Raw genomic sequence first — 57,671 nt, 5'->3', positions numbered from 1 at the left:
GTAGACCCGCATCCTGAAAATGTTATCAAGGAAGAAAAGAAATTTAGAGCGATCAGAAATAAATCCTTAAAAAAGAAACAGTAAAATGAACACCTGTTATAAACCACATATCACAAAATTATTTGTATTAGCACTTTATATTAGTTCTATCATTGCGGCTTCAGCACAGGAACGTCCAAACTTTATTTTCATTCTAACCGATGATCAATCCTATGGTATGATGGGTTGCACCGGAAATAGCATTGTTCAAACACCCCATTTAGACAAGTTAGCGAACGATGGCATCTTATTCAACAATGCTCATATTACCAGTGCTATCTGCACACCTAGCAGAATTTCCATTCTGCTCAGCCAATTTGAAAGAAAACATGCCGTGAACTTTAATTCAGGTACCAGTGTATCTGATGAGGCCTGGGTCAAATCATACCCTGTGGTCATGCGAGACGCTGGTTATTATACCGGATGGATTGGCAAAAACCACGCCCCTATTGGAAAAGGAGGTTATGGCAGTGGCGTTATGGAAAAAAGTTTTGATTATTGGTATTCCGGTCACGGGCATATTAGGTTTTATCCAAAGGAGGTTCATAAAATATTTAACGATGCCATCGCAGATACCCAGGTTGAGATCATTACTGAAAGTGTTAACGATTTTTTAGACCCCAACGAAAGAAAGTTGAAAGGTGCCATTAAATTTTTGGAAAGCAGGCCAGCTGATAAGCCTTTTATGCTTTCGGTTAATTTCAATTTGCCTCATAGCGCCGGTACCGGTTCCATGAAAATGCGTAAAACTGACGATGCTATTTACAAAACGCTTTATCGCGATATAGATATTCCGCTCCCCGCAAACTATATAGCCAAAAAGGACATTAAAACCCCTAAATTACCGGCCGATGTTTTAAAAGTTGAAAACCGGCAAACAGGCTATAATTATTCTGACACTCCTGAAGGCACTATAGAACGTTATACTCGCCAACTTCAAGCTATGACCGGTATAGACAGAATGGTTGGTAACCTGAGAGACAAGTTAAAGCAGCTTAAATTAGATAAGAATACGGTTATTATTTTCACGTCAGATCATGGGTTATTTATGGGAGAACAAGGTTTGGGAGGAAAGGCCTTATGCTATGAGAAAACCACTCATGTGCCTTTGATTGTTGTAGACCCCTCATTAAAGAAAAAGCAAAAAGGAAAAACCAGTGATGCCCTGGTACAAAGTATTGATGTAGCTCCAACCATGTTATCCATGGCCGGGATTGAGATTCCTGGAGCATTTCAGGGAAAAGATATTTCGGGTTTGGTTCAGGGTGATCCTACCGAAGTTCGGGATTATGTTTATACGGAGAATTTATGGTCGACCCAATTTGGGAACCCTAAAATTGAAGCGGTTCAAAACAAGGAATGGAAATACATTCGCTACTACAAAAATGATATTTTTCCGGCTTCTAAAAAAATTGCTGCTGCTAAAGAATTAGGGTTAAAAGTAAATGACCTGTTTTACAAAGTCTACGATACAGACATAGCCATATACAGAGCGCTTTCAAACGGATCATTAGAAGGCGAAGAACCTGTTTACGAAGAACTATATAACTTAAAAGACGATCCCGCCGAACTTAACAATTTAGCCAGTGAGCCTAAACACGCTGCCGTTCTGGAACAACTAAAAGCTGTTTGGAAAACCGAAATTGTAAAGGCTCGCGGAAAGTGCTCCCCTAAAGTATACCGATATACGGTGGATAGTGAAACCGTTTCAAATTACAAAAGCAAATAATCATGAAAAGGACTTTTATTCTGGCTGTAGTGCTGTTTCAAACCTATGTTTTTGCAACAGATTTTAATGTATTGGATTATGGCGCCAAGGCAGACGGTGTAACAAAAGACACGAAAGCGGTGCAAGCAGCAATTGATGCCTGCACAAAAAATGGCGGTGGCCATGTTATTATTCCAGCAGGAAAAACAGTGGTCATCGGCACCATCTATTTAAAGGATTTTGTAACTCTTTATTTGGAAAACGGTGCCGTGTTATTGGGCAGTCCGGATATTAATGACTACGCAACTGACACCCACAAAAATATGTATAAGAACGAACCTCATATGGATCGTTGTTTGATTTTTGCAAAAGATGCTAAGTCCTTTGCTATAAAAGGAGAAGGTACTATTGACGGTAACGGCTACACAAAGAATTTCACCAAAAAGAAAGGCGGCAGGCCCATGATGATCCGGTTCTTAAGATGTCAAGATATTTATATGGAAGGCGTGTCTTTAATAAATCCTGCAGCTTGGACATCGGCCTGGTTATATTGCAATGACATTGTAGTTGAAGGCATTAAAATTGTAAGTCGGGTTAACGGAAACGGTGACGGACTGGATTTTGACGGATGCACTAATGTAAGAGTCAGTAACAGTTCTTTCGATACCAGTGACGATTCTATTTGTTTGCAGACCTCTCATCCTGACTATCCGTGTAAAGACATTACAGTTACCAATTGTGTATTTACCAGTAAATGGGCGGGTTTACGTATAGGACTGTCTTCCAGGGCGGATTTCGAGTCAGTTACCGTATCCAATTGTACCTTTCATGACATTCACGACTCCGGACTTAAAATTCAAATGAATGAAGGCGGTGAAATGAAAAATATGGCATTTTCAAACTTAGTAATGAAAAATGTTCCCCGGCCTGTTTTTATGACCTTTTGCCAACAAAGAGCCGGAGTGGATGCGCCCATGGAAATGCTTCCAATGAAAGCCATGCATGGTTTCTTGTTTAGTGACTTTATTGTTGATAATCGTGAACTGGACAAGAATTCTGCCTTTTTTATTACGGGCATGCCAAATCATTATATAGGAGATGTTCATTTAAACAATATCCAAATGACGGTTTCCGGAGGCGGTACTGCGGAAGATGCCAATAAAACGATCAAAGAATACACTTTAGAAACTTTGGGCGATTGGTGGCCCGAATTCTACCTGGTTGGCACGCTTCCTGCCCATGGCATTTATGCACGCCATGTTAAAGGACTCTTCATCAATAATGTAAACATTAATACGGTTTCCAAGGATGAACGGCCTGCCGTGGTTTTTGATGATGTGGTTGACGGCCATCTATCTAATAGTTTTTCAAATCGAAAGAAATTACACTAAAATGATATTTTAGTGTAAACAAGAGCATAAAATCTTGTGATAAAACAGGTTATTTGGATATTTACTGCTTTCTGTACTTCTTTTTGTGTATCAGGTTGTATTAAATCTGACTTATATTTTAATGTCTCAACTAAAAACAAAAAAATATAAGGGGAGAATAATTTCAACCAACCAAATAAAAGCCTAATAAATTATAGACCCATTCCCCCCTTTTTAATTTTAATATTTTATAGTACCTACGAAAGTACAAAGCTATCTTTTAACCTAAAGAACAGCAGGGATTACAAAAGGGTTACAGAAGAAAAAGTTATTCTGTAAAACCTATCTAAAAGGACGCCAGGAAAGCTTTCAAGTCATCGCTTGGAGCAAGATTCAGCTTTTTTCTGAGGCGATTGCGGCTCATTTTTACCGAAGCAGGGTTAATATTTTGCAGCATAGCAATCTGCTTGGTACCCATATTCATACGTATCAATGCACAAAGCCTGGTATCTGTCTTGGTTAAATTTGGAAAATGTTTCTTTAAATTACCAAAGAACGAACTTCCTAAATTCTCAATTTCATCGTGAATGATATCTGTTGATTTATCTACATAGATCTTATTCTTAATTTCTTCTTCCAAACTCAACAAAGCATTGGTTCTTTTTCTCCCTTTTGCCTCCCTCACATTGGCTAGTTTCTGAGCCAAAACCAAAGCCCATTCTTTATTTTGGGCTATCTCAATGGCCAACTGTTTTAAATCTTTCTTTTTATGCTCCACTTCAGAACTTAGCAGTTCATTCTCCAAAACCTTAAATTTCACTCTTTGCCTATGATGAAAAATCAGGGATAACACCAATAGAAAAACGCCTACCCCTCCAAATATGATCCATTGCTGTTTAATCTTGTTTTTATGATTCAGTAACTCTATCTGGGCCATGGCTATCTCCTTTTCTTTAGCATATTGCAGACTATCTGCCAATTTTTCTTTTTGAAATTTGTAATTCAATTCCAAAGTATTTATACGCCTTACCCGTTGCATATTTGTTAACGAATCCGAAAGTATTTTATACTGCTTATAATCCGCAAGAGCCGTTACATGTAACCCGGATCTTTGATTAATAAGGCTTCTTAACTGATATTGTCTGGCAAGCGCTTCATATGATGTTCTTATAGGTTGCATTATAGCTATAGCCTCATCCACATATTTAAGAGCCCGTTTTTGTTGTCCCTTTTCAGAATATATTCTCGCCAAATTAAATTTTGTAACACTAACATCCGCTAATATTTTGTACTTCTTTAAAATTCTCAGGTTTTCTTCATAGATAGGAATGGCTTTTTCATAATCTCCCAGGCCATTGTAAAGCGTAGCTATGTTAATATTTACTTTAGATTTACCCAATTCATCCGGATAGATGTCTCTGGCTTTGTTATAGTGAAACATTGCCGAATCATTTTGTAAGCTATAATAATAGGCAACCCCCAGCATATTATGAGAAGTTGCCAAACGCGTACTGTCCTTTAACCGATTTCTTATGGCGATAGCCTTTTTAAAATATTCTTTAGATCTTTCATAATCTTGTTGCCATCTAAACGACATTCCAATATTATGATAGGCGCGGGCCAACCCAACAGAATCCCGAATACGTTCACTAATTTTCAGTGCTTTAAGATAGTTCTCCAAAGCGTTTTCAAAATGTGATTGTTGCCTGTTTAAAAAACCCAGATAGTTATAAGCTTCTGCTTTTCTTTTTTGAAAATAAAAAGATGTTAATCCTTTTTCAATAATTGTTTTTAGAGCTTCTTCAGCAATCTCCCTGGCATGCGTCTTATCATAATCTCTAATGGTTTCTATCAATTCCATTTGATAATGCACACGTAAAGAATCCGATGTAGTTTTTGTTATTTGATTTTTTAATGACTCAACAATACTATCCCTATCTTGCTGACCTGATACTAAACTTGAAGTTACGGAAATAAAAAAAAGTAAAAACCACCATTTTAACTCTGAGCGCTTAATACGAATCTCTTTATCAAAAAACATATTTAAAACTTTGTGTGGAATTTACTAAAAAGTATTTTCTCTTTAAATCTTTCTAAGCATTCATTTTTTGGAGGTACTTCATATCTTTTCGATCAATCATCCCTGAAGCTTTTCACTTTTGCGACACCCATTTTTGATGAGTATACAATCCCTCAGTAGTCTTTTAAATACCCCAAGCCTCTTTTAAACTTGGGGCATACTAAAAAAATTAGCGCTGACTAAGTTCCCAAACTAAACGCACTAATACTCTTGAAATATTTTTCTTAAATAAGACGTTGTCCATGATATTTTAAATACCCCGGGACTCTCTCACTTCCCCGAGGTATTTTATAAATAAAGTCCAAGCCAAGGACTAATATTAGCGCTATCCAACCTACTAGTGCTAATGTCTTTGAAATTATAGTGTTTTCATGTTATATCTCCATCCTTAAAATACCCCGGAGAACCCTTTCCAGCCCGGGGTACTGCTATTAAAAGGTCTATAAAAGGACATATGTTAAAACCTCTTTATTATTTAAATATTCTTTTGTTTATTATTATACTCAACATAAAAGCAATGCGTTCAAATCATCTCGTTTAACTATTGACCGACTTATACATATATTAACAGACTTATACATATAGCACCGGACAGATACAACAGAAATAATAAAAGCTCTAACTTTTTATTCTTCATGATTTTTTCATTTATGCTTTTACGCAGAATTTAAATTCATTAACAAATGTAAAGACAGACCGTAATAAGAAACAAAAGGTTTAAGGATGACAAAAGGGTAACAAAACGAGCTTTACAAAATAGAACACTAGTTTTTTAAGGGTATAAGAGAATTTTTAATAAAACATAAAAAACGATTTAAATGTCTACTTTTTATCGAAAATCACAATGTTTTTACTTGGGTTACAAAAGGGTTACAAAATAACACATCCTATAAAAAACCCATAAATCAAAACGTTTTAAAGCGCTAAATATGAGGAAATAAAACATTCAAACCTTCTGTCAAATCAAGCTAAATAGTAAAAGCCATTAGGATCAGTGTTAATGCAGTTTTCCATTTCTCATATATGCTATAAATATCGTAATAGCTTAAAATTTAAAACCTAAACCAGATCATCACACTAGGCAATAATTACTCAAAAAATATTGACGTTATCAACAATGACCCTTATTACATAACAATACATTCTGATACGATTTTGACCTATGTCAAAAATCTTTAACAGGGCTCCCTCTAATTTTGGGGCACATGAAACGCATAGCATATATTATTATTTTATTTAGTATGTCTTCCTGCTCCAATGGCATTAAAAACCTCTATGGCACCTGGAATGTTAAGAGTAATCATTACAAAGCAACCTATTTGATCCTTAACGAAAATGATTCTGTAAAAGCAAAGGTGCTCTATTATAATGATGGTACCAGCATTTATAAAGAGTCAGAACACAAATCATATTATGTTTTCGAAAATTTAAAACCAAAGGGAGCCCTTTACGTAGATGCTATTTCCGGAGCAACCATTAAAGATACTAACAAAAACAGTAGTATCAGAATAATCCATAAAGACACTATTGAAGTTACTACCTATATCATGCATCGGCCATTAAAAGAAACATGGAAAAGAATAAACAAATAAAAAAACCTACTAATGAAAAATCAATTCTTTATAACACTCTTAATTATAGCGTCTATCTCGTTTTCCTGTACAACCGATGAGATTAGAAATATAGCAGGAACCAAGCCTGCCGATCCATCCGACCCCGGAACAGTAACTGATGTAAATCCGATTGACATCAATCAAAAGGGTTTTGAGTTTTTGGAAAAAATGCAGGGGCATTGGGTGGGAACGAATTTGGTGATTACTACCGAATATCCCTGGTTTGGTTGGGACTATCGGGCCATATCGCCTTCTCACATTTTTGGAATCCATGAGAATGGTTCGGCAGGAAATCTATTAACCTCCTTTTTCGTTTCAAACTACAAGGGTAAAAGAACCATTATGGCTCGTAATGGTGGTGTACTGAACGGTATTTACAGAACAAGTTATTTTGTAATGGATAAAGCTGAAAACCGGGCAGACGGTAATTACTACCGACTGGTTGACGCCATAGGCGGTGATGATATCATGTATATGGAGCTAAGGTTTCCCAAAGCAACAGACAGTTTGTATTTTAACTCCTATACCAGCAACCTGGGCGACCGTATTCCAAACAGGCATATGACCTTTAAGGGTGTAAAAATGCACCCGGAATTGGCGCAGGAAGCTAAAGTGGCCACCGGATTTCCTCAGAATATAGTAGAAACCGACTTTGCCGCCGGGTTTGACCCAGATTATCTTTATGTAAAAGACGGGATTACAAAAGCCAATTCTGCTACCTTTTTAGCCAGGCAGAATAACAATGATGTTTTTTCATTAGCTGAAGAATCGGGAGACCCCTTTACAATTATCGATCAACCAAGATTAGGGTATTTACTTGTCAAAATTAACAGGGGCAACAACATACCGCCAAACCAGTCGCTACTTGTATATCTTTCCAAAGATGCTATTACAGATGATTTTGGTTACTTAGTTGATGATTCTGAAGCCTTTAACACCTTTTTGCAATTTCCCTCCCTAACTACCGGTGAAAATGAGTTTTTGTTCACCTATTTGCATCCCGGAACATATTATGTAACGGTGGTTGCCGATATGAACAACGACAACGCCCCTACAGAAGGTGACATAACCCATAGAAAGCAAATGGTCATACTGCCTCCTGAAGGCCAGGAAGAGATCACCATAGAAAATATTAATGTCCAAAACTAATACCATGCAAACACCACTTAAAAAATGGCTCCTAAAAGGGGTGTTATCAATATGTACCATAAGCTGTACCACAGCAATTATTGATGAGGGTACTGTTGATGATTTACCCGTGATTACCAGGGTAGTGACCTACCAATCAGACATACAATCCATCATGACCAATAACTGTATTACCTGCCATTCCGGGCCTGCACCTAATGCTAATTTAGACCTGTCTAACTTCCAAAATGTTCGCCTTACGGCAGAAAATGGCGTCCTTATTGACCGTATGAATGATGCCATAAACCCTATGCCTCCAAGTGGTATTCTTAGCCCTAAAATCAGGCAACTTGTAGATAAATGGGCCAAAGACGGCTTTCCTGAAAATTAATACTCTTTAAAATGATAAAAAATAGCATCATACTTCTGCTCTTTGTGTGCGTTACACACATACAGGCTCAAAAATATATTACCAAATCCGGCCTAACAGATTTTAAGGGCTCTGTTGAAGCTTTCGAACCTGTTGAAGCGGTTAACGAAAGCACCACCGTTTTACTGAATTCTGAAAACGGTACCATAGCTGCCCTGCTCTTTATACATGCATTTCGTTTCGATATCGCATTGATGCAGGAGCATTTCCATGAAAATTATATGGATTCAGACACGTTTCCAAAGGCCACATTTAAAGGCAGGCTTTTGGATTTTGACAGTACTTCCCTCACTGAAAAGGTCCAAACATTTAAATTAAAAGGTGTGCTGAACATCAGGGGTATCGATAAAACCATTGAAACAAATGCAAAGGTTAAACGTTTGGGGGATGTCCTTGTTTTAAAAGGTGCATTTACTGTATTGCCACAAGACTTTGGCATAGACATTCCCAAAATAGTACGGAAAAAAATAGCTGAACAAATACATATAAAACTACACTATGAGTTGGTTAAAAAATAAGAAACGTTACCTGATTATATTCCTATGTACAGGGCTTTTGACACTTACCGTTCTGGTTGTGATTAAGCATATTTACAAACCCCATAAAACCGTTGCGGAGCGTACAGTAAAGTATTCCGGTACACCCCAGGAGTTACTGGACGAAGTCCATAAAGATGTTACCCCTTGGCTAAATGCTGTGGTACGGTTGTCCGGTACGGTTACTGCAATGGATGCCTCCGGTTTTACCTTAGACAACATGGTATACTGCCAAACGGACAGCAAGAGTCCTCCTTCCGGCCTGCAAATAAATGCACCGGCCACAATTAAAGGCAGAGTGATCGGTTACGACGACCTGCTTGAAGAACTAAAACTCGATCAAACCATCCATGAAAATTAAACACACATGAAACCCATTTTCCTATTAACTTTAGTCACCATTTTATCCAGTCCCTCTTATGCACAAGACGATCTGTTAGATACATTAGAAAACGAAACTCAGGTTGAACATTTTCAACAGCCCGCTTTTAAGGCCATGAAGATCGGGAACCTGCAATCGACCAAAGTAGCGGCCAAAGGCGACCTTTACATGTACGTATCGCACCGTTTTGGAACGCTTAAAGACGGATTATCCACTTTTTTTGGCTTTGATAATGCGAACACTAAGATCCAACTGGTCTACGGGTGTTTTGACGGCATTCAGTTGGGTATTAGCCGAGAGTCTTTACGAAAAACGTATGCCACTTCCGCAAAACTCAAATTGTTCTCCCAATCCGAAAACATGCCGTTCAATGTGGTTAGTTACAATGCCATTTATATCAATTCAGAATTGCGAAAAGATCGATATCCGCTATTACGGTTTGGAGATAGAATGAGCTACACAACACAACTTCTGATTTCCAGAAGTATGAACAAAAACCTATCATTAGAGCTAGCCCCTACCTATATACGGCAAAATCTGGTGTTAGAACCTGAGCAAAAACACAACCAATATGCGTTGGGTATAGGCGGCCGGATGAAGCTTAGTAAACGTACATCTTTGAACGCCGATTATGTTTATCACCTGAATCGGTATGAAAATTCTATTTATAATAACCCGTTAACTTTGGGAATAGATATTGAAACCGGTGGTCATGTGTTTCAATTGTTGTTTTCGAATGCACAATCGACAAATGAACCGGGGTTTATAAGTAATGCCGAAGGCGATTGGGAACATGGTGATGTATTTTTTGGATTCAATATAGTAAGGGTTTTCTAAATTCGAAACATATACCGGAGTTTTAAAGGAGTTGTTACGACAGGGGTATCTTTAATGTTCCATTACCATTTCCAATATTGCTAATTTCATTTAATGGTTTTTATGTAGTAGTAATTCATTTTTAAAAAGCGGAGAGCAGTGTTCTCCGCTTTCATTAAACTAAAACTAAACAATGCATAAACACTGTAAAAACAACTATTAATTTGTCTTAAAAGGTGAAGCGGGCAACCCTTCTTTGTTATAAAAGTTGACTGTTCCAGGGTAATCGGACCAAGCATACCTAACATATTTTGGTTTTTTTATAATATCATTCCACACAACCACACTGTTACCCTTGATTACGGTTTTAGCTGGAAGAAAAACGTTATCTCCCCTTGCAATCTCAAATTCATTTAACTGATTGTCTTTACTGTTTTTTGCTATTAACCCTGAACCAATATTGCTGAACTCAACTATTATTTTGTTTCCCTGAACAGTACGGGATTTATAAATTGGTCCAGAAAAAAGAATGTTTTGACCATATGCAATCTTTTGTGCCGCCAATGATAGTCTTAAACCAACATCTTGTTTGTTTTTTGGGTGAATGTCATGTTCTTCACCTAGATCAATGGCAATAGCCTGTCCTACATTTTTTAGTTTTAGGGCCTTTGACTGAGAATCGCGAAGTATTGCCCAATTATTTGGTGTAACTCCAGTATCTCCAAAACTCGCCAATTGAACAAAAATAAAAGGGAAATCTCCTTGATGCCATTGGTATCTCCAATTATTTATTAACTCCGTAAAAAGATGTTCATATTCAGAGGCTTCATCAATTGTATTGGCATTTGATTCTCCTTGATACCAGAGCACTCCCTTTATTGGAAATTTAGTTAAAGGATGAACCATTTTGTTATACATTCCTGCAAAAGACATATTTACAATGGCTCCAACCCTAAACTTCCATTTACCTGCCAATGAAATGGTTTGTTTTGAAGTTTTTATATACAGCATAGCTTCCTCTCCGGCAATTCCGCCGCCGCCACCGCCATCTTCTACTCTAACTGTTATATTATTTTTCCCAACTTTAAGAATTTTTGGATCTACTTTATATATTCTTGGGGATTCCCAGTCACAATAGCCTCCAATTTCAATTCCGTTTACAAAAGACCTGTCACAATCATCTATTTTACCTAGGCCAATCTCAATAGTTTCATGAACTTCTTCTTCGGTTAAATCAAATTCGGCTCGATACCAACCAACTCCATCTAACCCGTGAAAACCAGCATTCTCCCATACCGACGGCACTATTATTTCATCCCAATCTTTTGTATCAAGATCAGGGTCTGACCATATTATTTCATCATTGAAAATACCAGCATCTTTATTGGATACTTGGGGAAAACTTTTCTTTACATTCTTTAAGTTATTCCCAAATCTGGTATCAGCGCTATCAATAGCTATTTGCTCTTCCTTACTTCTAAATTCAGAATTTAGGAGCTCCGGATTGATCCAGGATTCTATACGGCTCCCTCCCCAAGAAGAATTTATTAGCCCAATAGGAATATCTACCTCTTTACGCAAATTTTTGGTGAAATAGTATCCTACAGCTGTAAAGTCTGCGGTAGAACTTGTGTCACAAACTTCCCAATGCCCCCCTAACAATTCTGAAGAAGGTTTGTCTGAACCTGATCTCGGCACTTTAAAATGACGAATTAGTGTGTCATTTGCTTTACTTAATTCAATCACAGCATTTTTTGTATCTTTTACCGTCCACTCCATATTGGACTGCCCTGAGCAAACCCATATATCGCCTATTAATATATTTTTGATAGCAATACTATTTCCTCCTGAATTAATACTCATTTCATAAGGTCCGCCGGCCCGCATCTCCGGCAATTCAACCAACCACCTGCCTTTAACCGCTGTAGTTTCGTATTCACCATTATTGAATTGGACCTTGACTCTAGCTCCTTCATCAGCCTTTCCCCAAATTCTTATCGGTTGATTGCGTTGAATTACCATATTATCGTTATATAATTTGGAAATCGATAATTGGTTATCTGACGTACTACACGCCAATGCAGATAATAGAAAAAGCCCTATGACTAATTTTAGATAAGATTTTATGTTAATTTTATCTTTCATAAGTAATTACTTTATAAATACCGGGAGTGACAATACTTTGCTTAGTTGCCGGTGAGTAGGCATCCGGCTCACCTTCCTTTTTGGTTACCTTAATGATATCTTCTTCTGTTTGGAATGTACGTCCAAATACTCTTAATCTTGAATTATGGTATGTTTCATCACCATTCATCATACGTGTAGTGATCCATTTCTGGTCTTCATAACGTCCTTCATAGACCTGACCTATATAACCAATGGTGTTCTTCTTTACTGAAGAAAAGAAAATAGTTAAGTTCATTCCAATTACGATAAAATTATGCTCATCTGCTTGAATAATTATTGCAAAAGATTGTTCGTTAGGCTTTTCATAAATTACTTTTAGCTTATAATCACCCATAGTAATTTCTTTAGATTTCTCATTGTCCTCTTTCAATACTGCTCTCATTTTACCTGTTCCCTGATACTGTTTTATTAAATGCTCCACTTCATTCAGTACTTCATAAGATTTGGTAAACACAAAATTATCTGCGGCATCTTCTATCCCAAAAGGTGAAAAGCATATGGCGTCATGTTCTCCAAATGCATAATAGGCTCTACCTACTACTGCTTTAGATTCAGGGACTAAAAGCGGATTATCATCTCTATGGTACATAGCAACAATCTCTTTAAAGTTCGGCAGATAAATATCAGGGGATTGAATATCTATATCCGGAGCGGCCGCTTTCCATATATCCATAACTCTTGAAACAGGCCCTCCATTAGGATATACTCCAGGTAAATCTTCCGGTTTTTGGACTATCCAAGCATTAACCATCATTGGTAAATTATATTGTTCACGACCAGATTTGGCAACAAAGTTTATATAAGTTGCATATTGCCATGTAGTAAAAAATGCCCTGGACTCCGGAGTATCTCCAAATACTTCTTTCCATGAACCTTTTTTCCTGAAATTATACTTAGACCAGGCATCATAGACATAAGCGTTCAAATGATTCCTATTTTTTTTCAGGTAGGCCATTAATTGTTCTGGGACACTTTCTTCGTATAATTCCAATGCTATTTCATTATAATCGATTTGTTGAAACATACCTACTTCATTCTGCGGTTGCATTAGTATAACCGTTTGGTCCTTATCCACTGTTTTGATATGTTTCATTAGCTGTGCGAACACTTTAGCATCTGCCTTCTTGGTGGCTTCACAAAATGGGGATAAAGTTTCAATTTCCTTACCTTCCTTGGTCCTTACCCTAAAAAAACGTTTGGTATCCTTTTTCACCCATAGGGGTGCGTAACTTGACTCTCCATTTTTCCAACTGGCAAACCATAGTAAACATACTTTTAAATTATTTGCTCTTGCTTGCTCAATAATGGCATCCACTAATGTGTAATCAAACTGTCCTTCTTCAGGTTCAAATTGTTCCCAAGCCATCGTAACGAATACCGAATTTAAATTCATAGCTTTTAGCTTTGGAAATAGGGGCGTCATATACTCTACTGTGGAGGCAGAAGAATTGTGTACTTCTCCGGCAATCATTAAGAATGGTTTTTCATTTATCATTAATTGGGTAGCCTTCTCATTCTTTTTAAGATATGGTATTTGTTGGCTATAAGCATGTAGATTTAGGAAACCTATGATTATTAAGACTATATAATTTGAAATTTTATTTTTCATCAATTGATCGATTTTAATTATTTTTTTTTGCATCTAATTCTCTTTTAAAGCCATTAGTTGAGCAGCCTCTGAATTTTTTATGAATAAAAATCCTTTTGTTTCTTTAAGAGAAACTTCTTTAACGTTTCGTATATCACCATCAACATAAAGGTGACTCTCATGAGTAGGCACAGTTTTAAATAGACCCTCTTTATTATTCAGCAATATCAGTCCGTAACTAGCATCGTTTCTAGGTGTTTCAACCTCCGAAACATAATTATTCCCAGCTACTAAAAGGTCTATGTAGCCATCGTGATTAAAATCTTCTGAAATAATTGAATTGATGTTAGAAAACTGGGCTTCTACAGGAAGTTGTATTGGGGTAAAGTCTCCTCCCATATTTTCAAAATAGGTACTTCCAAATGTAGTAGCCGAGTAATGTGTTAAACCCTTAATATCCTTATGAAGGTACACTTTAGAAAATGGAGCTAAAGCAAACTCATGGTACGTTTTAAAGGATTTCTTAATTTGAGGGATTTGTTGAGAACTACATTCTCTTCCTCTTAGGGGATAAAGAACACCTTCATTATAATATCCCAAGGCAATATCACGTGTTCCGTTTGAATCAAAATCTGCGGAGTATACTTCAAATGGCTCATCTTTACTTGCTTTATATTTATAATTTAGTCCAAGGTTACCTCCAATAATATCCAAATCCCCATCATTATCATAATCATTCACAACAACGGTATTCCACCATCCAACATGCGCATCAAGAACTTTATTACTATGTTTAACGAACCCTTCTTTTTCTTTATTTAAAATGGTAATTGGCATCCATTCTCCCACTATTATCAAATCATTCTCTCCATCACCTGTTACATCACCCCATTTTGCATCTGTAACCATACCAATACTATCTAAATAGGTTGAAGCAACTTCTTTCGTAACATTAACAAACTTTACACGTTCGTTATTTGTCACATTTTTTAATATATAACTGCTTTCAGGTAAAGGGTAATTTTGTGGAACCAGACGTCCTCCTATAAACAAATCATAATCTCCATCCTTATCAAAATCGAATGGTAAAACGACACCTGAACTTACATTTGTTTTCGGCAATGCTTCTAAGTCCTCTTCAAAAACACCAAAACCATTATTTAAAAACAACCTGTCTGCATAATTAAGAGATCCCATATGAAATTCATTTCCTCCAGATGCGAGATATAAGTCTAAAAAACCATCGTCATTAGCATCAAAGAAAGAAGCATCAATGATTTCACTATAATAACCGGTATGGTTTAGAGTTTGGATTGGAACGAATTTAGAGTCACTATTTTGAAAAAACAATATCCCCAAGCTTTCCTTACCTCCCCCGATAAAAACATCTTCCCTTCCATCATTATTTATATCTCCCACAGCCACCGCAGGCCCTAGTTGTGAATACTTATGAGGTAATAAAGGCTCTTTTAAAAAATCATTATAAATATTTTCCCTATGGCTAAAGCTTAATCCATATGCCTCTGATACATCGACAAATAACCCTTTTTCTTTTTTCACATTGCCTTGTTCTTCTTTAGCCTCGGTTTGATTGAACGTTAACACCTGATTTAGTCTTGGTTTTTTTTTGATCTCTTGTTGCCCATTAGGCCAAATGACTTTAACCAGATCTATTTGGTTCACTTCACCAAGACCAAAATGAAGAATTGGTTCTACCGATGACAAATATCCTCTTACCGGAAACTGTTCGAGTATTTGCTTTTTGCCATCATAGATGATCTCAACTTTTGAACCAATGCCAAAAGTGTTCTTTCCTTTACCCTCTAACTTTACTCTTAAAAAATTGGTTTTAACATTATTAGATTGATCATTGCGATAAATAATGGCTTCATCATCCATATTACTAACAACAATATCCAAGTCTCCATCCAAATCTAAATCTGCATAGGCAGCTCCATGAGAGCAACTCTTCTTAGCTCCATTGATAGCGAGCGTATCCAGTTTGGTAAAGCTCATTTGATTATTTAAATAGAAGTAGTTTTCTAAAGCTCCTGAAGGCATTTTTTCAAGTAAATCACTGATATAACTATCCAAATGTTCTTGTTTCGTTATTTTTCCAACAGTATTTATTATTTCGTTTTGTTTTTTTGTCCTATAAATACCAAAGTCATTATTTCTAAAATTGCGTTTTATGCCATTTGAAATAAAAATGTCTTTATAACCATCATTATTCATATCCAAAAACAAGGGAGCCCAACTCCATCCAGTACTGGAAACACCGGCTAATTGTGCTATATCTGAAAAATGGGGAACATCATTTTCATAGGATACGCCATTATTTAATTGAAGCGTGTTATACATATATTGATGATGGAGTCCCAGTTCTACGTTTTTATTAAATAATTCAGGTTTCATAGAGGACATGCTACTTTTTATACCGTAATTATCTTCCGCCATCATATCAACAGCCAAAATATCTGTCCATCCATCATTGTTAAAATCGGCAATATCTGACCCCATGGAGAATAGTGAGGTATGCTTTGTTGCCTGCTTTATTCTGTTTTTAAATGTGCCGTCCTGATTATTAATGTATAAATGGTCACTTCCGTAGTAATCATTTGACACATAAATATCTGTCCATCCGTCATTATTTAAATCACTCAGGGAAACCCCAAGGCCATAACCTAGCATATTATTAATGATGCCTGCTTCCTGGGTTACATCTTTAAACTTTCCGTTTTCATTTTTAAATAACCTTTCTCCTCTAAGTTTACTTGGTAACTTACAATACTGCTCAATCATTTCCTCTCCATATGAAGTCGCTCCATGATTGATTAAGAACAAATCTAAATCGCCATCCTTATCATAATCAAAAAATGTTGCCTGAGTAGAATGATGTGGTAAATCCAAATTATAGTCCGCTGCCTTTTCAACAAATTTTGGTGACCCTAGTCTATTATTGCCTGTATTGATATATAACTCATTTCTCCTATGATCTGGATTTTCAAAAGAACCAGATTTAGATATATATATGTCGAGTAAACCATCATGATTTATATCAACCATTGTTACTCCGTATGGAAAACCATATTTCCCCTTTAAGCCTGACTCTCCGGTGATATCTGCAAAAAGCAGATTTCCTCTATTAAGAAAAAGCTTATTGGAGTGCATATTTGAGATAAAATAGATATCGGGTAAATCATCCCCGTTAACATCTCCTATGGCCACGCCACCTCCATTGTAGATATACTCGAAGAACAAGCCGTTCATGTTGGTTGTTTCCACCAAATTGTTTTTGAAATCCAATCCCGTTCTTTCAGCCTTAAGTGCTGTAAATTGAGACTTAATCGGATGGTTCACCTCTTTTGATTCTGAACAAGAAAGCAACAATACAAGACTATAAAGACAAACATGAAAAAAGATTTTAGCCAAACTTTTTTTCATAGCAAATTATTTGAAATAAGTGCCTGTTAATATTATTTCTAAAAGAGAAGTATAAGCCTGCTCCTGAGAACAGGCCTATGTCCATTCATTTATTACCACCCTGGGTTTTGTTCCAGGTTAGGGTTTAGGTCAATAGCCTTTTGAGGAATAGGCCATAAATAATCCTTACTAGGGTTAAAAACATTAGTTTGCCACCCTTCTCTGTAAATAATAGGAGAAACAGTTGCCGGATTTGCTAATGGGGCTCCAACCACAGTTTCATTCATAACTGTTTCAGCAAGTCGCCACCTTCTAATATCCATTAACCTAAGACTTTCAAAAACAAGCTCCACCCTTCTTTCCCTTCTTATTAGTTCTCTTAATTCTGTATCTGACAAACCACCAACTGTTGGCATATTTACAGAGGGACGTTGTCTCACTTCATTTATAGCATCATAAACAGAACCATCAACTTGACCAGCTTCTAATTTGGCTTCAGCATAGGTTAGTAGTACTTCTGGATAGCGCAGTACAATCCAATCTATAGAATGACCTTCAAAAGCAAACCTTTCTTCATCGTAATCTCTATATTGAATATACTTTAAGAACATATACCCCGAATGTGTTTCGTTCCAGCCCGCACCAACGCCATCTCTATCATCATCCAGATACACTTTTTGAGAGCCAAAATCGAAACCATCCATGGTAGAAGTCCAAACACCATCATAAAATTCACGGCCCGGATACAAGATAGTTTGGTGTAACCTTGGATCGCGGTTAGTCCATGGTGTAGTTTCATCATAAAGTGGTGATTGGTCTATGGTTTGACCATCTATACACTCATAGGTATCAACCAACGACTTAGTGGGAATATGACTTGACCACCCTTGCAAGGCCGGCGAACCAATCACCAGGTTAAAAATATGAGTTTGATCTGGCAGATCCGCATACTGTCTCGCAAATATGATCTCATTGCTGCCTTCCCCGTCATAAGTAAATAATTCAGTGTAATCCGGATGAAGACTATATACCCCTGAATCTATTACCTCTTTAGCCGCCGCCGCAGATTCCGCCCATTGTTCATTATAAAGCAAGATTCTGGCCTTTAATGTCAAAGCGGCCCCTTTTGTTGCTCTTCCCCATTCATTAGAGTTGGTTAAAGGAAGGTTTTGGGCAGCTTCCGTAAGATCATTAACAATAGATGCTCTAATTTCACTTACCGGCGTTCTTGTTAAATTGACTGTTTCATCCGGTGCAATTGAAGTTGTCACAAAAGGTACAGCTCCAAAAAGACCTGCCAATTGCTCATATAAATAAGCTCTAACAAACTTAGCTTCCCCTACGTATTGTGCTCTTTTTGCTTCATCAATATCTGTTACATTATCAGCATTTTCAATTAATCTATTAGCTCTTTGAATATACTTGTAATTATTCTCCCAAAAGTGCAGAAAAAAACCATCACTAGGTGTAGCACCTCCCGTGGCTATCTGATAACCACTTACCCAGAATTGCTCATTAGTACAGTTATCTGTAATATTTTCTAAATAGGAAGTATTTACAATATCTAAAAATGAATATAGTGCATTGGCAGCAAAATATAAATCCTGCTCGGTCTTAAAAAAACCTTCAACAGGCACCTCATCTTCAGGGGTTCTGTCTAAAAAATCACTTTCACAACCTAAGGTTGTCAAAACCAATACGAGAGATAATAATCTGTAATATATTTTCTTTGTTCTCATAATCTTTCTTTTTTTAAAATTTCAAATTCATACCAATTGAATAGGTTGATACCGGTGGATAGAAAACAGGTCTGCCCAATGCTTCCATCTCAGGATCGAAACCTTCTTCATTAAGTGGCGACCATGTAAAGACATTTGTGCCTGTTGCGAACAATCTAAGTTTTTGAATTCCTAGTTTATTTATGACTTCATCCGGGAAATTGTATCCTATCTGCAGATTCTTTAATCTGACATATTTGGCATCTCTTTGATAAAAATCATTGGTAAAAGCGGTGTTAACAGTTGAATTATACGTTAACCTTGGCATACGGGCATTAGGGTTTTGATTTTCCGGTGTCCACCTATCCAACCATCTTTCTGAAGTAAAAGATTCAAAATTCGGACCTTCGTTGGGGTTACTTTCAATGAATAAATCATATTTAGCTGCTCCCTGAAAGAAGGCTGTTAAATCAAAGTTCTTATATTCCAAATTAAGATTAAGCCCCATGGTATATCTTGGGATATTAGCTCCCATTACATACCTATCGTCTTCATCAATATCACCGTCACCATCGCGATCCACAAACTTAACATCACCAGGGGCGAGAGCTAAACCTGTATTTGCATTTGGCTGTGCGGGATGAGCATCTATTTCTGCTTGTGAGGAGAACAAACCATCTGTTTCATAGCCATAAAACGAATTGATAGCTTCTCCTTCTTTAAGTATAAGAGCCCCACTGATTATTGGACTTTGGCCTGCTAGATTTGTAACTTCGTTTTTTACATCAGATATTAGGAATCCAAAGCCGTATTTAAAATCTCCAATACTATTTTTATGCTGGATTTCGATCTCCCAACCGGTGTTTTCAACTTCTCCAGCATTAGTTTCTGAAGCCGTTAGACCAACAATAGGGTCTATTGGTAAAGTAAACAATATATCTTTTGATGTTTTCTTGTACCAATCTGCTATAATATTAAGCTTACCTTTAAATAGACTTAAATCGATACCAATATCTAACATGGTTGTTGTTTCCCAAGAAATATCGTTATTAGCATAAGCCAATTGACTATAACCCGGTGTAAGAACACCCGCAAATGTATAATCCTGACCTGAAGCAACTGAAGCCGAGAAAGGATATGGTCCAATGTTTTGGTTACCAAGCTCACCCCAGGAGGCTCTCAACTTAGAACTACTTAACCAATTAACGTTGCTTAAAAATGATTCTTCAGAGAATCTCCATCCTACGGAAAATGATGGGAATACACCCCATTTATTTCCTTCGGCAAAACGAGATGAACCATCATATCTTAAGTTCGCTTCAACTAGGTATTTATCTTTATAAGTATAATTAACTCTTCCAAAATAAGATCTTAGGCCCCAACTAGAGATCGAACTATCATTGGTTGATGAATTAGGATCACCTAATGATAGCTGTGGAAAATCATTACTAAAAATATCTTGCCTGGTGGCTGACACGGATTCAATTTCGTTATCAATTTGTTCGAAACCTCCCAGTAGACCCAGTTTATGATCTTCACTTTCTAAATTATAATTCAGTAAAAATCTAGTTGTTTTTTCTACCAGGCTACTTCTTACTTCTTCTACCCTACTTGGGCCCCAGGTTCCAGAAACGGTTTCCGGGTCATTTGGAAACACAAACTCATAAGTGGCATCATAAGTTTTTTCTTTAAAGGAATCACTGGCATAAGCAAACATACCTGTAAATGTCAATCTTTCTAATATTTGATATTCTGCCTGAAATCTGGTAGTAAGGTTTTTAATTACACCGTTTCTAGTACCACTCACTTCAAGCATTGCCAGAGGATTCCCCACCCCTCCGTTACGGTTTACTCCATATATACCATTAGGATATTTAGGAGTTATTTGAGGGTTATAATTCGCAAATTCTTGCGCCATCTCCATACCTGAAGCTGCTTCTGTGTCTTTTTGGAGATACCATATATCTGTGGTTAGCTTTAAATTCTTAGCTATATCTGTATCTGAATTCCATCTTAGCGAATACCTTTTATTATTCGCATTTTTCATTATACCATTCTGATCAAGATAATTGGCAGCGAAAAGGTTTCTAGTTTTTTCTCCTGAGGTAGAAACTCTAAAGGAATGATCTAAAATCAGACCGTTACCACTTTCAAACAGTTCCTCATACCAGTTCACATATCCAAAATCCGGATCATTACCTGCTATTGCACTTTGAATAAATTGCTCTGTAAAAATATCATTGCCGCCAACATTGGTAGAAGCCTCATTAACCATCCTTAAATAGTCTTCAACCCCAACAGCTTTGGGTAAAGTTGATGCCTTTTGAAAACCTACATAGGCATCATATTCTACACTTAGTTTTTGATCTTGTTTGGCCCGTTTGGTTGTAATTAAAACAACACCATTTGCCGCACGAGAACCATAAATTGAAGATGATGCTGCATCTTTTAAAACAGAAATACTTTCAATATCATCCGAATCTAAATCAGCTATATTTCTCTGAATACCGTCAATTAAAACAAGTGGATTTGAATTACCCAATGTTCCAATACCTCTAATTTTTAAATCAAACTCCTCTTGTCCTGGAGCGCCGCCTCTATCCACAATTGCCAAACCATTTATTGTTCCTTGCAACGCTTGCCTGGCATCTGTTATCGTTCTTACTTCCAAGTCTTTAGAATCTAATACCCCTACAGAACCAGTAAGGTTGACTTTTTTCTTAGAGCCGTATCCAACTACAACTACTTGATCCAGCAAAGCTGTATCCTCCACTAAAGCAACAGTTATATTTTTGGAATCAACCATAATTTCTTTGGTTACAAAACCAATATAGGATACTACTAAAATGGCATTTTGAACGCTGACATTCAGTATAAATTTTCCATCGAAATCTGTTTGAGTACCATTGTTGGTTCCCTTTTCAATAATGTTGGCTCCCGGTAAAGGCTGACCGTTTTGATCTGTGACAATCCCGGAAACTTCATATTTCTGTTTTTCTTTAGAAACGGGAGCTGATTTCTCCTTAATAAGAATAGCATTGTTGTCAGTAACCGTAATATCAAGATTTCCATTAGATAAACTCTTGATTAACAATCTATTTGTGCTTATAATCCCTTTTTTTACGCGAACTTTGGGAAAATCTTTAAAGATTCCCTCTTCATAAAAAAATCTGTAATCAGTTTGCTCCATAATAAGATCAAAAACCTCGTCTACGGATAACGTCTTTTCTTCCTCTATTTTAATCTTGGAATTTTGGGAAACAAGATTGCCGGGAGACAGTGCAAATATGGTAGTACAACATAAAAAAATAAAGGTTCTCATAATCAATGATAAGAGGCGTTTTCTAAGTAGAAAACACGTACCAGTTAATTTAATTTCCATAAATTTGTGTGTTATTAAATAGTTAGTTAATTCTTTTAATTAATTAGTAATAATGTCTAAGGATAGAGCTCTATACTTTTGCGGGTAAGACTTTATCCTTTTTTTGTGAGTGAGTTGGTTTATATCATAGGCAATATGTTTAGAAAGTTGATATTTTACTTTAAAATGATGGTTTTATCTTTTATTTCATAGTTATTAATAGTTGTAGATTTCATAATAGAAAGAATTTCTTCAATGCTCTGACGCTTATCCAAAACGCCTTTGAACTTCAATTGTTCTAATTCTTTATTTTCAAAGACTATATCTACATCGTACCATCTAGATATTACTTTCATAATATCTTTTAAGGACTTGCCTCTAAAACTAAAAATTCCATTCTTCCAAGCAACTACAACATTTACATCTACCTTAGACACAGAAACTTCATTATTTTTTAAGTCTAAATTAGATTGATGACCGGGTAATAAGTTTTGCTTTTTACCATTAAAGTCTACCGCAACTTTACCTTCAACTAAAGTTGTATAAACATTAGTTTCATCACTATAAGCCTTTATATTAAATTCTGTCCCCAACACCTCAACCTCCTGCGATTTGTTGAGAACTTTAAATTTGGCCCCTTTATGCTGTAAACTGGGAGACACATCAAAATAAGCTTCTCCGTATACCAATTCTACTTCCCGGGGTATATTATCAATAAAAGCTACCGGATATTTTAATTGGGACTCTGAGTTTAACCATACCTTAGTTCCATCGGATAACACTATATAATATTGCCCACCTCTTGGGATGGTTAAATAATTATACACAAGCTCTTTAGAACTTCCATCGCCGGCATCATAAATAATTTGTTCACCGTTACTTTTGGCATTTGAGGTTTGAAAGGAAGCACCTTTTTCTAATGCAATTTGGGAACCGTCTTCTAAGGTTAAAGTAGCCTTATCAGTTCCTGGTACAATTTCATTAGTATCAACAATCGCTGGTATCACATCATCTTCAACCGATTGGTTAAATACATAATCCTTAAAATAATACCCCAAACCAAAAACCACAACCACCGCTGCTGCATATTTCCAAATGGAAGGCAGCAATTTTACTACCTTGGATTTAGATTTAATCCTTGAATTGAGCTTATTCCATCCTTCCTGTATTTCATATTCGTTATTAGAATCTAACATCGACTGATACCAGCCATCTCTTTTTATTTCATTATATATATCTCTATTTTCCGCGGATTCATTTAACCAATCATAAAGTTTTTTACGGTTTTCATCACTTATTGATAGATTAAATTCACTTGCAATTAGCCTAGCTATTTTAAGATATTCCTCTTCTTTATTCATTCTTTTTGACTTTGGGTTCTATATTTAATACAATTCAGAATTAAAACATGGGTATTCATTAATTTAAAAAAATCCTAATTTCTGTTTTTTTGGTTGAAGCAAAACATCTGAATTTGATTTACCTCTTAAATGGATATTTTATATATTTACCGCCTTACTTTTACCTGACTAATGCTCTCATCACAAAATATTATTATTGACATTAAACAAGGGGATAGAGGTGCCTTTAGAGAGTTCTTTGAAGATTTCTACCCCATATTGTGTTCATTTGCCAATAAGTATTTAAAAAATCCCAATCAAAGTAAGGATGTAGCTCAAGACGCACTTGTTAAGTTTTGGGAAAAAAGAGAGGAGTTTAATGACATTCGAGGTGTTAAAAGCTTCCTATACGTTATTGTAAAGAATAATTGTCTCAATATAATTAAGAAATCAAGTAAAAGTGTTGATATGACTCTTTTAAAAGAATTTGAATCTGAATCGTTCTACAAAAAAAACATCATTGATCTGGAAACATTTAGGATGGTTAGAAATGCCGTAAACAAACTACCTGACAGGCAAAAAGAAATTGTAGAGCTTTCCATGCAGGGTTTGAAAAACCCTGAAATAGCCATGCAATTAGAAATCTCACCTCACACCGTTCATACCGCTAAGAAAAACGCCTATAGAAAATTAAGAGAAACGCTTAAAGATAAATATTACTTACTATTATTCCTTTAATTAAAACAGTATTCAATAAAAAGGGAATCTCAATTCATATAGTCAAATAACATCATTTTTTTTGACTTTTATCTTAGTTTAGCTAAAAAGAAATAAGGTTTATGTTTAACTCTCTTAACTCCCGGATTGGCACTAATGAATAGTGTTGTTTTAAGGCAAAAAACTAATTATTTAACTTATTCAATCTTTATTATTTTATCCGGAGCAGCGCTAAAAATATCCTTACCATTTGTATTTACAAAGGCTTTAATGGCCAACTTCGAATTTTTTCTTATTTCTTTGGAAGGTATAATCACCTGAAATGATCCCTGGTTTTTATCGCTGGAACTTGCTTCAACTCTATTTTCCTCTACCGTAAGATATGATATGTTATTATATATAATTCCAAAACTGTAAAGACCATCCAAAGGTATATTGCTGAAGCTAACATCTACCACATAATCCCCATTTCCGTTTTTACCTACGCTTTCAATGGTAATTTCGTAGTCCTGATTCTGCTTTATAGGTGTTGCAATATTTGGATAAAAATTACTTTCGCCAGAAGCATTTTCTGCCTTGACTGTATAGAAGTATTGTTGCTTGCCATTAATTTCTTTGTCTTCAAATGAAACCCCTGAAATTCCCCTGGCTATTACGTTAAACTTATGCGGTTCAGTTCCTCTTAAAATAGTATAGGACACCTTGGTTTTATTAATTTCCAACGGCTCCCATTGTACTAAATTTGTACCACTTTTGATTTCCCTAACAGAAACATTTCTTGGACTATAGGGCACATTTTTTTTGGGTACTATGGTAACCGGAGGTGAAAATGTACTTTGTCCTAAACCATTGTATGATGCTACTGAAAACAAATAAGGTACATCCATCTGCAAATCTTCAACCCGATACCCAAATACATTTTTTGTATCTATGATCCTGCTTTCACCGGTAGCTATTTCATATTTTAACAGATAACCATTGGCATAAGGGACACTTCTCCACATTATGGTAGCGGTGTCATCGCGTCTGGCTGTTTTGAATATTTCAGGGGTAGCCGGAGTTTCCATAACCATTGAAACGGGATTGGAAGGTTTACTGTTTCCCGATTGGTTTTTTGCTACTATTGAAAAGTAATAGGTTTTTGATTCTGAAAGCCCCTTAACCAAATAAAACGAGACCTTGCCCAATTTTAGCTTCTTATTTAAGTTTTTAGGATCGTTACCGTAACGAATTTGATAGCTATCGGCTCCAGATATGGGGCCCCAAACTATATCAACTCCCTTACTGGTGGCAGATACCTTATAAATCCTAGGTTGTGCCGGAGGATTTTGTTTCCCTCTTTTCCATTTAGCGACCGTTATGCTATAGGGTCTTAGCCTTAACTTTCCTTGAGGCATTATCTCCTTCTTAATTTGGGTGTCTTGGGCCTCTAAATTATCAGCACTAAGATAATTTATGCTCAGGGATTGTTTTAATGGTTTTCCATCTACCAGAATTTGGTATAATCCGGAGTCCTTGCCCCGGTTTGTTAGCACCAAATAATCATAGCCATCTATGCCCCTATAACTTTGCGCAATTCCTGCTTCATGTGTCTGCCCTTCCAATCCGGGCACTGTAAACTTCCCATTTTGTACGGTATGATAAACCCAATCGACATTGTTTGTAGCCTTATGAAATATTGAGAAGGCCTTTCCTTCTAAAGTCTTTAAAACTCCTGTAGAAATACTATCGGTGTTTAAAGACCTCCTATCTTCAAAGGCTTCAAGCACTAAATGGTTGAAGTCTTTTTCAGGAACATATTTATTACTCACTTCATGGGCCCCTATATAGGTTGTATTGGCATGCTGTAATTGGCGCATAACATACTCGATATTATAAATAGAGGAATAAATACCATTTAATGGACGGTTCCATACTCCAAACTCCGTAATTAACATGGGGATATCCTTTTCTGTGTATTCTTCAATTTCCGCCATGGCTTCATTTCCGGTGGCCTCGAGCAATTTGGTATTTCCTCTGCGATATGCATCTACCAAAGGCTCTTGCCTGCCAATATGGGGGGCATACGAGTGTTTGGAAAAGGTATTCCAAAAGGCCCCATGTTCTTTTTGGTAGGCATTGATTTCTTTCATGAAGGCCCAAATACCATCCCAGGTAAAATTAAGTGCCAGGTGGGCTTGGGGAAATTCTTTTAAAATCTCATCGGCGTGAGGTTTCATTTTTTGGGCGTAATCATACCCATCGTTCCACCAATAACGCTCTCTGTGTGGTACGTAAAAATAGGGTTCGTTGCAAAATTGCCAGACTTCCACTTCAATATTATTGTTTTTTATAAAACGCACCAATTCTTTGGTAATCTCGGGGGTTTCTGAAAAAGCATTAATGGTTACAATTAATCTTCCGTTTATTTCCCCGAGCAACTGGTACAAATCGGTTAACCTATGAGGTCCTTTGATTTCAGTGAACTTATATCCTGTCAGGTATTGTTCGCTTTTATCGAACATATAGGCATAATCCAAATCATATTGTCCCGTTGCAGCATTAAAGGCATCACCCATAGTACCAGAAAAGAAGCGTAACCATCCCGGTTTTAATTCGTGCACCGCTTTTCTAAAATCTGGATGGGTATAGTTCCAGACCTTATCAGCTATACGGACATTGAAGCCACTGCTTCCTGTTTTTATGGCATGGCCTTTTTGAGTATTTATTTCAATGGTTTGCTGTTGTCCCGTCAATAGCATGGACATTAGCCCAAAAGTCAGTGGCACTAGTGATTTTATTGCACTCATTATTCTCTTTGGGATTAATTGGAATTTAAATTGAAAAGCTAAAACTGAAGGTCCTATTTACTGTGATCATAGCCTTTTTCCACATTAGAACTAGAGTCCCATAAATCATTGTGCGGTAAATATCCGGTATTAATTAATGCTGACTTAATATAGAACTGATTTAGCTTTTTGCTCTGTCGTAGGGCCACCAGCTCATTTTCCAAAGGTTTGGCCAAAGCCCCTAGATTTTGAAGGGTGGCATAGGCAATAAAATAATCTGCTTTAACCTGATTGAAAACAAACTCAAGGGCTTCCTTGTTATTGGGATTGGCATTGATCAAAACCTCAGCACTCATTAGGCGCACTTCGTTATTTTCATCATTATTTTTAAAATTAGAAATAATATCCTTTGGTGCTTCCTTAATAAAATTCCTTTTAAGCATTTGCAATACCCCTACTGTGGCCCAATATCTAATAGCGGGTTCTTTGGAATTTAAGTATTCCTTAATTTTATACATATCCGCAGGTGTAGCCGTACTGGAAAATGCCGCTGCATCTATTACCTCTTTTACAGGTTGATTTGTAGATCTTATATAATTGTAAAAGGGTATGCTATCTTCTTTTCGTCTCATAGACCAAGGATATAAGCCTAAATCTTTTTCCGATTTCATTAGATCTAACAATTTCTTTTTCATTGTTGTCACCCTTTCATAATACTTTATTTCGTTGGCCAAATTATAAATCTCATAAGGATCTTTTTGAGTATCGAAGAACTGTAAAGCCGGCACGGGCTGCCAAAATCGCTTTTGAAGAGGTGTTACCTCGCCTTCAATGTTTGCTTTGTCCCAACCTTGATAAGAAGGCATTTGCCATTGGTAAGATTGTCTGGTTCCGTTAGGATATGCGGTATTGAAGTTCCAAATTAACTTATACCTGCCATCGGTAATGGCACGGGAAGGAATATAACTTTGCTCCTGGTTCGCTCTATACAGGAACAATTCCGATTTCGGTTCCGGTATGTTCTTTCCTAAAAAGGCTTGTCCTAACATAAAATCGGGGTGTTCCACCCCCATTAAATTAAATATGGTTGGTGCAAAATCTACAAATCCTACCAAATTATCGTTTCTGTTTGGAGCCGTTGTTTGGGCTAAATGTTTATACTTTTCCGGGAAGCGCACCATCAAGGGCACTCGTGTTCCCGTATCATATACATAGGCTTTACCTCTAGGCAAGCAGCCCCCATGATCCGAATAGTAAAAGACTATGGTATTATCGGCCTCCCCGGACTCCTCAAGCTCCTTAAGTTTTTTCTTTACCCAGTCATCCATATTGGTCACGGCGTCATAATACCAGGCAATATCATCTCTTATTTCGGGAACATCGGGCAAGTAAGGTGGTAATTCTATATCTTGTGTCTTAACCGTTCTTGGTGTTCTATTATCTGTATTTCTGGTTGCTATGCGTTTGGTATGTGTTCCTCCATAGTTGAAAACAGCAAAAAAGGGTTGGTTCTTATCCTCTCTATTCAAATAGCTGGCTTTTTTATTAGAGCTATTCCATATGTCTTTGGGGTAATTTTTAGCATTGTAATCCGTTTTGCTGTTATTGGTACAATAGTATCCGGCTTCCTTTAAGTATTTTGGAAAAAAGAATGCTTTAGGAACTGCGCGAGCTTCCCTGTGAAAATCTGTAGCCAACATGGGCGCATAAATACTGGAAATTAAAGTTGAACGGGCTGGTGAGCATTGTGCCCCATTAGAGAAAGCATTTGTAAAAACAATACCATCTTTTGCAAATTTATTTAAGGTTGGTGTTACAGCTGTGGAATCGCCGTATGCGCTTAAATATGGACTCATGTCTTCCACCACAAGCCACAGTATATTGGGCCTTTCATTCTTAATGGTTTCTTGATCCATACAAGATGTGTTCAAGGTTATGAATGCTATTAAGATCCCCAGCGTTATAAATTTATTTTTTTTCATTTTCGAAATATGCTCAAATAAACCAAGAACCCCAAGTACATGGGGTTCCGGAAATTACTATTGACTTGCATATACAAACAACTGGCAAAGTCAAACATTCAACTAAAACTAACAAAACACTATTGTTTTGTAAAAACAAACCTTGTAATTGACCTATTTGGTAGTGTCAGTCCAAAAATATCATTGCTATCTCCCAAGGCAGATAACGAGCTGGATTCCCCATCAGCTCCAGAAATATCTGTCCATTGAATAGCTTCTATACCATCTTTGATACTTGCTCCTTCTAATTGGAAACCGTAATTCTGTAATATGTCCCCCGAAAAATTAACTGCATATACAGTAATGGTATTGTCTTCCATAAAGGCTCTGGTACTCAACTTACCAAGATCAATGATTTCTTTTCCGTCAATATCGCTAATATCAATCGGTCTGGCACCTAATAAGGGGACGCTAGCCATTCTCATTAATTTACTTCGAATACCATTATTGATTTCGTAATTCCACCACATAAAACCGGACATATTATTGTCTGTTTGCTGCCATAAGGTAACTAAAGCTGCTTCGGCTTCATTTAAATCATCCACATTATTTTTGCTATCCCAATGGGGCTCTGTTGACCAAAAAGGCGTGTCTCCTATTAAAGATAAATCATTTAACAATCTCTGATAAGGTCTGAATTCCGGATAGTAATGGGTTCCATATATTTCCATTTTGTCTCCCCCTCCTAAATTCAATAAATTTTGCACCCAATTGCGCTTATCCGGCCCAAAGTCTTCATAGCCAACTAAAACAGGCATTTCAAAACCTCTAGCTACTGCTAATAGTTTCAACTCATCTATAGTATCAATATACTTTTGAGGCGAAATTTTGCCTTCATTGAAAACAAACTCATTGTCAATACCTAGATATTCAATATCGTGTCCTTTAGAATTCATAAACTCTATAAAGTCTGCTATTAAAATGGCATATTTAGCTGGAATAATCCCATTGGCATCTTTTACCCATGCCGGGAAAGAATTTTGATTTTCCAATTTTTTACTGGCAAATAGCGAAAAAGGTCTATTGCCCCTTACCTGTTTTGCAAAATCTATCGAGGTTAATATGGCAGCGTATTCAGATTCTACCACCACGCCTTCGCTGGGATGAGCCGGAGACCCAATATTACCAAAGATAGGAATACGCATACCATTGGCATCATCGATATTGTAAATCTCATTCGCCCTATCTAAAGATGTTATAACACGATTCCCTTGTTTTACATCATAGTAAAATACATCAATGAGCTGTTTAGGGTTTTCAAAATTAATAACACTTTTCACCTCGGGGATTTCTTGAGGTTCACCAGGATCCACCATCTCTTCCTCTTGCGGAAATACCGGCTCTAAATCATCTACACCACCACAACCAACAAGCGCGACACTAACTACCGTTAACATTAAAACCTTGGTTATACTTATATTTTTTATATTTTTCATTGTATTCATTTTAATTGACGTTTAAAAAAGTTTTTTGACTAAAAGTAAAGACCTTCGAATCTGTTCTGGAATGCCTAATAATACTATCCATTACCTCAACCATTTCAGGGTGCAAATGGGCAATATCATTTTCCTCACCCGGATCGTTTTGTAGATCAAAAAGTTTAATAGGGGCATTTGGTTTTTTAAGCACATTATATTTAACCGCTTTCCAATTGCCTTTTCTAACAGCTTGCCTGCCCCCTTTTTCATGAAATTCCCAATAGAGATATTCATGTTGTTCTTGCGCTTCGTTATTACCGGTAAGTGTTGGTAAAAATGACACACCATCTAAATTAGTTGGCGTATTTACGTCTGCTATTTCAGTAAAGGTTGGGAACACATCCCAAAACGCAGAGATATGATCTGTTCTGGTATTAGGCCTAATTTTACCGGGCCAAGAGGCAATCATTGGCACTCTTATACCACCTTCGTACAAATCTCTTTTGTATCCTTTATAAATTCCATTGCTGTCAAAATAATCGGGATCGGCCCCGCCTTCCCTATGCGGACCATTATCCGAGGTGAAAATTATTAGCGTATTTTGCGCAATTCCCAAGGCTTCAACTTTGGCCATGATTTCCCCAACTTGAGCATCCAGAATTTCAACCATAGCCGCGAAAGTAGCATGAGGTTCTGCCTGGGATTCATAGGGTCCTAACCTATAATTAGGTCCCTCATCAATTCCTTTAAATGCCTTTTCGGGGTTAAATTCCCCTCTATATTTCTTTACAATTTCTTCGGGAGCAGCCAGTTCAGCATGGGGAATAATCGATGCAACGTATGCAAAGAATGGAACCTCTTTATTTTGCTCGATAAATTCAATGGTCTTTTCGTGAATCAACTGTGGCGCATAAGTTCCTTTGTTGTATCCTGCATTTTTAGGTAGTACAATGGAATCGTTATTAGACCATAAATGCCTTGGGTAATAATTATGTCCCAAGCGCTGGCAATTATATCCAAAAAAATTATCGAAACCTTGCGCTGTTGGGTCCCCTTCTGATCCCGGGTATCCCAATCCCCACTTACCAAACGCTCCTGTAGTATAACCTGCCTTTTTAAGGGCTTCTGCAATGGTAAACGTTTCGTCTGGAATTGGATATTGTCCTTCAGGATCTATTTCCTTGTTACCTCTTACAACGGTATGTCCTGTATGCATCCCGGTCATTAGGGTAGAACGCGATGGAGCACATACCGTACTTCCTGAGTAATGTTGGGTGAACAACATGCCATTTTTTGCTAATTTATCAATGTTGGGCGTTGAGAATTTTTTCTGACCATATATGCTCAAATCCCCATATCCTAGATCATCGGCTAAAATGTAAATAATATTAGGCTTTCGTATTTCATTATCGCTAGATACTATTTTTGAACCCAGGTCCTCCTTTTTCTCATTTTTACAAGAAGCCGATATTATCAAAATAACCGCTAATAGAACATTTCTTAACATTTTCATATATGAGTCTTTATTATTTATCTATTCTTAAAAACAACATGGTAATACGGGTTACTAGCATGTTATGTCCTTTTATAAAACCTATTTATCTATATCCGTTATTTGTTGGGTCAGTATTCAATAAATTGGGGTTTAACAAAAGTTCTTGCTGTGGTATAGGTAATAACACATGCTTTGGCTGTATGTTGGCGGCCGGGTTATTGAAGGGTCTGTGTTGGACAGATCTGACAACATCGAGCAATATGCCCCAACGAATTAAATCCATTTTTCTATGTCCCTCTGCGGCTAACTCAAACTTACGTTCATCACGAATGTTTAATCTAAATTGTTCCTCAGACAAACCTGACCATGGTTTATCGGGTTCAAAGGCACGTTCCCTAACCGTATTTACATAAGTGTAAGCATTATTAGGACCATTTAATTCGTTTTCGGCTTCTGCGGCCATTAAATAAATATCTGCCAAACGGAATACAATGTAGTTTTCGTGATGGTCAAACCTGGGTGATGTTTTGGTCACATTCCAGTTCTTTCTAAAATATGGAAACTGTAATTGGTACCCTATATACTCCGTTACAATCGTGGCGTCATACCTTAAATCGTCTGGATCCCAGTTAGATTGATTTGCAAATTGCGGTAATGGAACGGCCCAGGCGAACCCGGTCATTTCCTCTCCACGGGCGTCTAAGTCTGCTAAAAATTGCGACCTTAAAGAAGCAACTGCAGGTTCGTCCCTACTGCCTCTAGGTGTATAATCATCGGTTCTTGAAGTTCCGGCATCACCAATCACACCTTCCGTGGTAAAATCAACCACAAAGATATGCTCGTCTTTGTATTGGTTTGTTGGATCTGTTTGATTGAACACTTCGGCAAAATCATCCAATAGCCTATGCGGTGAGTTATCTATAATCTCGTTACAGGCGTCCAAGGCCAATTGCCATTCCTGATCAAACAAGTAGAACTTGGCCTGTAATGTTTTGGCAGCCCATTTAGTGGCTCTACCCAATTCCGCATCACCATAAGAGGCAGGCAATAAATCAAAAGCCAATTCTAAATCCGCTTTCATATCGGCTTTAATCTCATCCTTTGAAAAGCGCTCTATAGTTGATAATTCCTGAAGGGGTAATAATTCTCTAAAATAAGGTACATTCCCCCATAGGTTAGTCAGGTGAAAATAGGCTAAAGCCCTCAAGAAGTATGCTTCTCCAAGAACCTGGTTACGCACATTTTCAGAGAGGTTTTCATTGCCGCCAGCTCTTGCAATTAAATCACTTGCATTTCTTACAATTTCATATAAAGCTCCCCAAGTAGCATTTCCATCGGCTACGCCTTCATCTATAAGGTAATTGTGAATGTTTCCATTGACATTTCTACTTGGTCCCACCAAATCACAACCGGAAACGTAATAATTATCCAGTCCTCGGGTTCTGTACAAGGACCCTTTGTGCAAAATTCTATAAAGACCATTTGAAGCCAGCAAAGCTTCGTTATCGTTGTTATAAAAATTACCTGTTTGCAGAACGCCTCGTGGTTCTTCTTCTAAAAACGGATCGCAACCGGTGTTAGCAAGTCCAAAAAATAAAATTGATGTTAATATTATTAATTTCTTCATAACTTCTGTTTTTTAAAATTCCAATTTTACACCCGTTACTATACTTCTGGCATACGGATATTGCCCTGAAGCAAAACCTTGCGAAACGGAATTAAACCCGGAACCGGATGAAAAATTATTTACTTCGGGATCACCTAAACTAAAATCCGTAAATAGTGCCAAGTTGTTTCCCGTAACATAAATATTAATGCTGCTGAAGGTATTTTTCAGCGTTGTATTTTCAAGTGGTAAATCGTAAGACAGACTTACCGATTTAAGTCTTAGAAAAGAACCATCTTCCACATTTACGGTACTGTTAGGATTGAACAATGAGGTAGAAGTCCCGGCCCGAGGTATATTGGAAACCTCATCTATACCCTGACGCCATCTGTCCAGAACCCTTCGGTCTAAGTTTTGATCTCCACGACCATAAAAAGAGGTTTGCGTAAGGACATTGAATACCTCATTACCGTAAGAACCTTGAAAAAACACATCTAAGGATAAGCCCTTATATCTAAATGTATTCCTAAATCCACCATAAAAATCGGCTTCAGGACTTCCTAGGACTTGAGCATCCTGATTGTTTATGGTTCCATTACCATCTAAATCCCTAAATCTTGGACTTCCGATAAAGGACCTCCCTACACGGTTATCATCAACAATTTGTTGCGGATCCTGGTAAGTTCCCAGGTACTCGGCTCCTATAAAAACCGGGAATGGCTGCCCTACAATTAAGGCAGCAGAAGAACCACCTTGATTTCCGGTAGATTGTAAAGTAATCACATCTTCGCCCCCTAAATCCAAAACTTTACTTCTGTTTGCTGACACACTCAAAGAAGTGGACCATTCAAAATTATCATTATTAATATTTGTTGTATTTAACAACAGTTCTATTCCCTGATTTTCTACGCTACCAATGTTACGTGTTAATCTACCTATACCGGCCGTATTAGGTATGGCTGTGTTAAGTAACAGGTCTTTTGTAGTCTTTTTGTAATAGCCGGCTTCAAAACTTATTCGGTTATTCAATAAACCTAATTCCAAACCTACATCCAGTTGCTCCGTAGTTTCCCAAACCAAACCTCTTGATGCGGGAGACCCCAAAACCACCGCAGGATATAAATTTTCATTGAAATAGGTAAAAGTCGGGTTATAGCGATCTAAAGAATTAAAGGGAGAAATACCCTGCTCACCCACGACTCCAAAACTACCTCTTAGTTTTAAACGATTAATAACATCTACGTTTTCCATGAAAGACTCTTCATCAACATTCCAAGCTAAACCTACAGAAGGAAAGAAGGCATATTGATTCCCTTTTTCAAATACTGAAGAGCCATCATATCGTCCTACCAGGGTCAGTATATATTTTTTGTCAAATGAATAGGTCATACGCCCTAAATAAGACACTAAGGTTCTTTGGCTGTAACCTGAATCCACTTGGTAAGTTTCCGGGTCGGAACCAATCCCTAATCCATTAAATTCCAAAACATCAAAAGGGAAACCTCCAGCCAGGGTGCTTACTGATTCATTATTAGTTTTTTGCCAAGTAAAACCACCCAACACATTAAATTTATGTTTACCAAAGTTTTTAACAAATGTTAGGGTATTCTCCTGTAGGATATTTTTAGATTGGTTGGTATTTATCCTTCCTTCACCTCCTACATTAACGGCTAAACGTTCCGGTAAAAGACCAGGAAGATAACGATTGTTCTTAAAATAATTTAAAGTTGCCCCGATACTGGATTTCAGCTTTAAATCATTAGCAACTTCATATTCAAAATATGCATTTGCTATAATATTGGTTACCAAATCGTGATCTACCCTTAATCGTATATCAGCTTCAGGGTTTCTTTGCAATGACCCGCTAATTGGGTTTTCATCTGTATAATTGCCATTATCATCTAAGACCGTTCTTATGGGTAGGACACTACTAACAATACTCCCATAATTTACTTTATTATTCTCTCTTCTTTGTCTCGAGATATTTAAACGAATACCTGCTTTAAAGCGATCCGATAAATCGACATCCATATTATTCCTAAATACCATTTTTTCAATGCCGGAATTTCTTAAAACCCCCTCTTGTTTAAAATAGTTAATAGAGCTATAATAGTTTATGCTTTCGGCATTCCCCCTGATCGAAACATCCAGATTTTGTTTAAGGCCCGACTGTGTTACTAAATCCAACCAATCTGTAGTTTGCACCTGATTTGGATCAAATCGCAGTGGCAAAGACGTATCGGTTTGTCCTATTGAAACAGGTACTCCACCTACATCAATTGGCGTTCCCGGCACAAATTGACCGGCTTCATTAACATAATCCACATAATCCGAGCCACCCAGCAATTCGATTTGATTAGTTACTTCGTCAATACTCGTATAAAGATTCACAGATATAGTGGGTTTCCCGGTTGTTACCCCCTTACCACTTTTTGTGGTTACCAATACCACACCTGCTGCTCCACGTGTTCCGTAGATAGATAATGCAGTCGCATCCTTAAGAATCTCTATAGATTCTATATCATTAACATTAATATTGTTAAGGTTAAAACCTGAGCCTACAATGAAACCATCTATCACGAACAGTGGATCATTGTTCCCATTAATAGAGCTATTCCCCCTAATCCTAATGGTTGCTCCGGTACCGGGTGCTCCACTGTTGGAGGTTACTTCAACCCCAGCGGCCCGTCCTTGCAAAGCTTGGTCTACCCTTGCCACAGGTTGATTTTCCAAAGCCTCTCCACTTACAGAAGCCACGGCAGATACCAATTCCTTTTTACTACTGGTACCGTAACCAATAACCACTACCTGCTCTAATTGTTGGGTATCTTCCAGTAACTTAATAGCGATGGTTGTTTGATTACCCACAGGGATATCCCGGGTTATATAACCTACATAAGAAAACTGTAAGACATCGGAAGCATTGGCCTGAATTGTGAAGTTCCCATCAAAATCTGTTGACGTACCATTGGATGTCCCCTTAATAATAACATTTACCCCAGGAAGCGGTATATCATTATTATCTGTTACTATACCCTGAACAGTATTCTGGGAATGCACTGCACCAACCCAGCTAAAACAAAGTAATAGTATAATAAACTTGAGATTCATACATTAAAAGTTTTTAAAGTTTAATTTAATATTAGTTAAGTGAGGTAAAATTATGTATAAGCTATTTCATGGACATCTTAATTGTTACCTACAAATGTTGCAGGCCATGCTTTTGAGACCTTAAAAACTAAAAACCCCAAGCCAAAAGGACAAAGTTTCAAAGTGATTTAAGACGCTTTAAAAACCTGTTTTAACAACTTCATTTACAACATATTAATAACTATTGTTTTATAATCACATTTCTTTTAAAATCCATTAAATCATGCTTGATTTGGGCTTCTTCAAAAATTAAACTTAAAAAAATTATTCAAGACATCCTGGTCCTTAGTACTATTTGGAAAAAAGCCCTTTTGCAACATTTATACCCCTTTCTTAAGAACGGGAAAGGACTCTACATAAACATTGTTAAGTAGCTTTACCAAACCTTAAATCATTAACTCACCAGGACTTATCGCGTTGTGTTTTTACTAAACTTTTTAAACAATTTATTATGAAAAAAATTTACCCAACGATTTTATTTATGCTTTTGAGCATACTGACATATGCACAAGGAGCAGAATTCGAATGGACTTTTGAAGAGGCTGACCCCCTTGGAACTGACAAACCAACAGGGATTACCATCGTAGATGCCGGGGGCACTAATGTACAGGTTAAGGACTTAGGCAGTGTAGCACAGGTAGCCAACAGTGTAACAGATGATGGTTCCGGGACAAATAACACTCTTTCCATGGACAGACAGAGCCATATTATATTAGATGAAACGGTTTTGGGAAATGGTAGTTTCTCCATTGTAGCCAAATATGAAGGTTCCGGGAATGGTGATAATAGTATGTCCATAGGCAATGTGCAAGATACCGGGTTTATTTCCATAGCTGTTTTTGATTCTGAACCTAATCCAGGTGTTTGGGCGCTTCGCCGTTTACATCACAAGTTTGCCAATGGTCAAATGAATGGTCTAAAAATAGGTAATACGGCTAATGCTTTTGGTAGCCGGCTTCCTGTTAGAGATGACCTACTTGAGGGTATGAAGCATGTTGTGCTAACTTATAATGATACCGACGGATTATTTAGATTATATATTGAAGGTGATTTAGATGGTGTTGGAGGTGATAATGGTGGTAGATTAACAGGCAATACCAATGTTAAAGTTTACCTAAGTTACAGAGGAGGCTCTATAGACTCTGGAACGGGAGCTGTAACAGCCTCGCTTAATGGTGATGGCGACTCTAAAGATGTTAAATCTGAATGGGATAATATAGCTGTTTTTAAAAGAGCTTTATCAGACCAGGACGTTTTAGACTTATATAACGGAGCCAACCCTTTAACCCTAGCCATTGATCAGGTAACCTTAGAAAATTTCAATGCCTACCCTAACCCCGTTAAGGACCATTTACATTTTAGCAGTAGGCATGTAAAATCCATTGAGGTTTTCAATGTATTGGGAACTAAAGTTATGAAAAGAACCATAATAGGACAAAGTGGTGCCAATTTCAGTGCTTTGGCCAATGGCATCTATATTGTTAAGGCCTTTAATCAGGATAACACCCATATGGCCACCATCAAAGTGGTAAAAAAATAGTTTAATAATGGCATTGCAACATTTAGTCCCCATTTATGAAACAAGCCGTTTTATTAATTGCTATAATTTTACCTCCAGGTTTTAAACTTAACTAAACTTTAAATAAAAATTAATGACAATGAAAAAACTATTTAGTGTTTTAATTTTAGCTATAATTACACTTCATTCGTGTAACGATGACGATTTAAATATCATTGATTATACGGAATTCGATTCCACTTTAACTGAAGCTCAAACTACTGCTGATGTTAGTAAAGAAGGTGAAAAGAATGGTGATATAATTATAGGTTCGACGGCCATTTTAAACGCCGTTATTGAGATCCATGCACCGTATAGAACAACTGCCATTAACCAAGGCACTATAGATTTAGCGACGAAAAGGTTAAGAACGGCTATAGACACCTATAACTCAAGTATTGTTATTGTAGATGGTACCAGTCTGGAAAGTACCATATCGAATGCACAATCCTTACATGATGCTGCGGTAGAAGGGGATTTTCCCGGAGAATATCAAGCGGGTTCAAAAGCCATTTTGCAATCGGCTATTGATGCTGCAAGGGTAGTAGCCAATAATACTGATGCAACCCAGGCAATGATAGATGGTGCCTTATCAGCCTTACTATCAGCTTTAAACGATTTTAACGATGCTAAAAATCCCCCATTGGATTTTGATGCGCTTAATACTGAAATAGATGCCGCCCAAGATTTACATGATAGCGCCGTTGAGGGTACCCAAATTGGGGACTATACCATAGGCTCTAAAACCATACTACAAAACGCTATAAATGCTGCCGAAATTATTGCAAGCAGTACCGAAGGGATTACACAATCAGACATTGATGATGCTTTAGCAACCTTGCAAGCCGCGGTTGAAACATTTAATGCCGCACGTATTGGAGGGCCCGACCGAGATATTACAGCGCTGTTGGCCGGTATAGCTAACGCACAGACTATCCATGATACTGCTATTGAAGGCTCCGAGTTAGGGCAATATCCAGTTGGAGCTAAAGCCACTTTACAAACGGCGATAGATACCGCTCAAAGTGTCGCCGATGACCTTTCAACAGGGCAGTCTATTGTTGATGCAGCCTTGGCTACCCTACAAGACGCAGTTGTTGCTTTTGAAAACTCAGTAAATGGCATCTATGTAGTTAATTTTGACGGCGCCAGCTATATAGAAACCCCAACGTTCCAGGGCATTTCCGGCGGTACCCAACGCACCGTGGAGGCTTGGATAAAAACAGATGCCAGTAAAACTACCGAGACGTTAATTTTATCCTGGGGTATAGGATCGAATCAACAAAAATGGGATATGCGTTTAAATAGTGGCAGATTAAGAGTTGAGTATCAAGGCGGAGGAATAAATACAACAAAAACTGTAAATGACGGTATTTGGCATCACGTAGCGGCTGTGGTTCCTACTGACGGTGCTAGTTTGGAGGATGTTTTATTATACATTGATGGCGAATTGCAAACCGATATTACTGGCAGTGGTTCAAGCCCTATTAACACATCCAATGCCAATAATTTTCACATAGGCAGAAGTGCTAATGACGCTACCAGGTTATTTGTGGGTCAAATAAGTGATGTGCGTATGTGGAACGTAGCCAAATCTGCAAATGACATTAATACAAATAAAGATGTAAGGTTAAATGGAAATGAATCCGGTTTAGTAGGATACTGGAAATTAAACGATGGTTCCGGAACCTCTGCACAAGATGCAACAAGTTCGAATCATACCGGTAATTTTGTAGGCAACCTAACCTGGGAAAAAATAACCACCGGTTTGCCATTTCAGAATTAATGTCCTTAAGGATAATTAATAGCTCGTATAATAGCCTCAAAAAGGAATGTCATAAAAAAGCATTCCTTTTTGGTCATTTATACAACTGCATTGCTCAACTCATGGTGGTAATTCTATCCGGATGATTTGATTGGCCATCGAAATTCTTATATTTATATTAGGAACCTTTGAACAAATATTAAATGAAAAACGCGTTATCAGTTTTTTTTTCTTTATTATTCAATATACTTTGTTTTACACAAAACATTGAATCTTCCTTTACACCATTAAGTATTGAAGGCGTTCCTTTTCACAAGAAAACCAATTGTGTGTTTGAAGATCGTTTAGGTTTTTTATGGATTGGCACAAACAACGGTCTTTATAAGTACTATGGGCAAGGCGTTGACAAATACGAATACAATGTATTTGATGAGCGTTCCTTACCCAATAACAATATTAACTCTATTGTTGAAGATGATTTTGGAAATTTATGGTTAGGAAGCGAGAGCTATCTTATTAGTTACAATAGAGCAAACAATTCGTTCAAAGGTTATTACAGGGACAAGACTTCAAAAGTGCTTGGTAAATCCATGGACGGTACTATATGGTCCTTCCTGCCAAAAACAGGCCTTATTAAAATTACGCCTCATGAAACCACGGAAACCTCCATACTAGACACCAAATTTAATTATAAAGACAGAGAGAAAGTATTTGGTTCCATTGGTCAGATAAACCAATATCTTGAAGATCATTATAAAAGACACTGGTTTGCTACCTCCAAAGGCATCATGGCCCTGGATAGTTCCCTAACCAAAAAGAGCACCGGTTTTAACAAAAACACTATTGCTCTTTATAAGGGGAACAACAACTTTATTGCAGCCACCAATCGTGCCATTTATGTTCTTGGCTACCATGAAAATGATTACGAATTAGACATTCAGGAATCTTATAACACCGGTAATTTCCCCCAGAATGAGACTTTGAATACTAGAATCAACAGCCTCACTGTAGAGGATCAGGGTCATACCATATGGATAGGGACCGATAATGGTCTGATTAAAGGTACAAGAACCAAAAACAGTTATAATTTTGATCTTTATGAAACCCAAACTGATATCACTAATCAAATAAACACTACCCTAATTGATAAATTTGACAACCTTTGGATCGGCTCACAAAGAGGGGTCAGTAAGTTGATAAGTAAGAGCTCCATTTTTGAATATCATTCCTTTAGCGTGGCTTTCCAAAATACTTTTGCCTCCTCCATATTAATAGAGAACAAAGCCCAATTACTTGTTTCATTTAACGGCAGGGGCCTACATAGATATCACCTGAAAACTAAATCTCATGAACCGTATCTAAGAACTACAAATGATATTGGTGCCATTACATTTGATTATTATAAAAAAGAATTACTTATAGGGTACGACAGGCAATTAGTAAGAACCAAAAACTATACTGTTAATGGATCATACCCCATGCTCGACACCCTTAAAACCTATAGTAAATCCGTAAGGGATATTATTGCCGTTAATGACAGTGAAATCTGGGTTGGGCTTTGGGGAGGCGGCATAGATGTTATCAACACTAAAGCTGAGATTTCGCGCTTTGCAAAACATGCCATTTCCAGCCTTAGTAATGATAATGTATTTGTTATGCATTTAGACCAGCATCATAATATTTGGGTGGGCACCAGGGGTAACGGCTTATTCAGGATTAACCTGGTAGAAGAAAAAATAAAACATTATGTTCCGGAACAACAAGGCGGACTTTCTTCTAATGCCATTCTAAGTTTAAAAGAAAGCAAGGATGGGGATATTTGGATTGGCACCAGAGGCGGAGGCTTAAATCTTTACAATAGAAAAAATGATTCCTTTCAAACATTTGGAAAATCTGAAGGCTTATTATCCCTGACCATTTCCGGAATTGAAGAGGACAGGAACGGGAATTTGTGGATTAACAGTGATGAGAGCATTTCTTTTTTTGACACCAGAATACAGGAGGTTAAAAACTTTGGTGTCGATGAAGGCATTAAGGGCGTACAATTCAGTTTTAATTCGCATAATGTGCTTGACAATAATGTTTATTTTGGAACTTTGGGAGGATTTTATAATATCAATACTGTTAGATTTAATAAAACCACATTAATACCCAATACGGTTATAACCGATTTTTCGATTTTTGGAGATGAAGCCAATAATAAATTGATTTATGACAACAATCAAAACCTTAAAAACAAGCTAAGTAAAAATGAAAGGATAAATCTGTCTCACACAGAGAACAATATTGTTTTCAAATTCTCTTCTTTAGATTTCACTTCTCCAAGTAAAAACAAGTACGCTTACATGTTGGAAGGTGTGAACAACTTTTGGGTATATACGGACGCTTCAAACCGCAATGCCAATTACAACAACCTTCCTCCGGGAAATTACACCTTCAAGGTTAAAAGCAGCAACAGTGATGGGGTTTGGAATGAAGATCCGGCCGTATTAGTTTTTTCCATATCCCCTCCCTTTTGGAAAAGTAATTTAGCCATCGGTTTATACTGGCTTTTAGCCTTAATTACTTTATATGTTACCTTTTATTTAATGCGCAAATGGTACAGATTAAAAAAGAACCTAGTTGCCGAGACCGTAAGCAGACATAAAGATAATGAGTACCATAATATGAGAATGGTATTTTTCACAGATATTTCGCATGAACTGAGGACGCCTTTAACACTTATCAAGGGGGCTATAGAAAAGGTAGTTCGGGAAAAGAATTATACTATGAGTTCCTTAACTGCTCAACGTATCCACAACAACACGATTCGTATTAATAGGCTTATCAATCAAATCATGGACATCAGGAAGTATGATGTTGGAAAGTTTAAATTAAAAGTTTCCAAGAATAATATCATTGATGATATAAAAAAGATAAAAAACGCCTTTAATGACTTAGCGGAAATAAACCATATAGACTATACTTTTAAATGTGACAAGTCTACTTTAAAAGCCTGGTATGACTATCAAATTTTAGAAAAAATATTGTTTAACTTATTGTCCAATGCTTTTAAATACACTCCAACAGGAGGAAGTATAGATTTATTGGTAGAATCTATGGTAAAGGAAGATGCGTTTGATAAAACCGGAACTACAGAGTATATTGTATGTCAGGTCATTGACACCGGTTCGGGAATAGATAAAAAAGACATTCCATTTATATTTAACAGGTTTTACCAAACCGAAGACATCCCTAAGCATCAAGTATCCGGCACAGGCGTAGGCATGGAGTTGGTACAAAAACTCGTTAAATTACATAAGGGGTTTATTAACGTAGAAAGCGAAAAAAACAAGTTAACCAAATTTACGTTTTACTTCCCCATCAAAAAGAAAAATTACCTTCCAAATGAAATAGGTACCAGTAATGAAGTCCAGGACAGCTCTTTATTATCCCAACTAAAGGATTATCATTACAGTAATAATATAACGGCAGAAGAGGCCATTCCGGGCAATAAGGCAAAATCAAAACCATCTATTCTTATAGTTGAAGACAATTTGGAATTGCTAAATATGATGGAAGAAGAGCTTGCTGAAGATTTTAATGTATTAAAGGCTGGTAATGGAAAAGCTGGTTACGAGAAAATAATCAGTGATAAGCCCCAACTTGTTTTAAGTGATATCTCTATGCCCGAAGAAGACGGTGTTGAAATGCTTAAACGTGTTAAAATGAACCCAGAGATTAGTCATATCCCCATTTTTATGCTTACAGCCAGAGGGTCCGATGATATAAAAATAAAATGTTTAAGAATTGGGGCAGATGATTTTATTGAAAAACCCTTTAGTATTGAATTTGTAAAGTGGAAAGTTAAAAACACCCTATTTAAGCAGCGTAATTTAAAAGAGAAATACAGTCGGGTTATTTCTGCCGAACCGTCTGAAGTTGAACTTGAATCAAATAGCGAAAAACTCATTAGAAAGTTAGTCCAAATTATTGAAAACCATATTGATGATGACCTTTTAAGTGTAGAATTTTTAGCTTCTGAAGTGGGTATGAGCAGAGCGAGTCTTTATAGAAAGCTCCTGTCCATCACCGATGAAACCCCTGTTGAATTCATTAAAAAAATCAGGTTAAAAAGAGCTACACAACTTTTAAAGAAAGATGACCTATACGTTTCGGAAATTGCCCATATGACCGGATTTAACAATTTGAAATATTTTAGCAAATGCTTTAAAAAAGAATATGGCCTTACCCCGACACAATATGCCGATCAAGCCTCTCTTATTTAGTCATTGCATCTTTACCTTTTTCCTGTCTTTTTGTCCTCTGTCTCATTTCACCCCCTTTTTTGAGACAAGCGGTCGCACCTATTCATTCGCTATATAAGTACTTTGTAATTTAACTACTAAATTTTACTAATAGGATGGTTAAGTCACAAGTTTTATTATTCTTAATTTTCTTTGCTTTTTTAAATCCGCAAAGTGCATCAACTCAAACAATAACAGACCCGATAAAGCCCTGGGAGGATCCTCAGGTATCCGGTATCAATAGATTACCAAGTAAAGCCAGTTCACACTCCTTTGCAAATGAAAAAGAGGCTTTGGAAAATAATAAAAGGGGCTCTTCCCGTTACAAATCACTAAATGGTAACTGGAAATTTTCATGGAGCCCTACCCCTCTTGAAGCTCCTGAAAATTTTGAAACTGAAAACTTTGACGATAGCAAATGGCCTGCTATTCCGGTACCGGCAAATTGGGAACTACATGGTTACGGAACAGCGATTTATACTAATGCCATTTACCCTTTTGAACCGGTGAATCCTCCCTATACGCCAAAAGACGATAACCCGACCGGCTGCTATCGCACTACTTTTGAAATGAATCAAGATTGGGAAAACAGCCAGGTAACACTGACTTTTGGCGGTGTAAGTTCGGCATATTATGTCTGGTTAAATGGTAAACTGCTTGGTTATAGCGAAGACACCATGTTACCAACTCATTTTGATGCTACCCCCTATTTGAAATCGGGCACAAACACTTTAGCTGTAAAAGTTTATAGATGGAGTGATGGTGTTTATCTTGAAGATCAGGACCATTGGCGCCTTAGTGGTATTCAGAGGGATGTTTATTTAACAGTAGCACCAAAAGTACAACTATATGATTTCTATGTACAGACAGATTTGGATGACCATTATAAAGATGCCCTACTAAAAATACGTCCTAGAATTAAAGTATTTGATGATATCAATATCAAAGGTTACCAATTGGAAGCTAAACTATTTGATAAAAACGGCGAGTCAGTACTCAACAAAGCCTTAAGCATTCCTCTGGAAAAAGTATTCCATGAGAAATTTGAGCAACGGGGCAAACCGGATTTTGGTTTATTACAAACCGTTGTTAGCAATCCAAAAAAATGGAGTGCCGAAACCCCTAACTTATATACATTGGTTTTCAATGTTAAAAATGCCGATGGTACTATATTGGAGTCCCGAAGTACTAAAGTAGGATTTAGGGAAACCAACATTGTAGACGGGGAGTTTTTCGTAAACGGTGAACCCGTTTTAATATTTGGTGTAAACCGTCATGATCACGACCCTATTACGGGAAAAGTAATAAGTGAAGTATCGATGCTGAAGGACATTAAGCTTATGAAGCAGCTAAATCTAAATGCGGTTCGTACCTCGCATTACCCCAATGATGAACGCTGGTATGACCTGTGTGATGAACATGGCATTTATGTTATGGATGAAGCTAATTTAGAAAGCCATGGTTTAGGAGGGAAATTAAGTAACAACCCTGCTTGGTCCAGCGCGTTTTTAGAAAGGGCGGTTCGTATGGTTGAGCGTGATAAAAACCACCCAAGTATTGTATTTTGGTCTTTAGGGAACGAATCAGGTTCCGGGTTTAACCATGCCACTATGGCCAACTGGATACGTTCTTACGACCCTACAAGGCCTGTGCACTACGAAGGCGCACAAACTACAGGAGGCAAAGCCAAGGTCGAGAACAAAATACTTAAGGATCCCCTTTATGTAGATATGATCAGCCGTATGTATAACCCTATTGAATATATGGCTAAGATGTCTGAGTTAGAAGGTGAGACCAGACCCATAATATGGTGTGAATATGCGCATTCCATGGGGAATTCAACAGGAAACCTGTTCAAATACAGGGATATTTTCAGAAACAACAAACAGGTTATCGGAGGATATATCTGGGATTGGTGTGATCAAGGTTTAGCACAAAAAACACCTGAAGGTGAACCCTATTATGCCTTTGGCGGCGATATGGGTGATACCAAAATAAATTCGGGGAACTTCTGTTTAAATGGTATTGTTGGCCCTAATAGGGAACTTAAACCAGCGTCCTGGGAAGTCAAAAAAGTATTCCAACCTATCGTGATAAAAGCAAAAAATTTAGTTGAAGGTGTTGTTGAAATTAAAAACCTATTTGACTTTACTAACCTTAATGCATTTGATATTTTTTGGCAATTACAGGAAGATGGCAAAACATTACAGTCTGGCATCCTATCGCCAATAGATTTACCTCCTAATCAAACTACTAATCTTAGCCTCCCCTTTAAAAAACCAAAACTTAAACCCGGGGCGGAATATTTTGTGCGTGTAGGCTTTAAACTTAAAAACGAGACGTCATGGGCCGATCAAGGCCATGAAATAGCTTGGGAACAATTAAAACTACCATTTAACAAGCCATTAACCGCATATAGAGCGGATAAAAAGTCTGAGGTTAAATTCATTGAAGATACCAATGCAGTAAAGGTAAATGGCAGTGGATTTAATATCACATTCAATAAAAAGACAGGTGATTTAGTTTCATTTAAACAAAATGACATAGAATTTCTAGAAGGCGCTTTGGCTTCAAATTTCTGGAGGCCGGTAACCGATAACGATCGCGCTGGTGCTAAAACACCAAAAAAGCTTAAGGTATGGAAAAATGCCATGAAAAAAAGAACTTTAGAAACCGTTAAAGTTACCCAAGTGTCTTCTGAACAAGTTAAGGTTTCTACTCTTTATGTATTCGACAGTATTGGTCATATTACCATAAACTATAACATCTATGGTGACGGTACTTTAACAGTAAATAACTCCTTTAAGGTAATTAAAAATGGTGGACTCCCCATTATGCCAAAATATGGTATGCAGGTAAAAGTTTCAAATGCCTTAGACAATTTCACTTATCTTGGGAAGGGTCCGCATGAAAATTATAATGACAGGCAACTAAGTGCTGATGTAGGTCTGTACAAAGCCTCTGTGATGAACGATTATTATAGTTATATCCGTCCACAAGAAAGTAGTAACAAAACTGAGGTGCGTTGGTTTTCTCTAACCAATAAGGAAGGCAAAGGTCTTTATATATCGGGCATATCAGATAATTTAAGTGTTAGTGCCTGGCCTTATAGCGCTGAAAATATTGAAGACGCCCTCCATACTTATGACTTGGAAAAAAGTCATTATATTACACTGAACATAGACCATAAACAAATGGGCGTTGGAGGTGATGATAGCTGGTCTCAAAAGGCTTTACCTCATAAGGAGTTTCGAGTGCCGGCACAAGATTACAATTATAGCTTTATGATTAAACCGATAACAAAAATCCAAAACCGAAGATTACCTATACCAAATAATTAACCAAAGTGATTTATAAATTGAGAATTTCAACGCATATTGTTAATGCCTTTATTCTTTTTGCATCCTTATCAAGCTGTAAAAAAGAAATCCATACAAAGCCTGAGAGCGCAAGCAAACCCAATATTGTTTTAATCAATGTAGACGATTTAGGCTGGAAGGATTTAGGCTATATGGGCAGCAATTATTATGAAACTCCTAATATAGACCAATTGGCTAAAGACGGTATGGTTTTTACCAATGCTTATGCCGGAGCCGCCAATTGTGCCCCCAGCAGGGCTTGTCTCATTTCAGGCTTAAACACCCCCAGACATGGTGTTTTTACGGTCAGTCCCTCAGACCGCGGTGATCGCAGAACTAGAAAAATAGTCCCTATAAAAAACACCAAGCATTTAACTAATGAGGTTTATACCTTGCCTAAAATGTTAAAATCGGCTGGTTACAAAACTGCAAATTTTGGGAAATGGCATGTTGGTGAGAATCCAGCAGAACAAGGAATAGATTATAACGTAGGGGGAAGCGGTAAAGGCAACCCGGGTAAAGATGGTTATTTTTCACCATATAATATCGATTTTATCGAAGATGGCCCCAAAGGTGAATACCTGACCGATAGATTGACTAATGAGGCTATATCTTTTATTGAAAAGAACAAAGCGTCCAGTTTTTTTGTTTACCTCCCTTATTATACGGTACATACCCCAATCATGGGCAAAGAAGCCTTGGTTGAAAAATTTAAAAAGAAACAAGGGAGCCATGGTCAGGACAGAGCGGATTATGCTGCCATGGTAGCTTCTATGGATGAGAATGTGGGCAAACTGCTTAAATCACTTAGGGATTCAGGTTTAGAAAATAATACCCTGATTATTTTCACTTCAGATAATGGAGGTATAAGATCTATATCAAGCCAAACACCTTTAAAAGCTGGAAAGGGTTCCTATTATGAAGGAGGCATAAGAGTCCCATTTATCGTTAAGTGGCCTAACCATGTTAAGGCAGGTGGTAAAAACACCAATACGGTAAGTCAATTAGATATCTACCCTACATTACAACAAATTGTTGGAGCACCAGACAAAGCATCAATTTTAGATGGGATAGATATAACGCCTCAATTAAAGCATAGTGATAACACTTTGACTCGTGACTTATATTTTCATTTTCCAATTTACCTCCAAGCATACAACCCCGGAAAAGATGATGCTCGTGACCCATTATTTAGAACGCGACCAGGTTCCGTAATCATTTCAGGTAATTGGAAACTTCACGAATATTTTGAGGATCATGCTTATGAATTATACAATTTAAAGGAAGATATAAGCGAACAGCATAATTTGGCCGCCTCCCATCCGGAAAAAGTAAAGGAACTGTCCCATAAATTAAATGCATGGCGCCTCTCCATGAACGCGCCTGTACCGAATGAAAAAAACCCGGAATATGACCCGGTTTTTGAAATGAATAAAATTAAAAAGGTACTGGAGAAGGCTGAAAAGCGCAACTAAAGACTAAGGAGGTGCTTATTGATGTCCATATGGTATCAAAAGGTCATTTAATTAGTCGACTTGGGGCATAACCGAATTGCTTTTTAAAACACCTGCTAAAATAATAAGGATCATTGAAACCAACCATATTCGCTACCTCAGACACATTATGGTTTTTGGTTTTTAACAATTTGGCCGATTTTTTCAGTCTCAGCGTTCTAATAAATTCGTTAGGTGACAAATCCGTTAGTTGGGTTATTTTTCTATACAATTTTGAAGAACTCAGGCCTATTTCAGAACAAATAAAATTAGGGGTTAGCTCTGGGTTCTCTAAGTTCTTTTCAATAATACTTTTAACTTTTGTAATTAAATCAATATCAATCTGTGAATGGGCAAGCGTTATAACATCACTTTCTGCTTCACCGGAAAACTTTTTCTTAAGGTCAAAATGAATCTTAATAATATTGTCTATTCTGGATTTCAATAAGGCCGGATCAAACGGCTTCACCAAATAGCCATCCACTCCTATTTTAAATCCTTTAATTTTATTTTCATTTTCGGCAAGGGCGGTTAATAAAACTATTGCTGTATGGCTAATGTTCTCGTCATTCTTGAGCGCCTGGACAAATTCAAACCCATTCATTTCAGGCATCATAACGTCAACAACACAGAGCACCGGTTTGACTTTATAACAAAGTTCTAAACCTTCTTTGCCATTTTCCGCGCCATACACTTTATAATCACCAGAAAGAAAATCAATTAAATAATTTCTTAATTCCGGATTATCGTCTATGACCAATATGGTGTTTTTTACGTCTGTATTTTGTATTATTTTTTTGGAATAATTATTGACTTCGGACGCGTATGTTTGTTCAATGGTTTTTACCTGCTTTTTACTGTCAATAAAACTTGATATTTCATCCTCATTGTATGAAGATTTGGCTATTGGTAACTCTACCGTAAAAATACTACCCTCATTTATGGCACTTCTAACATTGATAGTTCCTTTATGTAAAGTTACTAAAGCTTTCACCAAGGACAGGCCAATTCCGGTACCAGTGGTATTTTCTTTACTGTTTGATGCTTGATAGAACCTTGAAAAGATCTTTCCTATGCTTTCCTTGGGAATCCCTATGCCATCATCACTTACCTCAAGAATCAACTTTTCATTAGTTTCACTAAATCCTATAAACAGATCCACATTACCATAATTATTGGTAAACTTAATCGCATTAGAAAGCAGGTTATACAGGATTTTTTTATACTTATCCATATCTATCCAACACACTACTTTCTCCTCTTCTATATTAAAATTCAAGTTTATATTCTTAGATTGGGCCAATTCCATAAATGAATAAAAAATATCCTGGGTATCTGGTAAAACATCTGTTTGGAACACCTTTAATTTTATTTCACCCGTCTCTGCTCTCCTAAAATCCAATATTTGATTGACCAACCTCAACAATCTGTTAGCATTATGGAGAATTAAGCCAGCCTTATTTTTATGATAATCAGTACTATTTTCATAGTCCATCAATTGCTTTACCGGCCCTAAAATTAGTGACAATGGTGTTCTTAGTTCATGGGAAATATTGGTGAAAAACCTCAACTTTTCGTTGTTTAATTTTTCATCTCGCTCCCTTTTCACTTTTTCGGTCAAAAGTTCTCGTCTTAATTTTATTCTACTTCTTATCTGTTGCCTCGTAAAATAAAATGCTATTCCCAAAATAAATACAATAATCGCCTGCCCCTTGTAGCTTAACCAAAAATGGGGTAAAATCTCAATTGTATAGGATGAGAACGCACTCCATAAATTCTCATTATTGCTGGATTTTATTTTAAAATTATAGGTCCCTGATGGTAAATTAGTGTATTGTACTACTCTTGAACTACTTCCGCTTTCTATCCAGTTTTCATCAAAACCTTCTAACTTATACTTAAATTTATTCAAGCGTTCATTTGTGTAGGACGGCACAGAAAACTGAATAGAAAAATTTCTGTTGGCATAGTTAAGCGTTATGCTTTTTGAATAATTTATATTGGATTCAAGCGGTACTTGACCATTTACCGTTAAACCTGGCAATACCGGCTTGTTATTTATTCTGAATTCTGTAATAACCGGTTTAGGGGTCCATTTATTCTCATCGATGTTATAAGGTTCAAAATAAATGACTCCGTTTTTTCCAGCCAGATAAACAACAGAATCATTAAAATTATAAAAGCCACTGGAGCTAAAAACATCCAACCTGTTGCCACTACTTATATTATATATATGAGCCTCATTGGTTTCAACATGATATTTAGCCATTCTATTGTTATTCATATTCAACCATAGATTTCCCTTAGTATCCTCAAGGATATCGGTAATCCACCTCCCTTTCAATTCACTAATTTCATCTACCACTTCAATAAACGCATTTGTATCCGGATTATAAACACCTAAACCCTTACGGGTAGCTGCCCAAACCTGTCCATTAGAACTTGAAAGAATATCACTGACATTGTCGTGAGGTAAACCAAGACCCGTTGCCTGGTCCTGATTAAATGATGTCACATTCCTATTAATAAAATTATAGTTAACGACTCCATTTTCTGTAGCAAACCACAATTTTCCATCGGAATGTGATACCACATTATTTACTTCGTAGTTATGCAAAATATGATCCAGTTGTTTTAAGCTTTTGGCTTCAAAAATCTTCACTCCCTCTCCAAAAGAACACACAATTAGTTTACCGTCTAATTCAATAACGCTAAAAATGGGAGCCGAATTAAAACCAAGATCCAAAATTTGAGAGGCGGTTTTGGTGTAATTATAACGTAATATCTTCCCGTTCCACAACCCACAATATATAGTATTGCCATCCTTGGAGTAAATACTCGCCAAGTCACTACCGTTATTATACAATGGCACAAATTCCCCTTCCCTGGATATAAAGAGTCCATCATGTCTTGTGGCTACAATGACTTCATTGTTTACACTTTTTGTAAACCCCCTAATTCTTGGTAATTGATTGTCAATATATTTTGAAATGTCTTTGTTAACCTTGAACTGATTCTTAAAGGGATCATATTTGTCTAAACCATCTTCGGTTCCAATCCAAAGCACTCCGGAGGCGTCAAAGTAAAGGGATGAGATCAAATTATCGACAATAGAAGCATTATCGGATAGCACAGAATAATACCATTGGTATTCCCCTTTACCAATCTCTTCCAAGGTGTCGCATACCAAAAGCCCTCCTAAAGTACCTACCCAATACCGACCATTAGGGGATCTGGCTACAGAAATAAAATAGGTGCCTAATTTATTTTTGACATCCTCATTTTCAAAGGTTAAATTTTTAAAAGTAGCTTCCGATTTATCAAATTTATAAAGTCCCTCACGGGTTCCTACAAAAATATCTTTCTTGGCGTCTTCATAAATAAAATTCACATAAGGGTTAATCTCGGTGGAGTTAGGTATTTTAATGGTATAATCATCTATTTCCGAAATATTTCCATTGTCATCTAAGGTAATTTTTGCAATAGATGCCGTCTCATAACTTCCAATCCAAATATTCCCGCTATTATCTTCAAATATTGCCTTTATATAATAAAAATCCTTTAGTGGAACTTTAGTGAATTTATTGACATCCTGTTCAAATAAGTATAGTCCCCTATTTTTCGTACCGACCCATATACGGTTAAATTTATCGATATAAACGGACCTTATTTCTTTGTCAGGCAAACTAAAATTATTGTTTACATCGGGTAAAAAAGTGGTAAATGTGTTTGTTAGCAAATTTAAACGCGTAAGACCATTCCTTGTACCAATCCATAAATTATTTGACCCATTATCTAACTTTAGTGCCGTTATATCATCATTCAATAATTTGTTATTTCCGGAATCCGAGCTTGTGAATGTTTTAAATTCATAGCCATCAAATCGATTCAGCCCTGAAAATGTCCCCAACCATAAAAACCCATATTTATCCTGTACTATATGTCTAACAGAACTATGCGATAGGCCATCACTATCATTATAATGGTCAAATGTGATGTTCTGTCCTTTTATACTCCAGATGGCTATAAAACAAAATAATAATATGTAGGTTTTAAATCTCACTTATCTAAATTTAGATTACCAAATCTTCTATACTTAAAGAGGCTTCAATTTATTTTTCAAATCCCATGATGAAGGCGGTTCTATAGGCTTCATTACATATACTGCAAATTAAATTTTTAAAACTGCCATATCAATTTAGTCATTATTCGGCAGAAACTTGTTGAATGGTATTGGATTTTAAATCTATTGTAAAATGATTAGATGGTTGTCCATTAGTCGTCCTTTTAAAAATAGCACTCCACAATTGAAATTGACTGTGGCCTGATTGCTTTAATTTATCACACACTATTTTATATTGTTCCAATTGTTTTAAACCAATATCGGGTATTGCCAATTCATCGGCACTTCTTAAACGGTAAAAGTCAAAAATCATATCAAAGCCTGTCCAAGTGCCAAAATCGTCTAAAACCAGGCCTTTATCCTTTAATGTTTTATTTAATACATCGACATCTAAGGCAGTGTCCAATAGCAGCAAGTCCCTGCCAGTAGATTGGGAAAAAGTGCCCAAAAATTCTGGCGGCCAATCATTGGGTAAAAACCTAAGCCTGACCAATTCCTTTAAATGCCATTGGGTAAACTCTTTATAAGTTTGCGCCTTTAATACGTCCTTGTTCCAAATCTTAGAATCATTGACGCTTTGTAAATATTCATATTCCTTTGCATACAAAGGGAAAAGATTATTAAATCCCGGAACGGAATCCATTACCACCGTTTCGATTTCAAACTCAGTATTTGAATGCACTGTTAGTATTTTATAGGCGGGAATATAAGCGGCCAACGATGGTATTTGAATGTTGATTATCGTCTGTCCTTTTTTAGTTGTTCTTATACCTGTATCATTAATATGCATGTGTCCCCCAAAATGAACGTTAACACCTGCTTCGGTAAATGCGTCAGCTACATCGTCATGAGGCACACGGTGTAGTTGCATTTTTTTATTTCCAAAAAATGATCGTATTTTCTTCGATGCTCCATCATTAAATTCAACCATTGGATAATGACTGAATACTATTAATGTTTTGCCTAACTGCTCAGCACGATTAGTCACCGAGTGTACCCAAGGAATCAAATGCTTTTTATGGGTTAACACATTATTATATCCTATGCTGGCACTATGATAACTAATGGGATTTAATTCCTTGTTCTTAATGTTTTCCTTAGGCACATATACATTGGCATCAATGGCTAAAAACCATAAATTTTCTCCAGGTTCTACCAAATAACTTACATCTGGCATTAATGAATTAATTGGCGGTATTTTATATTGCCTTTGTGATAATTCGGACTGCTGTAAAGCTTCTTGAAATTTATAATTTTCATAGGCATATGATGAAAACGGTGTTTCCCAGTAAACGTCTGTTTTTTTTGGGAAAAACCCAAAGGCACTTAATTCACCTAAAATCTGGTCATACCCCAACTTGGCTATATCTTTTGAAATGACAACCGGTAAGCTTAAGGTGTCTTTAGCAACATACATACCTTCTTTACTATAAATGGGCTGTTGCTTCCCTCCTGCTCCCAAAAAATCCGGCTTCCCCGCATCTTGAAAGAATGGGCGAACCGGGTCATGATTACCCGTTGTGGCTATAAATTTTATGTTGTGTCGCTCCGAATAGGTATTTAAAATCTCCCTTAATCCTCTGATATTTAAAAGTTGTCCGTCATCACTAAAATCGCCCGGTAAAACTACGTACCTTATACCTCGTGAAACAACATCATCTAAAGCCGCTATAAAGGCAAAATAATTTTCGTTAAAAAGCCTTGTGGACTGCAGTTGCGATTTCATAGTACGTGCTAAGGTAAATTTGCCCGTCTTCGGGTTTTTTACGCCCTCATAATGTGAGTCTTGAAATTCCCCATAAATATCCTGCAAATGTACATCTGCCATAAAGGCTATCTGCAAGCTGTTTTTACTAAGCTCATGTTTCGGTATACATGAAACTAAAAGCCAACTAACACTAATAATTATGATGGTATGTTTCATATGATTACCCAAATTTACATTTTTGTTTCCGGCGGAAAGGCATACGAGGATTTCCAGCCTCCCAAATCAATTAATATCTGATCGATCATGACTCCTGGGTCTACCATCCAAATCTTCAAATTATGCTTACCTGCTTTATTTACTATTTGTCTAGCGGATTTAACTGAAGCATTCTTCAATACATTTTGTTTCCAAATATCACTTCTTCCAAACGTTTGAAAATCCATAATTACAGGCTCTGCATCATCAATAGCAACGGCACATCTTACACCTTTTCCTTTATGAAATGCATGCGTTGGTACCGCCTGCACATAAACAGCTGCTTCTCCAAAGTTAAATGAATAAAAATCATATTCCAATGAAGGGCTTTTGCTTATAATATCTGAAATACTCACTTGTGAATCCGCTGTTCTGGGTAAGGCCACACTAACTTGTCCTGAATATCCAATACCTTCCAAAATATTCCAAGAGGCCTCCTTACCATCATACTTTCTTGAATATTGCTCTGCGTTTATGGATACGTAGCCCTTATCTTCAACAAAACCTTTATAATTCTCCAAGTCTTGAAGCTTCGGATTAAATACTGAAACTCCAATGGTCGTATGGGCATCGCCACTTAAAAAATCAATGGCCGAATTCACCTTATAACTTGGCGGAATTAACTGATAGTCATGTCCTAAAGGCGCTTCTTTTTTGTCTTCACCTTTTGGTACTTGTTCCCAATCTATGGTTACCCAAAGGCGTTCTTCTAGGTTATTGACGTTTAATGTTCCCGAGGTTTTTGATAGTATTATCCAATCTGCCCTGGGCTTTGCTTCCCAAGCTACACTTCCTTCACCTTTTAAAAACACATCTACATAGTAGCTGTTTTTTGTATAGCTATTAAAAACTGGCAGTACATCGGCATAGGAATTAATAATGGACTGGTTTACCTCCATTTGGTAGCTTTCTAAAGCTATTCCGAGTGCAGTACTTTCCTTACTCAGAGGCATAGTAGCCGTGGGCCTGGAAAACACCGGCAAATGTCTTGGGGATGCACTCATGATATGATGCCACTTGCCTGCTTGCAATGTATTGTTAAAATAATCAGTTTCCGTTTGAATGCGTTTAAAAGCTTTATAGGCTTTTTCAGCAAAATAATTGGCACTAGCCCGTCCCTGGTCGGCAACAAATTCATTTTTGTAAGTGTATAACCATTTATGATTTAAACTTGATGCTCCAACCACCGGGTAATAGATTAATTGGTAAAAAGCATCTTGTCTATTAGCCGGTATTTTTGGTTTTAAATAGTCAACCTTATCTATCAATTTTTGATAATCATGAATTCTTTTGGATACCTCATCGCCATAATGGTATTGCGTCAATTCCATTTTTCCTGCCTTGGTGACTGGTTCTACCTGGCTCCAGGCCATAAATTCCGGTCGACGTTTAAATGCCAGGGTATTGTTTTTAAACATCAGATCTGTTATCTCTTTGGCATGTTTTTTTCCAAACTCACGTGAAGCCCATGCCGTATGATGCTGTTTAACCGATTTACTGTCTTTAAATGCGCTCATATTCCAGGCCATATCTAAAAACAGTTCTATATTGTACTCATGCGGTTTAATGTCTCCACAGTTTAGGATCCAAATATCCCTGGATTGAAACTCAAATGCCTTAGACATTTCCTCCCACATCAACACGGGATTTGTGGAGTTTAACCATAAATAATCATGTGGCCTTCCCCAATAAGATGTATGATAATAAACGCCTGCCCCTCCTGACCTCTTTTGTTCTTCGGGGTTACTTAGTTGTCGAATATATCCATAATTATCATCTGTCCAGACCAAGCTAACATCTTCAGGTAGATTTAATCCGTTTTGGTAATAATGAAGCACCTCTTTATAGGGCACAAATGCTTGTGGCTTGGCAACGCCTTTTTTTGTATTCGCTTTAAGGATGACTCTTTGATCTGTTATGACTTTTTCCAAGAGTTTTACTTGTGAATCTGTATTGTCTTCGCCTACAATCATAGGTGAATCGTGCTCTCCTCTCATACCAACGGTATAAATACCTTCGTAATTTTTTGTTTCTTTAGCACGCTTCTCGAATAATGTTCTTATAGATTCTGAATTTGTATCGTAACGGTAATCCCCCATCTCATCATGGTTCCATTCCGCATTAATATTACAAAGCATAGGTTCTGCGTGTGAACTACCAACCACAATGGCATATTGATCTGCTACTTCTTTATTTTTGGGGTAATGGTAAAATGCTTTTGTGCATTTAT

The 57,671-nt window shown here is 36.9% G+C and carries 31 protein-coding genes (2 of these 31 cut by a window edge); 15 read left to right on the top strand and 16 right to left on the bottom strand.

Annotated features, from left to right (window positions below; genetic code table 11):
* The 3 genes in view from Q0983_RS10330 to Q0983_RS10320 are tightly spaced (at most 2 nt apart) and all read left to right on the top strand, a layout consistent with a single transcriptional unit that may run on beyond the window.
* Positions 1-84, top strand: partial view of a sulfatase-like hydrolase/transferase gene (locus tag Q0983_RS10330; protein ID WP_299552376.1) — the 3' portion only. 1,356 nt of this gene lie to the left of the window's left edge; only the last 84 of its 1,440 coding nucleotides appear in the window; its start codon lies off the left edge, out of view; the stop codon is at positions 82-84.
* 1 nt (position 85) lies between these two features.
* A complete protein-coding gene (locus tag Q0983_RS10325) occupies positions 86-1,768 on the top strand; it encodes a sulfatase-like hydrolase/transferase (protein ID WP_299552374.1) in 1,683 nt (560 codons plus the stop codon).
* Positions 1,769-1,770: 2 nt separating this feature from the next.
* A complete protein-coding gene (locus Q0983_RS10320; RefSeq protein WP_299552372.1) occupies positions 1,771-3,138 on the top strand; it encodes a glycosyl hydrolase family 28 protein in 1,368 nt (455 codons plus the stop codon).
* 325 nt (positions 3,139-3,463) lie between these two features.
* On the opposite strand, the gene Q0983_RS10315 is transcribed toward Q0983_RS10320, so the two are convergent.
* Positions 3,464-5,158 (bottom strand): tetratricopeptide repeat protein, encoded by a 1,695-nt coding sequence (locus Q0983_RS10315; RefSeq protein ID WP_299552371.1) that lies wholly within the window; start codon positions 5,156-5,158, stop codon positions 3,464-3,466.
* Between the two features lie 1,244 nt (positions 5,159-6,402).
* Between Q0983_RS10315 and Q0983_RS10310 the strand changes: the two genes are divergently transcribed.
* From Q0983_RS10310 to Q0983_RS10285, 6 genes are read left to right on the top strand one after another with little or no spacing between them, the layout of a single operon-like run.
* Complete coding sequence (locus Q0983_RS10310; protein ID WP_299552368.1) at positions 6,403-6,789, top strand: hypothetical protein; 387 nt, start codon at positions 6,403-6,405, stop codon at positions 6,787-6,789.
* 12 nt (positions 6,790-6,801) lie between these two features.
* A complete protein-coding gene (locus Q0983_RS10305; RefSeq protein WP_299552365.1) occupies positions 6,802-7,959 on the top strand; it encodes a hypothetical protein in 1,158 nt (385 codons plus the stop codon).
* A 4-nt stretch (positions 7,960-7,963) separates the two neighbouring features.
* Positions 7,964-8,329 carry a hypothetical protein gene (locus Q0983_RS10300; RefSeq protein WP_299552362.1) on the top strand — a complete coding sequence of 122 codons (366 nt, stop codon included), beginning with the start codon at positions 7,964-7,966 and terminating at the stop codon, positions 8,327-8,329.
* Between the two features lie 11 nt (positions 8,330-8,340).
* Positions 8,341-8,886 carry a YceI family protein gene (locus Q0983_RS10295; protein ID WP_299552359.1) on the top strand — a complete coding sequence of 182 codons (546 nt, stop codon included), beginning with the start codon at positions 8,341-8,343 and terminating at the stop codon, positions 8,884-8,886.
* A complete protein-coding gene (locus Q0983_RS10290; RefSeq protein ID WP_299552356.1) occupies positions 8,867-9,265 on the top strand; it encodes a hypothetical protein in 399 nt (132 codons plus the stop codon). The genes Q0983_RS10295 and Q0983_RS10290 overlap by 20 nt, the downstream gene beginning before the upstream one ends.
* A gap of 6 nt (positions 9,266-9,271) precedes the next feature.
* Positions 9,272-10,123: a DUF5777 family beta-barrel protein gene (locus Q0983_RS10285; protein ID WP_299552353.1), complete on the top strand. Its 852-nt coding sequence runs from the start codon at positions 9,272-9,274 to the stop codon at positions 10,121-10,123.
* 198 nt (positions 10,124-10,321) lie between these two features.
* Here the strand turns inward: Q0983_RS10285 and Q0983_RS10280 are convergent, their stop codons facing one another.
* From Q0983_RS10280 to Q0983_RS10255, 6 genes are all read right to left on the bottom strand, one after another.
* Positions 10,322-12,247: a sialate O-acetylesterase gene (locus Q0983_RS10280; RefSeq protein ID WP_299552350.1), complete on the bottom strand. Its 1,926-nt coding sequence runs from the start codon at positions 12,245-12,247 to the stop codon at positions 10,322-10,324.
* On the bottom strand, positions 12,237-13,898 hold the full coding sequence (locus Q0983_RS10275) for a DUF5597 domain-containing protein (RefSeq protein WP_299552348.1): 1,662 nt from the start codon (positions 13,896-13,898) through the stop codon (positions 12,237-12,239). The genes Q0983_RS10280 and Q0983_RS10275 overlap by 11 nt, the downstream gene beginning before the upstream one ends.
* Positions 13,899-13,931: 33 nt before the next feature.
* Positions 13,932-17,321: a VCBS repeat-containing protein gene (locus tag Q0983_RS10270; RefSeq protein ID WP_299552345.1), complete on the bottom strand. Its 3,390-nt coding sequence runs from the start codon at positions 17,319-17,321 to the stop codon at positions 13,932-13,934.
* A 92-nt stretch (positions 17,322-17,413) separates the two neighbouring features.
* Positions 17,414-19,039 (bottom strand): RagB/SusD family nutrient uptake outer membrane protein, encoded by a 1,626-nt coding sequence (locus Q0983_RS10265; protein WP_299552342.1) that lies wholly within the window; start codon positions 19,037-19,039, stop codon positions 17,414-17,416.
* A 13-nt stretch (positions 19,040-19,052) separates the two neighbouring features.
* Positions 19,053-22,340, bottom strand: a complete 3,288-nt coding sequence (locus Q0983_RS10260) for a TonB-dependent receptor (RefSeq protein WP_299552339.1) — start codon at positions 22,338-22,340, stop codon at positions 19,053-19,055.
* Positions 22,341-22,555: 215 nt separating this feature from the next.
* Entirely contained in the window at positions 22,556-23,740 is a 1,185-nt protein-coding gene (locus Q0983_RS10255; RefSeq protein ID WP_299552336.1) for a FecR family protein, read from the bottom strand.
* A gap of 171 nt (positions 23,741-23,911) precedes the next feature.
* Here Q0983_RS10255 and Q0983_RS10250 point away from each other — a divergent pair, with 171 nt between their 5' ends.
* Complete coding sequence (locus tag Q0983_RS10250) at positions 23,912-24,457, top strand: RNA polymerase sigma-70 factor (RefSeq protein ID WP_299552334.1); 546 nt, start codon at positions 23,912-23,914, stop codon at positions 24,455-24,457.
* Positions 24,458-24,633: 176 nt separating this feature from the next.
* On the opposite strand, the gene Q0983_RS10245 is transcribed toward Q0983_RS10250, so the two are convergent.
* The 6 genes from Q0983_RS10245 to Q0983_RS10220 form a co-directional block, all read right to left on the bottom strand.
* Positions 24,634-27,225, bottom strand: coding sequence for a hypothetical protein (locus Q0983_RS10245; protein ID WP_299552331.1), 2,592 nt, complete (start codon positions 27,223-27,225; stop codon positions 24,634-24,636).
* Positions 27,226-27,278: 53 nt separating this feature from the next.
* Complete coding sequence (locus tag Q0983_RS10240; protein ID WP_299552328.1) at positions 27,279-29,186, bottom strand: sulfatase; 1,908 nt, start codon at positions 29,184-29,186, stop codon at positions 27,279-27,281.
* A 119-nt stretch (positions 29,187-29,305) separates the two neighbouring features.
* Positions 29,306-30,661 (bottom strand): hypothetical protein, encoded by a 1,356-nt coding sequence (locus tag Q0983_RS10235; RefSeq protein ID WP_299552325.1) that lies wholly within the window; start codon positions 30,659-30,661, stop codon positions 29,306-29,308.
* 10 nt (positions 30,662-30,671) lie between these two features.
* A complete protein-coding gene (locus tag Q0983_RS10230) occupies positions 30,672-32,156 on the bottom strand; it encodes an arylsulfatase (RefSeq protein ID WP_299552322.1) in 1,485 nt (494 codons plus the stop codon).
* A gap of 85 nt (positions 32,157-32,241) precedes the next feature.
* Positions 32,242-33,765 (bottom strand): RagB/SusD family nutrient uptake outer membrane protein, encoded by a 1,524-nt coding sequence (locus Q0983_RS10225; protein ID WP_299552319.1) that lies wholly within the window; start codon positions 33,763-33,765, stop codon positions 32,242-32,244.
* A 12-nt stretch (positions 33,766-33,777) separates the two neighbouring features.
* On the bottom strand, positions 33,778-36,855 hold the full coding sequence (locus tag Q0983_RS10220) for a TonB-dependent receptor (protein ID WP_299552316.1): 3,078 nt from the start codon (positions 36,853-36,855) through the stop codon (positions 33,778-33,780).
* Positions 36,856-37,345: 490 nt separating this feature from the next.
* On the opposite strand from Q0983_RS10220, the gene Q0983_RS10215 reads away from it, so the two are divergent.
* From Q0983_RS10215 to Q0983_RS10195, 5 genes are all read left to right on the top strand, one after another.
* On the top strand, positions 37,346-38,434 hold the full coding sequence (locus Q0983_RS10215) for a T9SS type A sorting domain-containing protein (RefSeq protein ID WP_299552313.1): 1,089 nt from the start codon (positions 37,346-37,348) through the stop codon (positions 38,432-38,434).
* 118 nt (positions 38,435-38,552) lie between these two features.
* A complete protein-coding gene (locus Q0983_RS10210) occupies positions 38,553-40,238 on the top strand; it encodes a LamG domain-containing protein (RefSeq protein WP_299552310.1) in 1,686 nt (561 codons plus the stop codon).
* Positions 40,239-40,420: 182 nt separating this feature from the next.
* Positions 40,421-44,485, top strand: a complete 4,065-nt coding sequence (locus tag Q0983_RS10205; RefSeq protein WP_299552307.1) for a hybrid sensor histidine kinase/response regulator transcription factor — start codon at positions 40,421-40,423, stop codon at positions 44,483-44,485.
* Positions 44,486-44,619: 134 nt separating this feature from the next.
* A complete protein-coding gene (locus Q0983_RS10200; RefSeq protein ID WP_299552304.1) occupies positions 44,620-47,844 on the top strand; it encodes a glycoside hydrolase family 2 TIM barrel-domain containing protein in 3,225 nt (1,074 codons plus the stop codon).
* A 5-nt stretch (positions 47,845-47,849) separates the two neighbouring features.
* Positions 47,850-49,337, top strand: a complete 1,488-nt coding sequence (locus tag Q0983_RS10195; RefSeq protein WP_299552301.1) for a sulfatase — start codon at positions 47,850-47,852, stop codon at positions 49,335-49,337.
* 43 nt (positions 49,338-49,380) lie between these two features.
* Here Q0983_RS10195 and Q0983_RS10190 read toward each other — a convergent pair whose 3' ends face one another.
* From Q0983_RS10190 to Q0983_RS10180, 3 genes are all read right to left on the bottom strand, one after another.
* Positions 49,381-53,418 carry a hybrid sensor histidine kinase/response regulator transcription factor gene (locus tag Q0983_RS10190; RefSeq protein WP_299552298.1) on the bottom strand — a complete coding sequence of 1,346 codons (4,038 nt, stop codon included), beginning with the start codon at positions 53,416-53,418 and terminating at the stop codon, positions 49,381-49,383.
* A gap of 142 nt (positions 53,419-53,560) precedes the next feature.
* Positions 53,561-55,402, bottom strand: coding sequence for a metallophosphoesterase (locus Q0983_RS10185; RefSeq protein ID WP_299552295.1), 1,842 nt, complete (start codon positions 55,400-55,402; stop codon positions 53,561-53,563).
* A 14-nt stretch (positions 55,403-55,416) separates the two neighbouring features.
* On the bottom strand, positions 55,417-57,671 hold the 3' portion of the coding sequence (locus Q0983_RS10180; RefSeq protein ID WP_299552293.1) for a glycosyl hydrolase 115 family protein. It continues 688 nt past the right edge of the window; the window shows 2,255 of its 2,943 coding nt (coding positions 689-2,943); its start codon lies beyond the right edge, outside the window — the gene reads right to left on this strand; the stop codon is at positions 55,417-55,419.

The organism is Seonamhaeicola sp., from assembly GCF_028281565.1.
Lineage (GTDB): Bacteria > Bacteroidota > Bacteroidia > Flavobacteriales > Flavobacteriaceae > Seonamhaeicola.
Note: the sequence above shows the minus strand (reverse complement) of the source record. Positions and strands in the feature narration are given on the sequence as shown.

What these genes read in the sequence shown, in the direction of transcription:
- Q0983_RS10300 (WP_299552362.1), top strand. Translation starts at nt 7,964, where the DNA reads ATGCAAACACCACTTAAAAAATGGCTCCTAAAAGGGGTGTTATCAATA.
- Q0983_RS10185 (WP_299552295.1), bottom strand. Translation starts at nt 55,402, where the DNA reads ATGAAACATACCATCATAATTATTAGTGTTAGTTGGCTTTTAGTTTCA.
- Q0983_RS10215 (WP_299552313.1), top strand. Translation starts at nt 37,346, where the DNA reads ATGAAAAAAATTTACCCAACGATTTTATTTATGCTTTTGAGCATACTG.
- Q0983_RS10225 (WP_299552319.1), bottom strand. Translation starts at nt 33,765, where the DNA reads ATGAAGAAATTAATAATATTAACATCAATTTTATTTTTTGGACTTGCT.
- Q0983_RS10240 (WP_299552328.1), bottom strand. Translation starts at nt 29,186, where the DNA reads ATGAAAAAAAATAAATTTATAACGCTGGGGATCTTAATAGCATTCATA.
- Q0983_RS10220 (WP_299552316.1), bottom strand. Translation starts at nt 36,855, where the DNA reads ATGAATCTCAAGTTTATTATACTATTACTTTGTTTTAGCTGGGTTGGT.
- Q0983_RS10245 (WP_299552331.1), bottom strand. Translation starts at nt 27,225, where the DNA reads ATGAGTGCAATAAAATCACTAGTGCCACTGACTTTTGGGCTAATGTCC.
- Q0983_RS10210 (WP_299552310.1), top strand. Translation starts at nt 38,553, where the DNA reads ATGAAAAAACTATTTAGTGTTTTAATTTTAGCTATAATTACACTTCAT.
- Q0983_RS10320 (WP_299552372.1), top strand. Translation starts at nt 1,771, where the DNA reads ATGAAAAGGACTTTTATTCTGGCTGTAGTGCTGTTTCAAACCTATGTT.
- Q0983_RS10280 (WP_299552350.1), bottom strand. Translation starts at nt 12,247, where the DNA reads ATGAAAGATAAAATTAACATAAAATCTTATCTAAAATTAGTCATAGGG.
- Q0983_RS10325 (WP_299552374.1), top strand. Translation starts at nt 86, where the DNA reads ATGAACACCTGTTATAAACCACATATCACAAAATTATTTGTATTAGCA.
- Q0983_RS10265 (WP_299552342.1), bottom strand. Translation starts at nt 19,039, where the DNA reads ATGAGAACAAAGAAAATATATTACAGATTATTATCTCTCGTATTGGTT.
- Q0983_RS10310 (WP_299552368.1), top strand. Translation starts at nt 6,403, where the DNA reads ATGAAACGCATAGCATATATTATTATTTTATTTAGTATGTCTTCCTGC.
- Q0983_RS10260 (WP_299552339.1), bottom strand. Translation starts at nt 22,340, where the DNA reads ATGAGAACCTTTATTTTTTTATGTTGTACTACCATATTTGCACTGTCT.
- Q0983_RS10235 (WP_299552325.1), bottom strand. Translation starts at nt 30,661, where the DNA reads ATGAAAAATATAAAAAATATAAGTATAACCAAGGTTTTAATGTTAACG.
- Q0983_RS10295 (WP_299552359.1), top strand. Translation starts at nt 8,341, where the DNA reads ATGATAAAAAATAGCATCATACTTCTGCTCTTTGTGTGCGTTACACAC.
- Q0983_RS10285 (WP_299552353.1), top strand. Translation starts at nt 9,272, where the DNA reads ATGAAACCCATTTTCCTATTAACTTTAGTCACCATTTTATCCAGTCCC.
- Q0983_RS10250 (WP_299552334.1), top strand. Translation starts at nt 23,912, where the DNA reads ATGCTCTCATCACAAAATATTATTATTGACATTAAACAAGGGGATAGA.
- Q0983_RS10255 (WP_299552336.1), bottom strand. Translation starts at nt 23,740, where the DNA reads ATGAATAAAGAAGAGGAATATCTTAAAATAGCTAGGCTAATTGCAAGT.
- Q0983_RS10290 (WP_299552356.1), top strand. Translation starts at nt 8,867, where the DNA reads ATGAGTTGGTTAAAAAATAAGAAACGTTACCTGATTATATTCCTATGT.
- Q0983_RS10305 (WP_299552365.1), top strand. Translation starts at nt 6,802, where the DNA reads ATGAAAAATCAATTCTTTATAACACTCTTAATTATAGCGTCTATCTCG.
- Q0983_RS10275 (WP_299552348.1), bottom strand. Translation starts at nt 13,898, where the DNA reads ATGAAAAATAAAATTTCAAATTATATAGTCTTAATAATCATAGGTTTC.
- Q0983_RS10200 (WP_299552304.1), top strand. Translation starts at nt 44,620, where the DNA reads ATGGTTAAGTCACAAGTTTTATTATTCTTAATTTTCTTTGCTTTTTTA.
- Q0983_RS10315 (WP_299552371.1), bottom strand. Translation starts at nt 5,158, where the DNA reads ATGTTTTTTGATAAAGAGATTCGTATTAAGCGCTCAGAGTTAAAATGG.
- Q0983_RS10270 (WP_299552345.1), bottom strand. Translation starts at nt 17,321, where the DNA reads ATGAAAAAAAGTTTGGCTAAAATCTTTTTTCATGTTTGTCTTTATAGT.
- Q0983_RS10205 (WP_299552307.1), top strand. Translation starts at nt 40,421, where the DNA reads ATGAAAAACGCGTTATCAGTTTTTTTTTCTTTATTATTCAATATACTT.
- Q0983_RS10230 (WP_299552322.1), bottom strand. Translation starts at nt 32,156, where the DNA reads ATGAAAATGTTAAGAAATGTTCTATTAGCGGTTATTTTGATAATATCG.